At 63.9% G+C, this 55306-nt stretch carries 48 protein-coding genes and 2 tRNA genes; 21 read left to right on the forward strand and 29 right to left on the reverse strand.

What is annotated here, in order from left to right; translation table 11 throughout:
• Nucleotides 1–147: 147 nt before the first annotated feature.
• Both HKD46_RS14040 and aguA read right to left on the reverse strand, forming a co-directional pair.
• Nucleotides 148–1851, reverse strand: coding sequence for an amidase (locus HKD46_RS14040; RefSeq protein ID WP_171865563.1), 1704 nt, complete (start codon nt 1849–1851; stop codon nt 148–150).
• A 127-nt stretch (nt 1852–1978) separates the two neighbouring features.
• Nucleotides 1979–3076 carry an agmatine deiminase gene (gene aguA, locus HKD46_RS14045; RefSeq protein WP_171865564.1) on the reverse strand — a complete coding sequence of 366 codons (1098 nt, stop codon included), beginning with the start codon at nt 3074–3076 and terminating at the stop codon, nt 1979–1981.
• 155 nt (nt 3077–3231) lie between these two features.
• On the opposite strand from aguA, the gene HKD46_RS14050 reads away from it, so the two are divergent.
• Entirely contained in the window at nt 3232–4143 is a 912-nt protein-coding gene (locus tag HKD46_RS14050; RefSeq protein ID WP_043155367.1) for a LysR family transcriptional regulator, read from the forward strand.
• Between the two features lie 155 nt (nt 4144–4298).
• Here HKD46_RS14050 and HKD46_RS14055 read toward each other — a convergent pair whose 3' ends face one another.
• Entirely contained in the window at nt 4299–4865 is a 567-nt protein-coding gene (locus tag HKD46_RS14055; protein ID WP_043155368.1) for a TetR/AcrR family transcriptional regulator, read from the reverse strand.
• A 167-nt stretch (nt 4866–5032) separates the two neighbouring features.
• Between HKD46_RS14055 and HKD46_RS14060 the strand changes: the two genes are divergently transcribed.
• The 3 genes from HKD46_RS14060 (at nt 5033) to HKD46_RS21585 (ending at nt 7647) form a co-directional block, all read left to right on the forward strand.
• Complete coding sequence (locus HKD46_RS14060; RefSeq protein ID WP_171865565.1) at nt 5033–6070, forward strand: alkene reductase; 1038 nt, start codon at nt 5033–5035, stop codon at nt 6068–6070.
• A 192-nt stretch (nt 6071–6262) separates the two neighbouring features.
• On the forward strand, nt 6263–7189 hold the full coding sequence (locus HKD46_RS14065) for a MarR family transcriptional regulator (protein WP_171865566.1): 927 nt from the start codon (nt 6263–6265) through the stop codon (nt 7187–7189).
• On the forward strand, nt 7186–7647 hold the full coding sequence (locus HKD46_RS21585; protein WP_010672920.1) for an acyltransferase: 462 nt from the start codon (nt 7186–7188) through the stop codon (nt 7645–7647). The genes HKD46_RS14065 and HKD46_RS21585 overlap by 4 nt, the downstream gene beginning before the upstream one ends.
• A 180-nt stretch (nt 7648–7827) precedes the next feature.
• Here the strand turns inward: HKD46_RS21585 and HKD46_RS14075 are convergent, their stop codons facing one another.
• From HKD46_RS14075 to HKD46_RS14090, 4 genes are all read right to left on the reverse strand, one after another.
• The gene (locus HKD46_RS14075; RefSeq protein ID WP_171865567.1) at nt 7828–8277 is read right to left on the reverse strand and encodes an N-acetyltransferase; all 450 of its coding nucleotides are present in this window, start codon (nt 8275–8277) and stop codon (nt 7828–7830) included.
• 73 nt (nt 8278–8350) lie between these two features.
• A complete protein-coding gene (locus HKD46_RS14080; protein ID WP_171865568.1) occupies nt 8351–8689 on the reverse strand; it encodes a nuclear transport factor 2 family protein in 339 nt (112 codons plus the stop codon).
• 168 nt (nt 8690–8857) lie between these two features.
• On the reverse strand, nt 8858–10447 hold the full coding sequence (prfC, locus tag HKD46_RS14085; RefSeq protein ID WP_171865578.1) for a peptide chain release factor 3: 1590 nt from the start codon (nt 10445–10447) through the stop codon (nt 8858–8860).
• Between the two features lie 243 nt (nt 10448–10690).
• Nucleotides 10691–12553: a diguanylate cyclase gene (locus tag HKD46_RS14090; RefSeq protein WP_171865569.1), complete on the reverse strand. Its 1863-nt coding sequence runs from the start codon at nt 12551–12553 to the stop codon at nt 10691–10693.
• Nucleotides 12554–12748: 195 nt separating this feature from the next.
• Here HKD46_RS14090 and HKD46_RS14095 point away from each other — a divergent pair, with 195 nt between their 5' ends.
• Nucleotides 12749–13753 carry a sensor domain-containing diguanylate cyclase gene (locus tag HKD46_RS14095; protein ID WP_143238062.1) on the forward strand — a complete coding sequence of 335 codons (1005 nt, stop codon included), beginning with the start codon at nt 12749–12751 and terminating at the stop codon, nt 13751–13753.
• Between the two features lie 12 nt (nt 13754–13765).
• On the opposite strand, the gene viaA is transcribed toward HKD46_RS14095, so the two are convergent.
• Nucleotides 13766–15220: an ATPase RavA stimulator ViaA gene (gene viaA / locus HKD46_RS14100; RefSeq protein WP_171865570.1), complete on the reverse strand. Its 1455-nt coding sequence runs from the start codon at nt 15218–15220 to the stop codon at nt 13766–13768.
• A 95-nt stretch (nt 15221–15315) separates the two neighbouring features.
• Nucleotides 15316–16929, reverse strand: coding sequence for an ATPase RavA domain-containing protein (locus tag HKD46_RS14105; protein ID WP_041211041.1), 1614 nt, complete (start codon nt 16927–16929; stop codon nt 15316–15318).
• A 216-nt stretch (nt 16930–17145) separates the two neighbouring features.
• Here HKD46_RS14105 and HKD46_RS14110 point away from each other — a divergent pair, with 216 nt between their 5' ends.
• Both HKD46_RS14110 and rimI read left to right on the forward strand, forming a co-directional pair.
• Nucleotides 17146–17583: a DNA polymerase III subunit psi gene (locus HKD46_RS14110; protein ID WP_049635924.1), complete on the forward strand. Its 438-nt coding sequence runs from the start codon at nt 17146–17148 to the stop codon at nt 17581–17583.
• Nucleotides 17584–17657: 74 nt separating this feature from the next.
• A complete protein-coding gene (gene rimI / locus HKD46_RS14115; RefSeq protein WP_113978432.1) occupies nt 17658–18107 on the forward strand; it encodes a ribosomal protein S18-alanine N-acetyltransferase in 450 nt (149 codons plus the stop codon).
• Nucleotides 18108–18180: 73 nt separating this feature from the next.
• Here rimI and HKD46_RS14120 read toward each other — a convergent pair whose 3' ends face one another.
• Nucleotides 18181–18723 carry a hypothetical protein gene (locus HKD46_RS14120; protein ID WP_010672910.1) on the reverse strand — a complete coding sequence of 181 codons (543 nt, stop codon included), beginning with the start codon at nt 18721–18723 and terminating at the stop codon, nt 18181–18183.
• A 181-nt stretch (nt 18724–18904) separates the two neighbouring features.
• Here HKD46_RS14120 and HKD46_RS14125 point away from each other — a divergent pair, with 181 nt between their 5' ends.
• Nucleotides 18905–20695 carry a long-chain fatty acid--CoA ligase gene (locus tag HKD46_RS14125; RefSeq protein WP_171865571.1) on the forward strand — a complete coding sequence of 597 codons (1791 nt, stop codon included), beginning with the start codon at nt 18905–18907 and terminating at the stop codon, nt 20693–20695.
• A 60-nt stretch (nt 20696–20755) separates the two neighbouring features.
• Here HKD46_RS14125 and HKD46_RS14130 read toward each other — a convergent pair whose 3' ends face one another.
• The 4 genes from HKD46_RS14130 to HKD46_RS14145 all read right to left on the reverse strand — a co-directional run bounded on the left by HKD46_RS14130 (nt 20756) and on the right by HKD46_RS14145 (nt 24307).
• A complete protein-coding gene (locus HKD46_RS14130) occupies nt 20756–21970 on the reverse strand; it encodes an aldose 1-epimerase family protein (RefSeq protein ID WP_113069657.1) in 1215 nt (404 codons plus the stop codon).
• A gap of 219 nt (nt 21971–22189) precedes the next feature.
• Nucleotides 22190–22882: an aspartate/glutamate racemase family protein gene (locus HKD46_RS14135; protein WP_128345179.1), complete on the reverse strand. Its 693-nt coding sequence runs from the start codon at nt 22880–22882 to the stop codon at nt 22190–22192.
• 135 nt (nt 22883–23017) lie between these two features.
• Entirely contained in the window at nt 23018–23608 is a 591-nt protein-coding gene (locus tag HKD46_RS14140; protein ID WP_010672906.1) for a LysE family translocator, read from the reverse strand.
• Nucleotides 23609–23710: 102 nt separating this feature from the next.
• Complete coding sequence (locus HKD46_RS14145; RefSeq protein WP_039039402.1) at nt 23711–24307, reverse strand: LysE family translocator; 597 nt, start codon at nt 24305–24307, stop codon at nt 23711–23713.
• Between the two features lie 115 nt (nt 24308–24422).
• On the opposite strand from HKD46_RS14145, the gene HKD46_RS14150 reads away from it, so the two are divergent.
• The 3 genes from HKD46_RS14150 (at nt 24423) to HKD46_RS14160 (ending at nt 28070) form a co-directional block, all read left to right on the forward strand.
• Entirely contained in the window at nt 24423–25796 is a 1374-nt protein-coding gene (locus tag HKD46_RS14150) for a PLP-dependent aminotransferase family protein (RefSeq protein ID WP_171865572.1), read from the forward strand.
• A gap of 29 nt (nt 25797–25825) precedes the next feature.
• Entirely contained in the window at nt 25826–26290 is a 465-nt protein-coding gene (locus HKD46_RS14155; RefSeq protein WP_041211035.1) for a hypothetical protein, read from the forward strand.
• A 142-nt stretch (nt 26291–26432) separates the two neighbouring features.
• On the forward strand, nt 26433–28070 hold the full coding sequence (locus HKD46_RS14160; RefSeq protein ID WP_161470178.1) for a hypothetical protein: 1638 nt from the start codon (nt 26433–26435) through the stop codon (nt 28068–28070).
• A gap of 36 nt (nt 28071–28106) precedes the next feature.
• Here the strand turns inward: HKD46_RS14160 and HKD46_RS14165 are convergent, their stop codons facing one another.
• The 3 genes from HKD46_RS14165 to HKD46_RS14175 all read right to left on the reverse strand — a co-directional run bounded on the left by HKD46_RS14165 (nt 28107) and on the right by HKD46_RS14175 (nt 32195).
• Nucleotides 28107–29420, reverse strand: a complete 1314-nt coding sequence (locus HKD46_RS14165; RefSeq protein ID WP_161470177.1) for a sodium-dependent transporter — start codon at nt 29418–29420, stop codon at nt 28107–28109.
• A 412-nt stretch (nt 29421–29832) separates the two neighbouring features.
• On the reverse strand, nt 29833–31146 hold the full coding sequence (locus tag HKD46_RS14170) for a sodium-dependent transporter (RefSeq protein WP_042015790.1): 1314 nt from the start codon (nt 31144–31146) through the stop codon (nt 29833–29835).
• Between the two features lie 209 nt (nt 31147–31355).
• A complete protein-coding gene (locus HKD46_RS14175; protein WP_010672899.1) occupies nt 31356–32195 on the reverse strand; it encodes an isopenicillin N synthase family oxygenase in 840 nt (279 codons plus the stop codon).
• Between the two features lie 199 nt (nt 32196–32394).
• Between HKD46_RS14175 and HKD46_RS14180 the strand changes: the two genes are divergently transcribed.
• A complete protein-coding gene (locus HKD46_RS14180) occupies nt 32395–32958 on the forward strand; it encodes a DUF2799 domain-containing protein (RefSeq protein WP_043155692.1) in 564 nt (187 codons plus the stop codon).
• A gap of 54 nt (nt 32959–33012) precedes the next feature.
• Here the strand turns inward: HKD46_RS14180 and HKD46_RS14185 are convergent, their stop codons facing one another.
• The gene (locus HKD46_RS14185) at nt 33013–33834 is read right to left on the reverse strand and encodes a Cof-type HAD-IIB family hydrolase (protein WP_043155694.1); all 822 of its coding nucleotides are present in this window, start codon (nt 33832–33834) and stop codon (nt 33013–33015) included.
• Nucleotides 33835–34066: 232 nt separating this feature from the next.
• Complete coding sequence (locus HKD46_RS14190; RefSeq protein WP_069652460.1) at nt 34067–35305, reverse strand: MFS transporter; 1239 nt, start codon at nt 35303–35305, stop codon at nt 34067–34069.
• Nucleotides 35306–35453: 148 nt separating this feature from the next.
• On the opposite strand from HKD46_RS14190, the gene HKD46_RS14195 reads away from it, so the two are divergent.
• The gene (locus HKD46_RS14195) at nt 35454–36077 is read left to right on the forward strand and encodes a metalloregulator ArsR/SmtB family transcription factor (protein WP_041214535.1); all 624 of its coding nucleotides are present in this window, start codon (nt 35454–35456) and stop codon (nt 36075–36077) included.
• Between the two features lie 309 nt (nt 36078–36386).
• A complete protein-coding gene (locus tag HKD46_RS14200) occupies nt 36387–36863 on the forward strand; it encodes an Lrp/AsnC family transcriptional regulator (protein WP_010672894.1) in 477 nt (158 codons plus the stop codon).
• A 129-nt stretch (nt 36864–36992) separates the two neighbouring features.
• On the opposite strand, the gene HKD46_RS14205 is transcribed toward HKD46_RS14200, so the two are convergent.
• The 3 genes from HKD46_RS14205 to HKD46_RS14215 form a co-directional block, all read right to left on the reverse strand.
• Nucleotides 36993–37310, reverse strand: a complete 318-nt coding sequence (locus tag HKD46_RS14205) for a hypothetical protein (protein WP_041211026.1) — start codon at nt 37308–37310, stop codon at nt 36993–36995.
• 148 nt (nt 37311–37458) lie between these two features.
• Nucleotides 37459–37689 carry a hypothetical protein gene (locus HKD46_RS14210; RefSeq protein ID WP_029313696.1) on the reverse strand — a complete coding sequence of 77 codons (231 nt, stop codon included), beginning with the start codon at nt 37687–37689 and terminating at the stop codon, nt 37459–37461.
• A 35-nt stretch (nt 37690–37724) separates the two neighbouring features.
• Nucleotides 37725–38150 (reverse strand): MarR family winged helix-turn-helix transcriptional regulator, encoded by a 426-nt coding sequence (locus tag HKD46_RS14215; protein ID WP_029313694.1) that lies wholly within the window; start codon nt 38148–38150, stop codon nt 37725–37727.
• Nucleotides 38151–38325: 175 nt separating this feature from the next.
• Here HKD46_RS14215 and HKD46_RS14220 point away from each other — a divergent pair, with 175 nt between their 5' ends.
• From HKD46_RS14220 to HKD46_RS14235, 4 genes are all read left to right on the forward strand, one after another.
• A complete protein-coding gene (locus tag HKD46_RS14220) occupies nt 38326–39330 on the forward strand; it encodes an NADP-dependent oxidoreductase (protein WP_139739635.1) in 1005 nt (334 codons plus the stop codon).
• A gap of 178 nt (nt 39331–39508) precedes the next feature.
• Complete coding sequence (locus HKD46_RS14225) at nt 39509–39949, forward strand: NUDIX hydrolase (RefSeq protein ID WP_171865573.1); 441 nt, start codon at nt 39509–39511, stop codon at nt 39947–39949.
• A 173-nt stretch (nt 39950–40122) separates the two neighbouring features.
• Entirely contained in the window at nt 40123–41265 is a 1143-nt protein-coding gene (gene chrA / locus HKD46_RS14230; RefSeq protein ID WP_171865574.1) for a chromate efflux transporter, read from the forward strand.
• Nucleotides 41266–41402: 137 nt separating this feature from the next.
• Nucleotides 41403–42272 carry a GyrI-like domain-containing protein gene (locus HKD46_RS14235; RefSeq protein WP_161469971.1) on the forward strand — a complete coding sequence of 290 codons (870 nt, stop codon included), beginning with the start codon at nt 41403–41405 and terminating at the stop codon, nt 42270–42272.
• Between the two features lie 70 nt (nt 42273–42342).
• Here the strand turns inward: HKD46_RS14235 and msrB are convergent, their stop codons facing one another.
• The 4 genes from msrB to malQ all read right to left on the reverse strand — a co-directional run bounded on the left by msrB (nt 42343) and on the right by malQ (nt 49373).
• Complete coding sequence (gene msrB, locus HKD46_RS14240; protein ID WP_010672886.1) at nt 42343–42729, reverse strand: peptide-methionine (R)-S-oxide reductase MsrB; 387 nt, start codon at nt 42727–42729, stop codon at nt 42343–42345.
• Between the two features lie 56 nt (nt 42730–42785).
• Nucleotides 42786–44924 (reverse strand): glycogen debranching protein GlgX, encoded by a 2139-nt coding sequence (gene glgX, locus HKD46_RS14245; RefSeq protein ID WP_171865575.1) that lies wholly within the window; start codon nt 44922–44924, stop codon nt 42786–42788.
• The gene (gene glgB, locus HKD46_RS14250; RefSeq protein ID WP_171865576.1) at nt 44924–47101 is read right to left on the reverse strand and encodes a 1,4-alpha-glucan branching protein GlgB; all 2178 of its coding nucleotides are present in this window, start codon (nt 47099–47101) and stop codon (nt 44924–44926) included. Before glgB ends, glgX begins: the two co-directional genes overlap by 1 nt.
• 82 nt (nt 47102–47183) lie before the next feature.
• A complete protein-coding gene (gene malQ / locus HKD46_RS14255) occupies nt 47184–49373 on the reverse strand; it encodes a 4-alpha-glucanotransferase (RefSeq protein ID WP_010672883.1) in 2190 nt (729 codons plus the stop codon).
• A gap of 346 nt (nt 49374–49719) precedes the next feature.
• On the opposite strand from malQ, the gene gap reads away from it, so the two are divergent.
• Together gap and HKD46_RS14265 are read left to right on the forward strand one after the other, a co-directional pair.
• Nucleotides 49720–50715, forward strand: a complete 996-nt coding sequence (gene gap, locus HKD46_RS14260) for a type I glyceraldehyde-3-phosphate dehydrogenase (RefSeq protein ID WP_010672882.1) — start codon at nt 49720–49722, stop codon at nt 50713–50715.
• A 105-nt stretch (nt 50716–50820) separates the two neighbouring features.
• Nucleotides 50821–51681 (forward strand): D-hexose-6-phosphate mutarotase, encoded by an 861-nt coding sequence (locus tag HKD46_RS14265; RefSeq protein WP_161469972.1) that lies wholly within the window; start codon nt 50821–50823, stop codon nt 51679–51681.
• Between the two features lie 70 nt (nt 51682–51751).
• Here HKD46_RS14265 and nadA read toward each other — a convergent pair whose 3' ends face one another.
• Entirely contained in the window at nt 51752–52825 is a 1074-nt protein-coding gene (nadA, locus tag HKD46_RS14270; RefSeq protein WP_010672880.1) for a quinolinate synthase NadA, read from the reverse strand.
• A 142-nt stretch (nt 52826–52967) separates the two neighbouring features.
• Between nadA and HKD46_RS14275 the strand changes: the two genes are divergently transcribed.
• Nucleotides 52968–55073, forward strand: coding sequence for a methyl-accepting chemotaxis protein (locus HKD46_RS14275; RefSeq protein WP_171865577.1), 2106 nt, complete (start codon nt 52968–52970; stop codon nt 55071–55073).
• Nucleotides 55074–55120: 47 nt separating this feature from the next.
• On the opposite strand, the gene HKD46_RS14280 is transcribed toward HKD46_RS14275, so the two are convergent.
• Nucleotides 55121–55196 (reverse strand) — tRNA-Val (locus HKD46_RS14280).
• Nucleotides 55197–55215: 19 nt separating this feature from the next.
• Nucleotides 55216–55291, reverse strand: a tRNA-Lys gene (locus tag HKD46_RS14285).
• Nucleotides 55292–55306 lie beyond the last annotated feature (15 nt).

Here is a 55306-nt window from a genome sequence, read left to right on the forward strand (position 1 = left end):
AGGTGGTAGGATAGGCATCAACTCAGTCCTTTGGGTGTGGCTTGTTTTGTTTAGCGACTAATCAGATCGCACAAACTGGACTGAGTTCCCTTCCTCCGGTGATCTACTATTCGGAACAGCTATTTAGCTATTTAATACCAAAAACAATCACCCCAACGGCGGCGTCCGCGGCGGCACCATACGCTTGCTGCCGGTGGACTCGAAGGCCGAGGCGACGCGCAGCAGGTTGTTGTCGTCATAGGCGCGACCGGCGAAGGTCAGGCCCACCGGCATACCGATATCGGTCATGACGCCCATGGGGACGGTGACGGTCGGCACGCCGAGGTGGCGAATAGCGAGGTTGCCGTTGGCAACCCAGATGCCGTTGCTCCAGGCGATATCGGCGGAGGCCGGATTCACGTCCGCGTCAGCCGGGGCGACGTCGGCGACGGTCGGGAACAGCACGGCGTCGAGCTTGAGCCCGTCCATCCACTCTTCCAGATCCAGCTTGCGGGTCTTCTCCAGACCACGCAGGCCGTCCGGCACAGAGGCAATCTCGTCGAAACGCTTGAGACCGCGCTTGGCCATCTTGACGTACTCGTCCATGCCCGCCGCCAGATCGCCCTCGCGGTTCGGCAGGGTGCCCGGATCGTGGGGGAAGATCTTCGGCCCATCGACATCTTCAAGTTTGTTCAACTTGGGATCGCCGTTGGCGCGCAGGAAGTCGTCAAATGCCCAGCCGGAGAGCTCCCACAGCTCGTCATTGAGAAACTCCGGGCTCACGATGCCGCGATTGAACACGGTCGGCGCGCCGGGTCTGTCCCCTTCGCAGTTGGAGACCAGCGGGAAGTCCACTTCGATGACTTCTGCGCCCGCGGCTTCCAGCGCCTTGCGCGCCTCTTCCCAGAGGGCAATCACGGAGTCGCGGGTATGGATACGCTGACCGGTCGGGCCGCCGATGCCGGGGTGCTCGCTGGTGCCGGCCAGTTCATCCTTGTTGATAAACATGCGTGGCACGCCGAGGCGCTTGCCCTTGAGGGCATCGGGCTTGGCAGCCAGCTCCAGATAGGAAGCCGGACGCACTTCGGAGGCCTTGGGCAGTTGCACCCAGGGCTGCATGCGCCACAGATCACCGCGAGTGTCGGCATCGTCGGCGACCACCACATCCAGCACTTCCAGCAAATCATTCATGGTGCGGGCATAGGGCACGACGACGTCCATGGTCGGGGTCAGCGGCCAGTTGCCACGCACCGAAATCACGCCACGGGATGGGGTGTAGGCACACAGGCCGTTGTTGGAGGCAGGACCCCGGCCGCTCGACCAGGTCTCTTCCGCCAGACCAAAGGCAGCGAAACTGGCGGCGGTGGCAGTACCGGCACCGTTGGAGGAGCCGGAGGCAAAGGGCGCGGTCAGGTAGTCCGCGTTGTAGGGGCTCTCGGCACGGCCATAGACGCCGCGCTGCATGCCGCCATTGGCCATCGGCGGCATATTGGTTTTGCCAAGGCAGATGGCACCGGCGGCGCGCAGCCGTTCCACGGTAAAGGCATCGCGCTGGGCCACCAGATCCTTGAAGGCCGGGCTGCCGGAGGCGGCGGTCAGCCCCTTGACCAGATAGCTGTCTTTGGCGGTGTAGGGGATGCCGTCGAGCGGGCTCAGGGTCTCGCCACGGGCGCGGCGGGCATCGGAAGCCTCGGCTTCTTTCAGCGCATCGGGATTGGCGACCACCACGGCGTTGAGTTTGGTGGCAGTCTCGGGGCCGTTGTAGGCCTCGATACGGGCCAGATAGGCCTTGACCAGTTCGACTGCTGTGGTGCGGCCTGATTCGAGCGCGGCACGCAGCTCGGCAATGGAAACCTCGGTCACTTCGATCATGGGGATCTCCTGTAAAAGGGTGACTGTTTGTCATGATGATCGCCGCATCAGCGCCTGCGACCATCACACCATCAAGAGAGAAAACCCCACGGCGTGGGGTTTTGAATTTCTACATTCTTCGACCAGTTTACTGACCTGAAGGGATCTGCTGGGTAATACAGTGGATATTGCCACCGCCCAGCAGGATCTCGCGAGCCGGTACGCCGATCACGGTGTGCTCCGGGAAGATCTCTTCCAGAATGCGCTGGGCTTCGCCATCGGTGGCGGCATCCAGCAGCGGGTAGACGATGCGATCGTTGGTGATCAGGAAGTTCACATAGGAACCGGCCAGACGGCCTTCTGCCTCGCGCGGCACACCGCTGCCGCTCTCGACACCGGCAGACTCCTCTTCGGTGCAGAACAGCGGGCCCGGCTGGGGCAGCTTCCACACTTTCAGCTTGCGACCCTTGGCATCCACCGCCGCTTCCAGCACCTTGAGGGCGGCCACGGAGCGGGCGTACTGGGGATCGTTCTGGTCATCAGTCCAGTGCAGCGCCACTTCACCCGGACGCACGAAGCAGCACATGTTGTCGATGTGGCCGTCGGTTTCGTCCATATAGACGCCTTCGTCCAGCCAGATAAAGCGGGTGACGCCCAGATAGTCGCGCAGGTGAGCTTCGATCTGCGCTTTGGTCAGGTGCGGGTTGCGGTTTTCGTTGAGCAGGCACTCGGCGGTGGTCAGGCAGGTGCCTTCGCCATCAACGTGGATGGAGCCCCCTTCCAGAATCAGCGGCGCATCGTAGCGAGCCATGCCGTGTTGGGTCAGCATCTGGGCTGCCACTTCCTCATCCTGATTCCACGGGTAGTAGAGACCGCCCTTGTGACCGCCCCAGGCGTTGAAGCCCCAATCCACCCCACGGCACTCGCCGGCCGCGTTGGTGACGATGGTCGGGCCGGTATCGCGAGCCCAGCAGTCATCGCTGTTCATCTCGACCAGAGTGACGTGAGCGGGCATGATGGCGCGGGCCTGCTCCATAAACTGGGCCGGTACCCCCATAAAGACCGGGGTGGCGCCACCGATGGCATCCGCCACCTTGGCGAAGGTCTCTTGCGCGAAGCGACCGGCTACGCGCCAGTTGTCCGGGCGAAACGGCCAGATCATCCAGACGGCCTGCTGGTGCGCCCACTCGGCGGGCATGGTGAAGCCGTCGGCGGCCGGCGTGGAGTTAATGGTCTTGATGCTCATCGCAAGGCTCCTTGCATGGATTGAGGCCCCCGTTTACGCCAGATGCGGCGCGGGAACCCGGAAAAATAAGAGTGGGTCGCAGATTAAGACGTTGCGCCCCCATCCATCAAATGAATAGGATGGATTGTCCCATAAACACGGCGAATAATCCCCCCATGAAACTGCACCAGCTCGACCTCAATCTGCTGCTCGCCTTTGACGCCCTGATGACGCAAGGGAGCGTGACCCGCGCCGCCGAATCGCTCTTTATCAGCCAGCCCGCCATGAGCCACTCCCTCGGCCGGTTGCGGGCCTTTCTCGGCGACCCGCTGCTGGTGCGCACGCCCCAGGGGATGTTGCCGACTCCCCGGGCCCAGCGCCTGCATCTGGGGGTGCAGCAGGCGCTGCGGCTGCTGGAGCAGCAACTCTGGGAGGAGGACGAGTTCGCGCCGCGTCAGTCGAAGCGCCGCTTCGTGCTCTGCACCACGGATTACGTGGAGTGCGTGCTGATCCCGCCCCTTATCCAGCGCCTCAGGAAGCTGGCCCCCGGCGTCACCATCGAAATCCGCATCCTGCGCGATACCCTGCCGGAAGCGGAGCTGGCGAGCGGCGAGATAGATCTCGTGCTGGGGTTTGACGAGTACATGCAGGTGCCGGGGTATCTGGGCAAGGAGACCTGGCTCACCGAACCCCTGGCCGGGCTGGTACGCGCCACCCTGGAGCTGGAGGAGGAGCGCATCACCCTCGAGCAGCTAATCGAGATGCCCCATGTGTTCCACTCGCCGCTCGGCACCTCGGAGGCGAGCCTCGACCGCTATTTGCAGAGCCTGGGCCACAGCCGCACCATCTCGGTCAACAGCCAGAGCTATATGTCCGCCGCCGCCATCGTGAGCCAGAGCGACCACCTGCTGGTACTGCCCAGCATGGTGGCCGAGCTGCTCGCCAGCCACTGGCCGCTGAAAAGCCTGCCCCTGCCCGACGACGTGCCGGACTATCACCTCAACTGCGTCTGGCACCCGGTCCACGCCCAGCAACCGGCGTTGACCTGGTTGAAGGCGTTGATGAAGGACCTGGTGAATCCGGGCTAAGCGGCAGCGACTGGCAGTTCCTCCCCCTCATCCCCAACTCTTCTCCCATTCTTTTGTAAATGAGCGGGAGAAGGGGGCAAAATCCCTGCTGCGAGGGGCATCCCCAGCAACAACAAAGGCTCCCGCGGGAGCCTTTGTTGTTTACATCTTCGCCATCACGCCCGCAGGGCGCTCATCATCCGGGCGACGACACCGGCCAGCAGAGGGCGGTCGGGGTGACACTGGGCGAAGGTGACCAGTCCCTGGATATGGACCTGCAAGAAGGCGGTCAGGGTGGGGATGTCCCCCTCTTTTGCCAGCTCTCCCTGCGCCTTTGCCAGGGTCAGCTGCCCGGCCAGATCCTGTTCCAGCTCGCCGTAGATGGCCTTGAAGCGAAGGTGCAGCTCCTCGTCCTGCTCCGCCAGCTCCATCAGGGTGCGGGTCAGCAGGCAGGAGCCCTGCAGGGCATCGTCCACCACCTGCTCGAGGAAGGCGTGCAGCCCCGCCAGCGGGCTGGGCTGTGCCAGGCAGCGGCGGCGCAGGGCCCCCTTCTCTGCCACATAGTGATCGACCGCCGCCAGCAGCAGGCCGCGCTTGTTGCCAAAGGCGGCATAGAGGCTGCCGGGGTGCAGGCCGGTTGCGGCCACCAGCTCCTGCATGGTGGTCTTGGCATAGCCTTTGGCGCGAAAGGCTTCCATGGCGTTTCGCAAGACGGCATCCCGATCGTATTCGGCGCTGCGCATGGGGTCTCCGGTGGCAAGGTCCCGCGGGACGGAAAAAACAGGGCGGCAAGTTTACCCCAGCCTCCCCCGTCAATCCATGTTGAATGCTTGCTCAAAAAATACTTGCACGCAAACCAAAAAACGTCTTGAATGCCCGTTCAAGAATCACTCCCTCAGGACAGACGATCATGAATACCCTGTTTCAGCCCTATCGCCTCAACGACACCCTCACCCTCGCGAACCGTTTCATGATGGCCCCCCTCACCCGCTGCATGGCGGGCCCGGGTCTGGTGCCCACCGAACAGATGGCCGCCTACTACGGCCGCCGCGCCGACATCGGCCTCATCATCTCCGAAGCCACCATCATCCGGCCGGACGGGCAGGGCTACCCCAATACCCCGGGGCTCTACAGCGCCGAACAGATCGCCGGCTGGAAGAAAGTGACCAGCGCCGTGCATGCCAACGGCGGCAAGATCTTCGCCCAGCTGTGGCACGTGGGCCGTCTCTCCCACCCCTTCTTCCACCACGCCGAAGTGCTGGCCCCCTCCGCCGTCGCCCATGAGGGCACGGTGCCGCGCATGCGTGAGCTGGTCTATCAAGTGCCGCGCGCCCTGACCGAGCGCGAAATCGCCCAACTGGTCGAGGATTACGCCCAGGCCGCCGCCAACGCCATCGAGGCGGGCTTTGACGGGGTGGAGATCCACGGTGCCAACGGCTACCTCATCGATCAGTTCCTGCACCACGCCAGCAACCTGCGCACCGACAACTACGGCGGCAGCCCCGAGAACATGAGCCGCTTCGCCCTCGAGGTAGTGGATGCCATCGCCGCCCGCATCGGCGGGGATCGCACCGGCCTTCGTCTCTCCCCCGGCGCCTATGTGCACCTGGAAGGGGATGCCCGGGATCGCGCCGTGTTCGACCACCTGCTGGCCGAGCTGAACCAGCGCAACCTGGCCTATCTGCACCTGGGTATCTTCGATGACAGCCTCACCTTCGACTACCTGGACGGCCGCGCCTCCGACTACCTGCGTGCCCGCTACGACGGCCACCTGGTGGGGGTCGGCAACTACAGCGCCGAGACCGCGCTCGAGGCCATCGAGGCGGACCGCTTCGACCTCGTCGCCATCGGTCGCCCCCTCATCGCCAACCCGGACTACCTCGCCAAGGTGAAGCAGGGAGAGGCTCTGACCCCCTATGCCGACACCATGCTGGCGGAACTGGTCTAACCCTCGCCGGCGCCTTGCCTGACCAAGGATGGGATCCGCGCCCCCGCGCGGGTTTCCAATGTTTGGGCCCTCTCCCGGGCCCTTTTTTCTGCCTGCCTTTCGCCCTTTTTCACGCAAATAGTTGTCATCAACAACCAAATGATGGTATTGGTTGCGCATAACAACCAAATACCATCACAAGGAGACAACCCCATGGATCCCCGCCCCCTGCGCGCCCTGTCGAGGGAACTGGTACGCGAACTCGGCATGCTCTCCCAGCAGTGCGGCTCGCTGGCCCTGAGCCCCCTGGAGGCCCACCTGCTCATCGAGCTGGAGAACGGTCCCGCCACCAACCAGCAGCTTGCCGAGCGCCTTCGCATCGACAAGTCCAACGCCAGCCGCCCCCTGGCCCGCCTCGCCGAGCGGGAGCTGATCGCCTGGCAACCCCACCCCTCGGACGGGCGCAGCAAGGAGGCGAGCCTCACCGAGCCGGGCAAGGCACAGCTTGAGGAGCTGCACCGGCAGATGGACGAGACCATGGCGGGGGCCCTGGCCCAACTCTCCCCCGCCGAGTGCGAGCAGATCTGGGAGGGCATGCGGCTCTATCGCAGCGCCCTCTCCCGCGCCCGCCGCCAGCAGGGGTTCGTCATCCGCCCCATCACCCCGGCCGACAATCCCCGGATCGCCGCCGTGGTGCCCGCCGTCTCCGCCGAATACGGCCTCACCGCCGACAAGGGGTACGGGGTGGCGGATCCCAACCTCGATTTTCTCCACGAGACCTATCAGGGGGAGCGCAGCCGCTACTGGGTGATTGAGGGACCGGACGGCGCCATTCTCGGCGGGGGTGGCATAGCGCCGCTGGCGGGAGCAGCGGATGTGTGCGAGCTGCAGAAGATGTACTTCCTGCCCGCCCTGCGAGGGCTGGGGCTGGGACGGCGGCTGGTGTTGCAGGCGCTGGCCGAGGCTCGCGCCCTGGGTTACCAGCGCTGCTATCTGGAGACCACCGCCGTGCTGCGGGAAGCCACCGCCCTCTATGAATCCCTGGGCTTCGAACACCTGCCGGGGCCCCTTGGCTGCACGGGCCACGACGCCTGCGAGATCTGCATGGTGCTGGCCCTCGACGGGAAGGAGGGGAGATGAGTGAACCAAAACGACTCTCTGTCGGCATACGAGATGTCAGCTTCGGTGAAAGGGTGAAGCTGGTTGAGCCTGTCAATCTCTACGGCTGTACCCTGGCTGACGATGTCTTTGTCGGCCCCTTCGTGGAGATACAGTCGAACGTCTCCATAGGTCGCGCAACCCGCATCCAGTCCCACAGCTTTATCTGTGAGCATGTGACCATAGGTGAGCGCTGTTTTATCGGTCACGGCGTCATGTTTGCCAATGACCTCTTTCAAAGCGGCGCCCCCGACCCGGATCCCGCCAGTTGGGGCCGAACCCACATCGGGGATGGGGTATCCATCGGTTCAAACGCCACCATTTTGCCGGTACGGATATGCCAGGGAGCCGTCATCGGTGCCGGCGCAGTGGTGACCCGGGACATCACTGTCCCTGGCACCTATGCCGGCAACCCCGCCAGATTGCTGCGTACTTTCTAGCCAGAAGCGCCAATTCCCCCCTCATCCCCCCTTCTCCCTCAAGGGTAGAAGGGGGCCGGGCAGGCAATCTGTCGATACCCCGCGAGCCCGTTTACCCCGTATCACGGCCCCTGGCTGACACCGCGCCTCCCCAGAAGAGCGATTGCCATCCATCTCATGGACAGTGACACATAACGCCTGTCAGGTTCCAACCCGCTGGGTATAGTGATCAAAGGCGATTACCTTTTGATACCCCTCTGATTCATAAAGTAATTTTGCAGGTTGATTGGAGACAGCCGTCGCCAGTTTGACGGTCAGGGCATCTGTCTCCCTGGCAAAGCTGGCCACCCGTTTCAGCAGCGCTCTTGCCACACCCTGCTGGCGAGCTGACTCGACGACATAAAGATCATTGAGGTACCACATCCTCTTCATCGCGACGGAAGAGAATGCCGGATACAACTGGACAAAGCCTGCCCACTCTCCCGCCTCGTTGCGTGCCAGAAAGATAACTGAATCCGCCCCCTGAAGGCGTTCTCCGATGAATCGGGTTGCCTCATCACTGTCCGGCGCTTGCCCATAAAACTGCCGATAGGCATCAAACAGACGGCTGGTTTCTTCAATGTGGGCCAACGTGGCCTGGAATATCTGCATGGCATCTCCTTGTCACCCTTCCCTGCACAGCGGTGCAATAGGATGGGGCCGTATGGCAAATACAGTGTCGGGTTTAAGAGGGGAAATAGAACCAGGCGGTCTGGATAAGACCCTCCTTCACCTCGAACACCGCCACGCTCTCGATGGGCTCGGGGGAGAGGCCATGGATCTTCTCGTGATCAAACACCTTGTTGCCCAAGACGGTGCGTGACAGCAGCTCGGCCTTGAGCAGCGGGTTGTTGAATCTGTGCTGTGCATAGAAGGTTCGCAGCGCCCCCTTGCCGACTGTGCTCGGCGTCTCGGTCGGCATGCGATAGCCTTTGAAATCCGGGGCAAAGCAGGCCACGAAGGCGTCGAGATCGTGGGCATTGTAGGCGGCAAACTGCGCCTCTACGGGTTGGGTGACGGACATGTCTCTCTCCATGCGTGAAATTTAAATCACTTATCCTTGATTTTTATTCACCCATCAAGCCCCGGATGGGGATCGCCGCCCCTTCCAATGACACGCCCCATAACAAAAAACCCCGCCGAAGCGGGGTCTCTCTGGTCATCAGCCACCCGCTGTGCGCGGGCGGGGTGATCAGTGTTCGCGGGTCTGGCGGAACTGTACGTCAGGGTGACGCTCCTGTGCCAGGCGCAGGTTGACCATGGTCGGCGCGATGTAGGTGAGGTTGTCACCGCCATCGAGGGCCAGGTTGACCTCATTCTTGCGCTTGAACTCTTCGAACTTCTTGACGTCGGTCCCTTCCACCCAGCGGGCGGTGGCGACGTTGACCGCCTCGTAGATGGCCTCGACGTTGTACTCGCTCTTCAGACGAGAAACCACTACGTCGAACTGCAGCACACCGACCGCACCGACGATGAGATCGTTGCTGATGAGCGGACGGAACACCTGCACCGCCCCCTCTTCGGAGAGCTGCACCAGCCCCTTGAGCAGCTGCTTCTGCTTGAGGGGGTCACGCAGGCGGATGCGGCGGAACAGTTCCGGCGCGAAGTTCGGGATGCCGGTGAACTTGAGATCTTCACCCTGGGTGAAGGTGTCGCCGATCTGGATGGTGCCGTGGTTGTGCAGACCGATGATGTCGCCAGCACAGGCCTCGACCGCCTGTTCACGGTCACCGGCCATGAAGGTGACGGCGTCGGAGATGTTCACGTCCTTGCCGATGCGCACGTGGCGCATCTTCATGCCCTTGGAGTAGGTGCCTGACACGATGCGCATGAAGGCGATACGGTCGCGGTGTTTCGGGTCCATGTTCGCCTGGATCTTGAACACGAAGCCGGAGAACTTCTCCTCGGTCGCCACCACTTCGCGGCTCTCGGCCTTGCGCGGCATGGGGGCTGGCGCCCAGTCGGTCAGGCCGTCCAGCATGTGGTCGACACCGAAGTTGCCGAGGGCGGTCCCGAAGAAGACCGGGGTCATCTCGCCGGCGATGAAGGCGTCGTGATCGAACTCGGGAGAGGCGCCCTGCACCAGCTCCAGCTCGCCACGCAGCTGGGCCGCCAGATCGTCGCCGATGGCGGCGTCCAGCTCGGGGTTGTTCAACCCCTTGACCACCCGCTTCTCCTGGATGGTGTGGCCCTGACCGCTCTGATACAGGTAGGTCTCGTCCTTGTAGAGGTGGTAGACCCCCTTGAAGGATTTGCCACAGCCGATGGGCCAGGTGATGGGGGCGCACATGATGTTGAGCTCGCGCTCCACCTCGTCCATGACCTCCATCGGATCGCGCACTTCGCGGTCCAGCTTGTTCATGAAGGTGAGGATGGGGGTGTCACGCAGACGGGTCACTTCCATCAGCTTGCGGGTCCGGTCTTCAACACCCTTGGCGGCGTCGATGACCATCAGGCAGCAGTCGACCGCCGTGAGAGTACGGTAGGTATCTTCGGAGAAGTCCTCGTGACCCGGGGTATCGAGCAGGTTGACCAGGCAGTCGGCGTAGGGGAACTGCATCACGGAAGTGGTGATGGAGATACCGCGCTGCTTCTCCATCTCCATCCAGTCGGATTTGGCGTGCTGGCCCGAGCCACGGCCCTTGACGGTACCGGCGCGCTGAATGGCCTGTCCGAACAGCAGGACCTTTTCGGTGATGGTGGTTTTACCCGCATCCGGGTGCGAGATGATCGCAAAAGTGCGTCTCTTGGAGACTTCACTCAGAAATTCAGCTGACATAATTCGACGTTCTTCTATTGAGCGGCGGCCTGGAGCCACCGTGGGAAAAATGCGGGACAGCACCTTGGAATCAGGGCGCCCATGCAGACAACGACACCACGCGGGCGGGTCAGTGACCGCCGGTGGAGACAGGAGAAGCGCGTTGCATTACATGGGTCTGGCCCCGGATCAAAGCAAAATTGCGCGGCATTATACCCGCGCGAGTGAAAAATACCCAGCCCGCTATCACGGGGCCCGGGGTCGGCCTCACCGGGCCGTCATCACCCGGTTGCGCCCCGCCAGCTTGGCCTCGTACATGGCCTCGTCGGCCCGGCGTACCAGCTCGCCCAGGTTGTCATCCTCGGGTTTGTACTGGGCGCAGCCGATGCTGATGCGGATGGGGTGATCCGCAGGCACCCCCTCAATCTCGAGGCAGGCGACGGCGAGGCGGATCCGCTCCGCCACCTCGACGGCCTCGCCCAGAAGGGTATCCGGCAGCAGCACCAGAAACTCCTCGCCGCCGTTGCGCCCCACCCTGTCGAGGCTGCGCAACTGCTCCTCGATGCACTGGGCCACGGCGGTGAGCACCCTGTCCCCCACGTGGTGGCCCAGCTGGTCGTTCACCTTCTTGAAGTGATCCACATCCAGCAGCAGCACGCACAGGGGTTTGCCCTCCTCCCGCGCCTGGGTGAACCATTTGCGCCCCTTGGCCTGGATCTGGCGCCGGTTGTGGATGCCGGTCAGTTCGTCCGTCATGGCGAGGCGCTGCATCTTGCGGGTGCGCCCGCGCTGGTGCACCACCAGGGTACCCATCACCACCAGCAGCAGGGCCACCACCAGGTATTGCCAGTAGCGCCGCTCCTGCAACTGCTTGAGTTTCTCCGCCTGCAACTGCTGCTGGGACCTGAGGGTCTGGTTTTCCAGCTCCTTGCGGGCGAGATCGAACTCGAAACGCATCTGCAAGGAGCGCTGTTCCCGCAATCTGAGCTCGAGGGCCTGGCGGGTCTCGACATAGGTCTTGAGGCTGGTGAGGGCCGATTGGATATGCCCCTGACGCTCCAGCACCCGGGCCCGTGTCTCATGCACCCGGGCGAGGAAGCGCAGGTTCTGCTCCCGGGTAAAGATGGGCTCGGCCTCGTCCAGGTGCCGCAGCGCCTCGCCGGGTCGGTTCAGGGCCTCGAGGACCTCGGCCATGACGAGGTGCCAGTGGCCCAGGGTGACGCTGTCCGCCCCCTCCCCTTGATGAAGGGAGGCTGCCGCCTGATCGAGCTTGATCATGGCCTGGTCCGGCTTGCCCTGTTTCTGCAGGATGGTGGCCAGCTCGATTCGGCTCCAGGCCAGGACCCCTTCCTGGTTTGACCCCAGATAGTAACGCTCCGCTTCGGCCATCAGGGGCAGCGCCTTGTCGTACTCTTCGGTGTCGATGTAGAGGAGCCCCTGCTGGCTGTGAATGTCCACCAGGTGCTCCTCGTCCCCGAGCTGCCGGTAGTCGTGTTCCAGCTCGTTGAAGTAGCTCTCGGCCCGCTCATAGAGCCCCATCCTGCGATAGGCATTGGCAATATTGGCGAGCCCCTCGCGCCCCTTGGCCTCCAGCCCGAGCGCCTCGTAGCGCTGGTGGGCATCGATGAGATCCATCAGCCCCTCCGCCAGCTCCCCCTGGTAGGAGTACATCTCCCCCCGCAGGCTCAGGATGTCGGCACGCTGGCGCTCATCCCCGAGCCGGCGAGCCAGGGTCAGGGCGGCGTCGTAATCCTCCCCGGCCCCGGCCATGTTGCCGAGCAGTTGCCGGTGATACCCGCGGCAGGCGAGCAACCCCACCTCGGTGACCCTGTCCTTGCGGGCTCGGGCCTGCGCCAGCCCCTGCTCGGCAAACGCCACCGCGCGGCGAAACTCCTCGTCCCGTTCACTCGGCTGGGCCCAGCACTGCAGCCGGGCAAGACGGCCCTGCACCTCGGGCGGATAGTGTGCCTGTTCGGCAGTCAGGGCGGCGACGCGCTCGCGAAACACCTGCACCGGCATCGTCGACTCTTCCAGTCGCTGCAACGCCAGTTGCAACTCGTCCCCAGCCAGTGGCGTCGCCTGGGCCAGGGCAACCCCCAGCAACAGACCACCTCCCATCAGGATCTTCATGCGGACATTTTCTCCTCTTCACTGGCCGGACGCCGCGCTCACCGCTGTCATCATATCCCCACAGACTCTGGGCGCACAGCCGCCAGAGGGTGAGAAAACTCCTCATGTTGGACGAGAGCCTCCCCTATCCCCTTCTTTACAGAAGGAGAGAGTGCATCGACTATATATGCTTTCGAACAGGGGAAGGGATGAGGAATGACCTACGAGGAGCTGAGGGAGGCTTACGACAGGTTGTTGCTGGAGAACGAGCGTCTCAAACGCATCGCGGATGACGCGCGGGAGAAGCTGGACGCAGCCATGGACGGCACCGGCCTGTGCATCTGGCAGAACCATGTGCCCACCGGCAAACTCATCATCTTCAACCGGCGCTGGGGCTCCATGCTCGGTTACCAGCCCAAGGAGCTGTCCGCCCACTTCGACGTCTGGCGCGCCCACCTGCACCCGGAGGACAGGGAGCAGGTGCTGCAGGCCTTCTTCGATCATCTGGAGGGCAAGAGCCCGTTTTATCAGGCGATGCACCGCATGATCGCCAAGGATGGCAAGACCACCTGGGTGCTGGACCGGGGCCGGGTGGTGGAGCGGGATGATCAGGGCAACCCCGTCCGGGTGATGGGCACCCACATCGACATCACCCACGAGAAGGAGTACGAGCAGCAGCTCGCCCAGCTTGCCCACCGGGATCCCCTCACCGGCCTGTTCAACCGCACCGCGCTGCACCGCCACTTTCCCGGGGAGTACCAGGCCATCTGTTTCATCGATCTCGATGACTTCAAGCTGGTGAATGACAACCTGGGCCACCGGGCAGGTGACGAACTGCTGGTCTCCCTTGCCCAGCGCCTTCGCCACTGCTGCGCCGAGGAGGTACGGCTGGGGCGCATCGGCGGGGACGAGTTCGTGCTGCTGCTGCCCTGGGCGTGCGACGATCCCCGCACCAGCCACCTCGCCCGCCAGTGCATCGATGCCATCGCCACCCCCTTCGAGCTGCCCAACGGGGACGCCTCGGTGGGGCTGAGCATGGGAATTGCGGCCATCCGGCCCCAGGACGATTTCGGCGCGGCGCTGGCCCGGGCGGATCAGGCCATGTACAGGGTCAAGCGCAGCGGCAAGCGGGGTTTTTATATTGCCCAGCCAAGCGGTCAGCCGCTGCTGGATCAGGAGCAGGTCAACGAACGGGGCCTCTACCACAGGCCCACGCTCTGAGCCTGAGCACCCTCAATGGCGCTGCCAGCGCCGCAGCAGGCGTCCACGCAGGCCGCAATCGAGCAGCCAGCTGTTGTCGAACACCCGCAAAATGGCCGCCTTGGCGTGACGGGACATGGCGACCGCATGGAAGCGTGTCTGCTGCGCCCGTCGCCGGTTCATCCGCTCGAGCAGGGGGTGGGGCAGGTTCTGGGCGATGAAGTCGGAGATCACCAGCACGTCGGCCTTGGCAAAGGCGGGTTGTTCGAGCTGGGTCAGGGCCTGCTCCAGGCAGGGCACCAGATCGGTCCCCCCGTGAAAACTCATGGAGAGAAAGCGCTCCGCCTTCTCAAGCCCGGTGTCGGCGGTGATCTCCAGGGTCGCCACCTCGGTGGAGAAGAGCATCAGATAGCAGCCCCGCTTCTCCTCCATCGCCCCTTTGAGCAGGGCGAGAAACAGCGCCTTGGCACACTCCTCCGGATAGCCCCCCATGGAACCTGACGTATCGACGCAGACGATGAAAGGGCCACGCGGCTGCACCTCCTGCCCTCCCTGCTCGGGGGAGCGCAGCATCAGACGCTGGCGCGGCAGGGTGCCCCGCGACTGGTAGCTCAGCAGGCGCCGCTCCAGATAACGGCGATAGAACTCCAGCTCCAGCTCCGGCAGCGCCAGCATCACCGCCTCGCTCGGCAGGAGGCGCATCAGATCGCTGGCCGGGTGCACCCCCACCAGATCGTCGGGCACATCGTCACTTTGCACCTCCTCCAGCTCGTGCACAGGCACCGGCGGCAGCGTCCTGTCCTCGCTGCGCCGCTCCCGCTCGCTGCGCCCAAGCAGGGCGGCGATCTCCGCGAGCAAAGGCTCCTGCTGCAACATGCCGGCGTACTGCTTCACCAGCGCCAGGCTGCGCTTGTGCCAGCTCCCCTGGGCCAGATCCCAGAGCCCCCCGGCGGAGATCTGGTGCGGATCCAGGGCATCGGCCAGGGTCCGGTTGGCCAGCAGTTGATCCTCTATCTCCTGGCGCTGCTTCTCCCGCTCCGCCTCCGCTATCTGCTGCTGCAACTGCAACAGGCTGCCCACCAGGCTGGCGCGCCACTTCTCGATGAAGAGCTGGCGCAGCCCCTCGGTGGGCTGGGCCACTATCTGGCGCACCAGGCTGCGGGCATCCCCCGCGAAGGGGCTGTGCTGCTCAAGGGCTTCCAGCAAGGCGGGCAGGCGCCCCACCAGCTCCGGCAGGGGCAGTTGCCGGTGGGCCTGATAGAGCAGGTATTCCCGCTCGAGAGCCACCGGCACCGGCTTGTGGCGCATCTCCTCCCCAAGCTGTTCGCTCCAGGTCTGGATGCGCTTTCTGAGCAGCTTCCCCTGCAGGGGCGAGCGCTTGAGGAACTCGGAGATCTTGGGGGTGGAGGCAAGCAGCAGCGCCATCTCCCCCGCCAGCTCCCCCTCCCCCATGAGCAGCCCCAGGTCCATCATGCCGATCTCTAGCATGGGCCACCCCGGGCGTTGAGATGTGATGGAATATCATGCTGACGAAACATGTTTTTCATCCTGTTTATTTCACCAATCCCACGTCAGGCGCGACGTCACCCCTGTGCATCGAGAAGAGGCAGACGATCCCGCCACTGCTGCAGCTCGGCCCCCAGCCGCTCCAGGTCCCGGCTCAGCACGAAGAAGCTGTCCTCCACCTGACGCAGCCAGTTGTCCCCCACGAACAGATGGGGCTGGTGACGGTCGAACAGGTTGCGCTGACCCTTGAGATTTTGCAGCACCCGGTTCACCTGGCCCGTCAGGTCGTCCAGGGCCGACAGCCAGGGGGCCATCACCACCTCGGGGATGGGGGTGCGCTCCACCAGCATCAGTGGCACGGGCTGGCGCTGGATATCCAGCACGTGCAGCCGCAACTGCTCGTCCAGCACCAGCTCGTAGTGCCCCTCCTTGGGGTTGCCGAGGGGCCAGCCCACCAGCGCCTCCCCGGTGGGGTGCCAGTGAGAAAGCAGGGTGCGATCGAAGGTGAGGGTGCCGGTGAGGCGCTCGGGATCGCTGCCATCCAGGGGCGCCGGGGTGAGCAGCTGGAAGTGCACCAGCTTGCCGAACGGCCTGGCGTTGGCCAGCGGCAGTTCGGTGCCGCGGGCGCGGCGGCCGAACCACTGCTTGCGCTTGACCGCCTTGCAGCCGATGCGCAGGGCGACCGCCCCCTGCAACTGCTTGAACTGCTCGCGCAGGGAGAGCAGCTCCCGGGTCAGCGCCAGTTGCTGGTAGCCGTAGAGGCGGGAAAACTCGCCGATCATCTCCAGCAGCGCGGTGCGGGAAGCCTCGTCGTGCCAGAGGCAATCCTTGAACAGCAGCAGATCCAGGGGAGCCACCTCGTCGCGGCCATTGAAGAAGGCGCTCGCCTTGATGAGCCGCACCGCCTTCTTCCAGCGCCGATCCGAGACATAGCAGCCGTGCCCGAGCTGACTGTCGAGCTGCTGGCGTAGCTGGTAGATGAGTTCGAAACAGGCGTCCGGCAGGCGCACCTGCTCGATGGCATCCTGCCAGGCGTCGTACTCTTCCCCCCGAATCTGCACCGAGGGGGTCAGGTTCTGATGGGACTGGCCATCGCTCGCCAGCATGGCCTGGAAGTTGGATTTCTCCTGCACCCTGTCCATCCAGACCCGCACCAGCATGCGGTCGTAGAGCGCCTCCAGCCCGCTGTCCGGGGCCGGCAGCTCGTTCGAGGCGGTGACCAGCAGCCGCATGGGAATGGGGTGCTGGCTGTCGCCGTTGCGAAACTGCCGCTCGTTGATGGCGGTGAGCAGGGTGTTGAGGATGGCGGGGCCCGCCTTCCAGATCTCGTCGAGGAAGACCACCTCGGCCTCCGGCAGGTAGCCGCTGGTCAACCGCAGGTACTTGCCATCCTCCTTGAGCGCCTGGATGGAGAGGGGGCCGAACACCTCCTCCGGCGTACTGAAACGGGTCATCAGGTATTCGAAATGGCGGGCATCCTGAAACGCCAGCTTGAGGCGCCGCGCGATCAGGCTCTTGGCGATGCCCGGGGGGCCCAGCAGAAAGACGCTCTCGCCACTCAGGGCCGCCAGCAGGCCGAGCCGCAGGGCATCCTGGCGCTCATACAGTCCCTCACCAAGGGCGGAAAGGAGCCGTGGCAGACGCTCATGAATGGGGGTGGCACGAACAGTATTCTGGGCTAAAGGCGGCATAGGCACAGTTCCGAAGCTAATAGGTCATCCGTGGTGACGGGGTCCGGCCTCTGGCCCCGCCCCACTCTCATTGTCTGTCATCTCTGCCCCCGGGGAGGCGCTCGTTTGCCATCGCCACAGGGCGAAAAGCGCACGTCCGGGGTGCAGCAAATCCCGCGAGAGTGTACTCTGCGCATCATTATTTACCCCAACGCAGATCAAGAGTGAGCCTTCGCCATGCAAGATCCCCTGCTGGACCCGCTGCGCCAGCGCATCCTGGCCCGCATGGGCATCCCCCTCTGGCAACAAAGAGGCCGACTCCTGGCGGGAGGCACCAGCCCCGACGGCGCCGCGCAGCCGGCAAACACGCCCGCCGACGAGGTGCTGGCCCCGCAGGAGACTGCCCCTCTGCCGACCGGCAAGCTCTGGCTGCTGGCAGAGACGCTGCCCGCGCCCTCCCTGCTCGGGGACATCTGCCGCTGGCTCGGCCTTGGCACCGACGAGGTCTCCCTGCTGTCCGAGATGCCTTCCCTGCCCGCGGGGGCCACTTCGCCCCTGCTCTGGCTGACGGCGCCGGACCCTCGCTGGCCCGATGCCCTGGTCTGCCCGCTCAAGCCCGATGGGGCGCACAAGCGCGCCCTCTGGCAGCAGTGCCGGCAGCGCCACACCCCTTGATGCTCACGACCATGGCACGGCCATGGTGTCCATCGCAAGCCTGAATCCCGTCCGGAGTGACCATGTCTGACCTCTTGCCCCACTTTCGCCCCCTGCTCGAATCGGACTTCGAAGCCATCTACCCCATCGAGCAGGCCGCCCACCAGGAGCCCTGGAGCCAGGCCAACCTGCTCTCCTGCTTCGGGCCGCGCTATCTCAACGGCCTGATGCTGGTGGACGGACGACCGGCCGGTTTCTACATCTCGGATCTGGTGGCGGGAGACAGCTCCCTGATGAATCTCTGCGTGCACCCCGATTTTCAGGGCAAGGGGCTGGGGCGGGCGCTGCTCAGGGAGTACCTGGTCCGCAGCAAGGCCGGCAAGGCCGAGGCCTGGTTCCTGGAGGTCAGGGCCGGCAACCGCACCGCCATCAACCTCTACGAGAGCGAGGGGTTTGCCGAATATTGCCGCCGCGCCGACTACTACGGCACCGGGCAGGAGAGGGAGGATGCCGTGCTGATGTCCCGTCTGTTCGACTTCGGCTGACAACCCGCTGCAGACCGCCGTCAGCGGGCAACACCCCCTCTGACCTCCCAGACTCCCCCGCTTCGCTTCCCCCTCAGGGCAGGGGCGCGTTGTCGATGGAGGGGTCTTCCAGGCTCAGGGTCACCCTCAGCACGGCCTCGAAGGCGGCTCCCGAGAGGGGCATGAAGAAGCCACGACCATAGGTAACGCCGGGCATCCAGATCTGTTCGATATCCACCGCGATCTTGATGGGGCGAAGCGGCTCACCCGGTCGCTGGACATAGATGCCAGGGGCCGTCGCAACCTGGGGGAAGCGGCGCAGAATGTGCTCGCTGCCATCCCCCGCATCCGGGTTGAGTCGCACCTTCACCAGCCCCGCCAAGGCGGATTGCATCTCGGGGGCACGCCACAGCCTGGTATTCAGCGCCTTGCAGCGTCGGCACTTGGCGCGCTCGATCACGTAGAGCAAGGGGTATCCTTCCCTCAGCGCCAGCCGCTGCGCCTGCTCATAGCCCTCGGCGCCGCTCAGCCAGGGATTCTCCTGCTCCCCCGCGCCCCCCAGCAGATACCAGAGGGCGCCTGCCCCCGCCAACAGCAGCAACACGCCGGTGAACAGGCTCTTGATCCCGATATTCATGGTGCAACTCCCTGAATGAATCCGATCCCTGCCTCCTATCATGCCTCACTCTCATCTGGTTGACGACTTTGTGATCCAGGACAAATGGCGCACACTTGTAAGCTGTAATGTTAGAGTTTAAACTCCAGCCCCGATTTTGGTGCCCCTGCGGGCGCACAACTGTTACTTGAGGATGCGTGAGATGTCGCAGTTTCATCTGGTTAGAGTGATGCGTGAGCGTATTGCCCGCCTTGGCAACAAGGCCGCCCTGCGCGTCCAGCAGGATGGCCAGTGGCGCGCCATCGGCTGGCGAACCCTGGGTCAGGCCATGGATTATTGCGCTCAGGGACTGATCCGGGCGGGCCACCAGTCCGGCGAGATGGTCGGCATCTATGCCCGCAACATGCCCGAGTGGACCCAGGCCGACCTCGGCATCCTGGCCGCCCGCGGCGTCAGCGTGCCCATCTACCCCACCAGCACCCTCGATCAGCTGCGCTACATCGTCAAGAATGCCGGCATCAGGATGCTGTTCGTGGGGGAGCAGCCCCAGTTCGATCAGGCGCTGCACCTCATCGACAGCGGCGAGATAAGGCACATCGTCGCCCTGGACGGCACCGTCGATCTGCGCGGCTGCGCCTCGGCCAGCCACTTCCAGACCTTCCTCGTCTCCGGCAACCACCAACCCAGCGAGCAGGTGCTGCGCGAGCGCGAGCGCCACTACCGCATGGACGACCTGCTGACCCTCATCTACACCTCGGGCACCACGGGCGAACCCAAGGGGGTCATGCTCGATTTCGCCAACATGGCCGCCTGCTTCGAGATGCATGACGCTCGCCTCGACCTCAGCGAGCAGGATGTCTCCCTCTGCATGCTGCCGCTGAGCCATGTGTTCGAGCGCGCCTGGAGCTACTACGTGCTCTATTGCGGCGCCGAGAACGTCTACATTCGCGACCCGCAGAAGGTGATGGATGTCATCGGCGAGGTGAAGCCCACCGTGATGTGCGCCGTGCCTCGCCTCTACGAGAAGGCCTACGCCATGATCCAGGCCAAGGTCGCCCAGGCGCCGCGCCTGCGCCGCGCCCTGTTCGGCTGGGCCACCCGGGTGGGCAAACAGATGGTCGCCACCCGTCAGGCGGGCAAGTCCGCCTCTCCCCTGCTCTATGGCCAGCTCTGGCTTGCCGAGCGCCTGGTGTTTCGCAAACTGCGCGCCCGTTTCGGCGGTCGCACCCGCTTCCTGCCGGTGGCGGGCGCCCGTCTCGCGGACGAGGTGAATCTCTTCTTCCAGGCCATGGGGCTCAACCTCAAGTACGGCTACGGCATGACCGAAACCACCGCCACCGTCTGCTGCTATGAAGACACCCAGTTCAGGCTGGGCTCCATCGGCACGGCGCTAAACGGCATCGAGGTGAAACTCGGCGAGAACAATGAACTGCTGGTGCGCGCCCCCACCGTGATGCGTGGCTACTACAACAAACCAGAGGCCACCGCCGAGGTGATGACCGAGGATGGCTTCCTGCGCACCGGCGATGCAGGCGAGCTGGATGACGAGGGCAACATCTACTTCACCGAGCGCTTGAAGGAGCTGATGAAGACCTCCAACGGCAAGTACGTGGCGCCGCAACTGGTCGAGGGGACCCTCGGCAAGGATCGCTTCATCGAGCAGATTGCCATCGTCGCCGATGCCCGCCACTTCGTGTCGGCGCTCATCGTGCCCTGCTTCGAGTCCCTGGAGGAGTATGCCCGCTCCATCAACCTGCAGTACCAGTGCAAGACCGAGCTGCTGCGCCACTCCCGGGTGATGGAGTTCTTCGAGGCCCGCATTCAGGATCTGCAAAAGGAGCTGGCCAAGTTCGAGCAGGTGAAGAAGTTCACCCTGCTGCCGAGCGCCTTCTCCATGGAGCTCGGGGAGATTACCCCCACCATGAAGCTGCGCCGCAAGATCATCGAGGCCAAGTACCAGCGCGAGATAGAAGCCATGTACAGCCACGTCTGATCGACGGGCCTGATATGAAAAAGCCGCTCATGGAGCGGCTTTTTGCTGGGCGTCTCTCCCTTATGGCAGCTTGACCAGGGGTTGCTCGCGCAGCTCGGTGGCCCGACCGCCCTGGATCTTCTCCACCCGGGCCAGGGCCTGCTTCACCTCGTCGGCATTTTGCAGCAGGCGATAGGTCAGATCGAAGGTCTTGGTCTCCCCCGGCTGGATCTTGGGGACCAGCCCGAGCGGGCGCTGGTACTTGGTGCTGTAGGCATAGCTGGTACCGGGTTCGATGCCGGTCACATAGCCCTGGGCCCGGGTGTCGGTGTTCTTCCACAGGGTCAGCACCGGCAGCTGTCGGGTGTTGTAGCCTACCGCCACTCCGGCGTTGCCGGCCCGGTTGTTCAGCACTGCCAGGGTATTGCCGTCGGCGTCGCTGTAGGGCACCAGGTTGAACACCATCTCGTCGAAGCCCTTGGTGGGCCCCAGATAGGTTTGCCAACCCTTGAGTCCGGCCTTGGCGTAGTCATTGAACGGGGAGATCTGCTTCACCGGCGTGCTCACCCTGGCTCCCTCCTCCAGAATGGGAGCCCCGAAGTTGCCGTGATAGATGATCTGGTACTCGTTCTCGTAGTCCGCGTGGTTGGTCAGCTTGTCCTGCAGGGCAAACTCCGCCTGACCGGGCACCACGCTCAGCTGGGTCCAGGTGACCAGTTCACTCATCTTGAAGGTGCGCTCGTCCACCCGGCCCAGCACGTGGATGGCATAGGGCGGCTCGTCGTCCACGGTCACGCTGACCACGGAGGCGGGAATGTTCTGCACCCGGCCATGGAGGCTCTTGAGGCGGCCGTCGTCATCCACTCCGGGATGACCCGTCCACTCGTAGCCGCAGCGCACCAGCATCTCGTTGAAGCCGTCGAGCCAGCCGAGGCCGCCACGGCTCTCGAGATCGATGAAGGCGGGGTTGACCACCTCCTTGACCGGTGAATCCCAGCCGAGGCGCAGATCCGCCGCCTTGACCTCCTTGATCCCCATGCCGCGGGTCGGCACCAAGGTGATCTTCATGACGCCGTTGTCGACGATGAGCAGATCCACCCCTTCCTGGCGGCCGCCGTGCAGGCGTTTCTTCTCGATGGTGAAGGGAACCGGGCTCTTGATGCCGAGCTTCTCGCTGGTGATCTTCCAGTCCCCCACATCCAGCCCTTGCTGGGAGTCGGTCAGCAGAAATTCGGCGGCGTGACCCGCGGTGGCGCCCAGGGCGAGCAGCACGGCAATGGAGAGTTTCTTCAACATGGATTTATCCTCGTGTCTCTTGTTTTTGTGAAAGCTGAATCGTTTCAGTGATCGAAAACTAGGCGTCTGACGCCCCGGACTCAAGAGACAAAAAGAGGAAATGTGAGCCGATTGACAATAAAAACGGCTTCAGCCCTGCTGAAATGAAGGCTGACTCACAGTTATGAAAGGAGGAAAAAACAGGCGGGGCGCCGAGAGGGTCACCCCGCCCGCATCACATCAGGCAAGGGCCAGCGTCACCGCGGCTTCGGCGTGGATGGCGGTGGTGTCATAGAGAGGCACGGCGGCCTGGCACGCCCCCACCAGCAGGGCGATCTCGGTGCAACCCAGGATCACCGCCTGGGCACCGGCCTGTGCCAGATCGGCGATGATGGCCAGATACTCGGCCTGAGACGACTCGCGAATGTCGCCGAGGCAGAGTTCGTCATAGATGATGCGGTGCACCTGCTCCCGTGCAGCGTCATCAGGCACCAGCACCTCCAGCCCGAAGCGCTCCTGGAGCCGCCCCTTGTAGAAATCCTGCTCCATGGTGAAGCGGGTACCGAGCAAGCCTACCCGGGTCACCCCGTCGGCCTGGAGGCGATGGGCCGTGGCATCGGCGATGTGGAGCAGGGGAATGTCGATGGCGGCCTCGATCTCCGGCGCCACCTTGTGCATGGTGTTGGTCCCGATCAGCAGGAAATCGGCGCCACCGGCCTGAATGGCCCTGGCCTCGGCCGCCAGCAGACGGGCGGTGGCGGGCCAGTCACCGGCGTGCTGCAACCGCTCTATCCCGGCAAAATCCACGCTGCTCAGCAGCACCCGCGCCGAGTGCAGACCGCCGAGCCGCTCGCGTACTCCCCGGTTGAGGGCCTGGTAATAGCTGACGGTGGACTCCCAGCTCATGCCACCCAGCAGACCGATACATTTCATGGGATCTCCTTATGTCACCCGATGGTGCAAACCAATGCTGCAATCCCTCAGGGGGCGCGTTTGATCGCACCGCCCCGGCAATAAAAAAGGCCCCGAAGGGCCAACAAGACAGCCGGTAAAGGCTCAGGCCGAGGCCTAAACCCAGATCATCAGCACGCAGGCCGCCGTGGCGAGCCCCATGCCCAGATTGAAACGACGCCAGCCGGTGGCGGTGCGGATGAGGCGGCGCACCTGGGCACCGAACAGCACCCAGAAGGCACCGGTATAGAGGCCGGTCACGAAGAAAATGCCGAGCACCCAGCCCGCGGACGGCCAGTAAGCCTCCCCCGCCAGGGTGAAGCCGCTGATGGCGGAGAGCGCCATCATCCAGGCCTTGGGATTGAGCAGTTGCAGCATGGCCCCCTGATGGGCCGGGATGAGCGGCCGGTTCCCCTCCGCCGGGCCACTGGCGTTGGCCACCTTCCAGGCCAGCCAGAGCAGGTAGGCCGACCCCACCAGCTTGAGGCCGTCGTGCAGCAGGGGCAGACGCTCGAACACCACCCCAAGCCCCAGGGCCGTGGCCAGGATCATCAGGTTGATGCCCCCCACCACCCCCACCAGCAGAGGCACGGAGCGGCGAAACCCCTGGGCGGCCCCGGCACTGGTGAGCAGCATGTTGTTGGGGCCCGGCGTGCCACAGGTGATAAGGGCAAAGCCCGCCAGGGGGAGCAACCAGTTCAGATCCATCTCAACCTCGTTCAGATACGGCAAGCCTCCTAATATGCAGAGCCGACGCCCTGACGACAAGGTCAGCAATGCATTTTCTTTGCATGAATAATCAAGGCGCTGTTAATACCAGAGCATCACCACGCACAGGGCGGTCAAGGCACCCAGGCTGCCGTTGAGACGACGCCACCCCTTGTCCGAGTTGATCCAGCGGCTGAGTTGATGGCCAAACATCACCCAGGCGAAGCAGACCGGGAACCCCGCCATGGGGAAGACACTCATGATGCCCCACATGCTCGGCCAGTAGTCGCTCCCCGGCAGGCTGAACAGACTGATGGCCGAGATCCCCATCATCCACGCCTTGGGATTGAGGAACTGGAAGCCCAGCCCTTCAAGCAGGGTCAAGGGGCGGGCACGGCTGGCGGGATCTCCGGGGGCGCCTGCCACCGCGATACGCCACGCCAGCCACAGCAGGTAGAGGCTGCCCAGCACCTGCAGGCTCAGCTTGAGCAGGGGCCAGCGCTCGAACAGCGGATAAAAGCCGAGCGCCAGCACCAGTTGCAACACAGGCTGGCCCACCGCCACCCCGATGAGATGGGGCAGGGTGCGCCGCACGCCGAAGTTGGCGCCGGACGCCGTCAACATCAGGTTGTTCGGCCCGGGCGTGCCACAGGTGAGCAGGGCGAAGCCAAACAGGGTGGCATACCATTCGATGGTCATGGGAGACTCCTTTCTCGTCACATTGTACCGATACAATGTGTGCTTGTTGGTTGTGTAAAGACTGATAATCACGCTATATTGCGGACAATCTTGGATCAATGGATTTATTGTCACCATGACAATCTGGACGCCCGACCTCACCCCCTTCGAGGGGCCCCTCTACCTCAAACTGGTCAAGGCCATCGAGCAGGCCATCGCCACCGGCATCCTCTCACCCGAGACCCGGCTGCCGACCCACAGGGCCCTGGCAGACAAGCTGGGGGTCACCGTGGGCACCGTCACCCGCGCCTACACCGAGGCGGAGCGACGGGGCCTGCTGGCGGCCCGGGTCGGGCACGGCACCTGGGTCAGGGGAGCGGCGGATCCTGCCAACGAATGGGTGATCCGCAATGAAGACAGCCAGCGCATCGAGCTGTGGCAGAACCTCCCGGTCCAGCTGGACAGGGGCGCCATCATCAGGCCCCTGCTCACCGATCTGGCGCAGGGGGATCTCAACGGCCTGCTCGGCTATGACAAGGAGGCGGGACGCCCCGCACAGCGCCAGCTGTTTGTCGACTGGCTCGCCGAGCAGGGCATCACGGCGAGCGAAGATCGCCTGCTGTTCAGCCATGGTGCCCAGCACGGCATCATGCTGGCCCTGCTGGCCACCGGCTGCGTGGGAGAGACCCTGTTTTGCGAGGGACTGAGCTACCCCGGCATGCTGGGCAATGCACGCCAGCTCAAGAATCAGGTGGTGGGACTGGCGATGGATGAGGAGGGACTGCTGCCAGAGGCGCTGGATGCCGCGTGCCGTACCCGCCGGGCCAAGCTGCTCTACCTCACCCCCACCCTGCAAAACCCCACCACGGCCATCATGAGCCTGGCGCGACGCGACGCCATCGTCGCCATCGCCCGTCGCCACGATCTGCTGATCGTCGAGGATGACGTCAACGGCCTGCTGCCCGAAAGTGCGCTCCCTCCCCTGGTCAACCTGGCACCGGAGCGGGTCATCTACCTCGGCAGTCTCGCCAAGATCGCCTGCGGCGGCCTGCGGGTCGGCTTCGTGTTGTCCCCTCCCGCCCTTCGCAACGGCTTCGCCCAGGCGATGCGGCTGTCGAGCTGGATGGTGAGTCCGCTGCTCATCGAGCTGGCCTGCAAGCTGGTGAGCCAGCGCCAGATCATGCCGCTCATCGAACACCAGCGAAAAATCCTGGCGCGCCGGGGTGAGCTCCTGCGCCACCTGTTGCCGGGAGCGCGCTGGCAGGCGGGGTCCATGCACGCCTGGCTGCCGCTGCCCGAGCCCTGGCGCAGCCAGGAGTTTGCGGAGGCCGCCAACGCCCTTGACGTGGGGGTCGCCAGCGGAGAACACTTCGCCGCCGGCCAGTTTGCCGCCCCGCAGGGAGTACGCCTCAGCCTGAGCCAGCCCGCCACCGACGCCCGCGTCGCCGAGGGGCTGGAGCGCCTCGCCGGGCTGCTGAGGGGCACGCCGCCCACCAATCCCCTGCTATAGTCATTGACCCTGGCACCCGAGGAGCCTTCATGTCTGCCGTCCGTCCCGCCCTGCTGATCGCGACCCTGCTGCTGGGAGGCTGCGCCTCCCCGGCCCATCAACAGCTTGGCGCCGCCCTGAGCGGACTGGAGGGGGAGCTGACGCGGCTGGAGGAGGAGTTGGCAGCCATGAACGGCCTTCACTATCAAAAAGCCATCGACGCCCCGGTGGCGCTGCGCCGCTATCTCAAGGCCCCCGCACCGACGGCAGAGGGGCTGGTGCCCGTGCAGAGCCGACTGCAAGATGGCCCTCTGCTGCGCTACGACTACCGGCTGCCCGCCGGAATGACGCAGCTGCCCACCGACAACCCCTGCCTGCGCTACGAGTTCGAGCTGCGCCGCCTCGGGCGCTTGGGCCAGCTCGAGCTCGCCTGGCAGGGAGAGTCGGGAGCCGGGGAGCTGCGTGTCCCCCAGCGGGACTGCCCCTTCTCGGCCAGGGGGCCCGGCCTTCAGTGATGCTTTCTTTGCCCTGCCCAAGGCTGGCACTGAGCCATTCCTGACCCAGGTGGGGTATTGACCCCCTCTGGCTCTCGCGGGAGAGTGGAGGCTAACTTTGAATCCAACCTCTCCACCCCCGACCGGCGAAGGAGCGTCAAAGATGCAGATCCTCCTCATCGAAGACGATGCCATGATGGGCTCGACCCTCACCCAGGGACTGAGTGATCTGGGGCTGCCCCCCACCGAGCTGTTCCACTGCAAAGAGATTGCAAGCCTGCCCGCCCTGCTGTGCCAGCACGCCTTTGATGCCATTCTTTGCCGCCAGTATCACCACCAGGCCCACGAGGGCGTCAGGCTGCTGCATGAAGCACACCACCTGGGCCTGCTCGCGCCCGGCTGCGTGCTCCTGCTGCTGGAGCAGGACGAGGACACCGGCCAGTTCCCCCCCTCCGACCTCTATTTCGCCCTGCGTCTGGCCGTGCCCTTCACCACGGAGCAGCTGGCGCACAGCCTGCAAGCGCTGCTGGCACTGACCACGGTGACCCGCCCCCTGGCCACCCCCATGGCGCTCAGGGAGTGGCGCAGCGCCTGCGCCCAGTGCGAGGATCTGCTTTACCGGCACGCCAGCCACAAGGGGCTGGAAGCACAGATGGACAGGGTAAAGGGCTACATGCTGCTGCAAGCCGGGGAACGGGTGCAGGCCGCCCAGCACTACGCCATCTGCACCACGGAGCACGATGCCTGGTGGCCACGCCAGGGACTGAACCAGGCCCTGCTCGGGCTGAACCGGGTGGAGAGTGCCCACAAGGATCTGGCCCGCAACCGGGAGCGACTGCCCCCTGTCATCCATCAGGCGCTGGTTCTCGCCTGCCAACTGCACGAGGCGCAGTGGGCTCCTGCCTGGGAAACCTTGTCAGGCTTGCTCCAACGCTGCCCCTGGCAGCCGCAGTGGCGCCAGGTGGCCATTTTGCTGGCCCTGCTGCGAAGGGATGAAGGTCAGGTGCTGGCGCAGGCCAGCGATTTCATCCTGCGCTACTTCCCCAAACAGACGTTTCGCCACTCCGTCGAACGCTGCCTGCTGGATGCGACCCTGGCGGTGCTCTGGCATCCACCGGGAGAGGCCAGAGTTCATGGGCTGCAGCAGGCCCTGGAGGAGCTCGGCCAGCAGGCCGTGACCCTGCGGGCCCACGAGGAGGGGCTGCTGCGCGCCCTGATGCTGGGTCTGGATTATCGATTCGATGACGCCTTGATGCTGCTGGCCAAGCACCCGCCGGAGGCGGCGCGGGACAATCACCTCAACCAGTTGCTCGGGGTGGCCGTCAGCCAGTTCTGCGGGCTTCCCCACCATGCCCAGCGTTATCTGGCCCAGCTCGGCCAATATCAGGGGCCGGTGGCACAGACCCCGCTGTTGCAGGGGCTCATTTTGCAGGTGGTCGACGATCTGGCGCGGCAACTGGCGCAGCGGGAGCAGCTGCTGACCCAGCTGCGCGAGGAGCGGCAACGGGCCATGACCACGGGTCAGCTCCAGCTCGCCGTGCAGAGTGCTCTGACCCTGCAGGAGCGATTCCCGGCCCAGGCGGGGGATGCCTGGCAACTGCTGGTATTGCTGACCCAGTGCTGGCCCGCCGGCATGGCGGCCCCGGCGGTGGCCCGCCTGGTGGACAGGCTGGAGCAGCGTCTCAACCACAGTGCCGCCTTCCTGGAACACCATGGGAACGCCTATCGGGAGACCCTGCAACAGGTGAGATCCCACCTGGCCCCCAAACTGCCGCCCCTCGGTCCCCATCAGGGCCTATAGCCATCCAGGGCGGTGCATGCCGCCCTGGATGGTGCGTTACAACAAGCCTCGCACCAAGATCCCCGCGATCAGCAGGGGGGCGACCAGCCGCCAGCACCAGAGCAGCGCACTACGCATCAGCGGCGAGAGATCCGCAGGCACAATACTGTCCCCCAGCTTCCAGCCAAGCAGCAGGGTCAGCACCAGACCGAACAGGGGCATCATCAGGTTGGAGGTGAGGTAATCCAGCAGATCGAACAGGGTCTTGCCAAACAGGGTGTAGTCAGCCCAGGGCCCGAATGACAGACTGACCGGAATGCCGCAGGCCATGATGAGCAGGGTCAGGACCCGGCAGGCATTGCGGCGCGACCAGCCCCACTCCTCGGTGGTGAAGCGCACCAGGTGCTCCAGCATGGAGATGGAGGAGGAGAGCGCCGCCACCAGCAGCAGCAGGAAGAAGATCACCGCCAGCCCCTGACCGAACGGCAGGTGGTTGAACACCGCCGGCATGGTCATGAAGGTGAGGCCGGGGCCGGCGGCAGGATCGATGCCGGTGGAGGCCAGCACCGGGAAGATCATCAGCCCCGCCAGCACCGAGATGCAGCTCGCCAGGGTGACCACCCAGACCCCGGAGCGCAGCGCCCCGTCACTGCTCGGCAGGTAGGCGCCATAGGTGGTGTGTACCCCGAGGCCAATGGAGAGGGAGAAGAACGCCAGCCCCAGGGCGTCGAGCACCCCCTGCCCCGTCAGGTGGGAGAAGTCGGGCATCAGGAACTGGCGTACCCCGGCCATGGCCCCCGGCATGGAGAGCCCGGTCACCACCAGGAGCAGCATCATCACGAACAGGGCCGGCATCATCCAGCGCAGCGCCCGCTCCACCCCCTGTTGCAGCCCTCCCTGCACGAACCACCAGGTGAGCCCGGCGAAGACGAGATGGGTGAGGGCCGGCCAGAGGGGATCGCTCACATAACCGGTAAAGAGTGCGGTGAGGGTGCTCGCCTCACTCAGGTTGAGCTCGCCGCCCACGGCCAGGGCCGCATAGCCCACGGTCCAGCCCCCCACCACGCTGTAGAAGCTGTAGATGAAGAAGCCACACAGAATCCCCATGTAACCCATCCAGCGCCAGTTCGGCCCCACCAACTTGTGGAAGGCGCCGAGCACGCCGCGCTGACTGCGGCTGCCGAGCAGGGTCTCCCCCACCAGCACCGCGACCCCCAGGGTGAAGCTGAAGAGCAGGAACACCAGCAGGAAGGCACCGCCCCCGTTGGTGGCTGTCACATAGGGAAACTTCCAGATGGCGCCAAGGCCGATCGCCGAGCCGGTGGCCGCCAGCACATGACCAATACGGGAAGACCACTGAACCTGGCTCATACAACCTCCGGGCAAGACAACATCAGTTCGATACTCCATGGCTAGACGCGGTGTGCGCCGCAACAAAAAAGGCCGCCTGAGGGCGACCTTTGCAATGAACAGTCAGACAAACGACACCTGCAAGGTCACCTCTCCAGGAAGGGGCTAAATCGGCCACAGAGAGCGATAAGGGGTGACATGGGAGGGCGACGCCTGCACGGTAAAAAGGAGCCACAGCCTAAACCATGGCAAGAGAAGTTGACAGAAAATAGTCTAAAACAGAACCAAAAACAGATTTAATCAAAACAAAATATAGAAATTACAGACCGTTACTCTGTTTATTTTTAATTGACAGATTTTTATAAAGAGTCAATCCTGCCACCCCACTCCCCGGCCAGCCCGGCCGGGGAGTGGCAGAGATGACCAACCCTCCCTACACCAGGCCGCGCACCAGAATGCCGCCAATGAGCAGGGGAGCCAGCCAGCGCCAGCAGCCCATCAGCAGGGCCCGCCAGTGGGGAGCCAGCCCTTCGGGCAGCGCCTGGCGACCGAGCCGCCAGCCCAGCAGCAGTGTCAGGGCCAGCCCGAACAGGGGCATCATCAGGTTGGAGGTGATGAAGTCCAGCAACTCGAAGATGTTCTTGCCAAACAGGGTCAGGGTGGCCCAGGGGCCGAACGACAGGCTCACCGGGATGCCACCCGCCATCACCAGGGCAATGACCAGGTTGCACGCCGCGCGGCGGGACCAGCCCAGGCTCTCGCACAGGAAGCACTGCAAGTGCTCCAGCAGAGAGATGGAGGAGGAGAGCGCCGCCACCACCAGCAGAGAGAAGAACACCACCGCCAGCCCCTGGCCGAAGGGCAGTTGCTGGAACACCGCCGGCATGGTCATGAAGGTGAGGCCCGGGCCCGAGGCCGGGTCAATACCGGTCGCCGCCAGTACCGGGAAGATCATCAGGCCCGCCAGCACGGCGATGACGCTCGCCAGCAGCACTACCCAGAGGCTGGAGCGACCGACCCCTTCGCTGGAAGGCAGGTAGGCGCCATAGGTGGTGTGGATGCCAAGGCCGATGGAGAGGGAGAAAAAGGCCAGCCCCATGGCGTCCAGCACACCCGACATGCCGAGCTTGCTGAAATCGGGCATCAGGAAGTGGCGCACCCCGGCCATGGCGCCCGGCAGGGTGAGGCCGAAGGCCACCAGCAGCAGGATCATGATGAAGAGGGCCGGCATCATCCAGCGCAGGGTGCGCTCCACCCCTTGTTGCACGCCGCCCCGCACGAACCACCAGGTCAAGCCGGCAAACAGCAGGTGGGTCAGCACCGGCCAGAGCGGATCACCGACGTAGTCGTTGAAACGGGCGGTCAGTGCCGCGCCGTCCCCCTGTTGCAGCTCCCCCGCCAGGGCCATGCCCGTGTACCCCAGGGTCCAGCCGCCCACCACGCTGTAGAAACAGAAGATGAGCAGGCTGCACAGCAAACCCATGGCACCGACCCAGCGCCAGCGCCTGCCCATCAGTTCACCAAAGGCGCCCACCACCCCGCGCCGGGTCAGGCTGCCGATCAGGGTCTCCCCCATCAGCACCGCCACCCCCAGGGTGAAGCTGAACAACAGAAAGACCAGCAGGAAGGCGCCGCCACCGTTGGCGGCGGTGACATAGGGGAACTTCCAGATGGCGCCGAGACCGACCGCGGAACCTGCGGCGGCCAGGATGTAACCGAGCCGGGATGACCATTGGGACTGCTTCATAAGAACTCCACGGGAAGGGCCTGCCAGCGAGGCCCGAAATGGCGCTCAGAGTACGCCCGCGGGCGCGCAATCACTCGGCGTATATCCGATATAAAACTCAGTTTTTAGCATCATTAACCAATAAAATTCGGATAACCCACCAATCGTGCCACAAAATAAAAACCGGAGCGGGGATGCTCCGGTTTGTTGTCTGCCCGGGTCTGGCGGGATTAGATGACCCCCAGTTCCCGCAACCGCTCCATCAGATAGCTGTGGGCGGTGTGGCGCTCCGAGAGCACCACATCCGGACGGGGGTGCAGGAAGAGCGGCAAGGAGATGCGGGACTTGGCGGCACTGCCCCCGGTCGGGTTGATGACCCTGTGGGTGGTAGAGGGGTAGTAGCCGCGGGAGGCCTCCTGCAGCATGTCACCGATGTTGATGATGAGGGTGCCGAAATCGCAGGGCACATCCATCCACTCCCCGTCTGAACCTTTCACCTGCAGGCCCGGCTCGTTGGAGGCGGGCAGAATGGTCAGCAGGTTGATGTCTTCATGGGCGGCGGCGCGGATGGCACCCGGCTCCTCGGTGCCGTCGAAGGGCGGGTAGTGCAGCACCCGCAGCAAGGTCTTGTGGCTCTCTTCGATCATGGAGGAGAGCGGGCAGCTGTAATGGGCGGCGATGTCCCCCGGGGTGTGTTGCTCCACCCAGCCCAGCAGCTCGGCGGCCAGATCGTTGGCGAGGCGGTAGTACTCCATCGCCTGCTCTTTCAGCTCTGCCGGCATCTGGCCCCAGGGATAGATGTGGAAGTACTCCTTGATGTCCTTCTGGCTGTGGCCCTTGGCCACCTCGGACACCGAGGGCGGGAAGTAGCCGTCCTGGGTCTCGCGATTGAACAGGAAATCCTGCTTCTGTTCGCTCATGAAGAAGCGATACCAGTTGTCATAGATGGACTGCACCAGCTCCTTCGGGATGGGGTGGTGAGTCAGCACTCCGAAGCCGGTGGTGCGCAGGGATTCGGTGAAGCGCTCGGCCGCATCGGGGGAGCGATAATCGACGGTCAGGACTTTCATTGTTTTTATGTTACATGCCAGTTAAAAGTAGGCGCAGTTTACCCTGCCTCCCCCGGCAAGAAAAGGCTGCCAGAAGCCCGTCTACAATGGCTTGAAAATACTGATAAAAACATCATGATACGGCCCCCTCGCCCGGTGCTTGTCCCGGACGGGCCTCCTCTTCTAGAATGCCCCACCCCTTTGCTGTCGGAGCCCCCTCATGTCCCCCAAGATCCTGTTGTTGACCCTTCCCTTCCTGATCGCCGGGTGCAGTTCCCTCTCGGAGGAGGAGTGCCGTGCCATGAGCTGGTACAACCAGGGCTATCAGGACGGGGAGCAGGGCAAGACCCGGAGCGCCACCCGCGACTATCAGAAGACCTGCGGAGAGTACGGCCTCAAGGTGGATGAGGCGGAGTGGCAGCGCGGCTACGCCAAGGGGCTGGAGCTCTATTGCATCCCCGAGCTTGCCTACAGCAAGGGACGGGAGGGGAGCGAATACCTGGGGGTCTGCCCCAACGACACCAGCTTCCTCACCCAGTTCGAGCGCGGCCGCAAGGAGTACCTGCTGGAGCAGCGCCTCGGCGAATTGCAGCAGGAGCTGGAGCGCACCGAGCGGAGCATCCACCAGCTGGATCAGCAGATCCGGGGCGAGAGCGACAGCCGCCAGCGCGACTACTACCGTGCCCAGCGCGAGCGCGCCATCCGTCACTACGAAGGGGTATACCGGGACTACAACCGGCTGCGCTTCCCGGATCGGGTGATCCAGTTCTCCTTCGGGAGCTGACAAAAAGGGGCCGACATGGCCCCTTTCTGTTTATCCCGTAGACTGTTTTTCCCCTCAGGCGGGCAGGACCCAGCGCTGCAACGCCAGGGCGATGCCATCCTCGTTGTGATCCGCGGTGACCCGGTCTGCATGGGCCTGGATCTGGGGCGCCGCATTGCCCATGGCCACCGCCAGCCCCACCTGCTCGAACATGCTGATGTCGTTGTTGTTGTCGCCAAAGGCCACCAGGTTCTCCATGGCGATCCCCTCGCTCGCCGCCCATTGGGCCAGCCGGTTGCCCTTGCTGCAACCGGGCTGCACCAGCTCCACCGCATAGGGGGCCGCCCAGTCACGGGTGAAGGGCAGTCTCTCCACCACCTCCCCGACGAAACGGTGCAACCGGCCGGGGTCCTGGTTGAACAACTCCAGCTTCCAGATGGGGGACTGCAACCAGGACTCGATATCCTCGGCGGGCAGCAGGGAGACCTTGAGGTGATCCGGCTGGGTTGCCGACCAGCGCCGCATCCGGCCCACGTGCTCCTCGCAGCCCAGGTAGCCGATGCCGTCCCCCAGGTGGAACAGCGCCCCCATCTGCTGGGCTTGCACCTCCTCCAGCAGGGCAGTGAGGGGCGCCACGGCCAGGGGATCCCCGGCGAGGATCCTCTCCTGTACCGGATCATAGAGGTAGGCCCCGTTGCTGCAGATGATGGGGGTGTCGAGGGCCAGCTCGTGGTGGAAGGGACGGGCCGTCATGAAGTGGCGACCCGTCACCAGCAGCACCTTGATGCCGTGGGCCCGGGCCTGGGCCAGGGCCGCCCGGGTAGCGGACGAGATCTTGTGATCCCGGTTCAGCAGGGTACCGTCCATGTCCAATGCAATGGCCTGATAACGACTCATATCACCTCCAGGAATGTCGAGACGGGTGCGGCGCCATCCCCTCCCGTTGCCAGTGCCACGACTCATCTCACCGCCGGGAATGCGGACTGGGCATGGCAAGGCCCATGATGGGAGACGCGCTCGCCGGGGGGCGGGAACAGCGGAGCAAAGAGCCATACCGTCCCAGACTCGGCGCCGCGATGCAAGTCCGGCCCGCCATCCCGTCGCCGAACTGTGATCCCCGCGCCCTTCGTCAGCCCGCCTCGGCGCACCCGGCCACGGCGTTTCGCCTGTCCGCCCGTCTGCGCAATCCGTAGAAACCGAGGGCACAGATCACGCCGCAGAGGCCGGCCAGGTAGAAGGGCCACTCGGTCCCCGCCAGCAGCACCAGGCTGCCCAGCACCACCGCCAGGATCTCGCTGCCCACCGCCAGACCGCGGTAGAGCCCCATCGCCTGCCCCTGCTGGCTGGCATGGCTGCGGTTGGAGACCGCCACCGAGGTGGCCAGCTCCCCCAGGCTCATGCCGATGCCCGCCGGGATAAAGGTGAGCGCGAGCCCCCACCACTGGGTCGGCAGGATGAACATCAGCATGCCCGCCGCCATCACCAGGTGGCCGACGATGCCAAGGGAGCTGCCGCGCCAGTGCCGTGCCAGCTGCTCACCGATCCAGGAGCCCAGCATCATGGGCACGCTCACCAGCACGGCGGCCTGGGCCAGTTGCACCGGATCCCATGCCAGCCGCTCCACCAGCCAGACATTGAAGTAGGTGAAGTAGAGCTGCACCGCCCCGTAGCTTGCCAGGGTCAGGGCAAAGTAGGGCAGGAGACGAGGTTGCAACAGCAATTGGCGGGTCGAGAGAGGAACCTCATCCCGGGTCGCCGGCACCGGGGGACGATTGGGCAGCAGCCAGAGCACCAGCAGCAGGTTGATCACCGTCATCCCCACCGCCAGCCAGGCCGCCAGGCTGTAATCTCCCGAGACCACGGCCGCATAGCCTCCGATCATGGGGCCCACCACCCAGCCCAGGTTCATGCCGATGTTGATGCGTGCGAAGTTGCGGGCCTTGGTCCTGGCCGTGCTCATGTCCGCCGCCATCGCCTGCACGATGGCGATGTCGCCGTTGAAGAAGCCCTCCACCACCCGGCTCAGCAGCAAGAGCGGCAGGGAACGCCAGGCGATGCCAAGGGCCATCAGCACATACCCCGCCAGCACCCCCACCAGACAGAGTGTCAGCACCGGCTTGCGCCCATGGCGATCGGAGAGGCGGCCAAGCAAGGGTGCCCCCAGCAGTTGAAACAACGGATAGAGCCCCATGATGACGCCAAGCCACACCTTGCGGCTCCAGTCCGACGCCTGTGGCGTCAGCATGCCCTGGGCCGGATCCAGCAGCAGCGGCGCCAGGACGGGGGAAGGCAGGCTGAATCCCGCCACCGCCAGCGTCACCGTCATCACCAATACCCAGAGGGTCGCCTGTCCCTTGATCCCTTCCATCTTCGCCTCATTAAATAAAGTTATTTGTTTATTTATATTGTGAGGGGTCGTCCATTAAGTAAAGCAGATTGTTGATTTAAATCTCCCTGCTACCCATAATGACCTCATCCAGGCGGTCACCGCACCGATACCCACCACCGGAGCCCCCATGAACGCCAGTACCGACAAGATCCTCTATCTGCTGAAAACCCGCGGCCCCCAGAGCGCCGCCGAACTCGGCGACCAGTTGCAGATGACGTCCATGGGGGCGCGCCAGCACCTGATGGCCCTGGAGTCCGAGGGCTGGGTGGGGTTTAGTGACGAGGCCCGCGGCCGTGGTCGCCCGGTGCGCCTGTGGCACCTCACCGACCAGGCCTGGCAACGCTTCCCCGACACCCATGGCGATCTGACCCTGCAGCTGATCGACGACATCCGGCAGGTGTTTGGCGACGCGGGCATGGAGCAGCTCATCACGCGGCGGGAGCAGCAGATGCAGGCTCGCTATGAATCCAGGCTGACCCAGCCGGCGCTGGCAGACAGGCTGATGACGCTCAAGGCGCTGCGCACCCAGGAGGGGTATATGGCGGACATGTCGCAGGAGGAGGACGGCAGCTGGCTGTGGTGGGAGAGTCACTGCCCCATCTGCAGTGCGGCCAGAGCCTGTCGGGGCTTTTGCCGCAGCGAGCTGGCACTGTTTCGCCGGTTGCTGGCGCCGGCCGAGGTGGAGCGGGAGCAGTATCTGCTGGAGGGGGACAGCCGCTGTCTCTATCGCATCCGGCCGCCCCGCCCCTGAGCGGGCGGAACGCAAAAACAACAAAGCAGGCGCCGGGATGCCTGCTTTGTTGCCTTCGGGGAGGGGGTGCTCTCGTTCCAGCCCGTTGTTTCCCGATAAGGTCGAACGGCTGATGGGGCTCTTGACCCGGTAAGGTCCTTCACCACAGGTGCCTGGTCGGGCGCCTGTCTTGCCACCGGAAGATGTAACCATGGTACTCCCCGCGATGCGGTGAGTGGTTGTGAAGTAGCAGGTATTTTCAGTTGTTTTTGCAATAGTTCACCCTTAATCTAGGAAAAGTGGATTAGTAATTGCGAAGAGGTACGGAGAATGCTGAAACTTGATCGTATAGACAGGCATATTCTGGAGCTGATGCAGGAAAATGGCCGCATCAGCAACCTGGAGCTGGCCGAGCTGGTCGGGCTCTCCCCCTCCCCCTGCTCGCGCCGGGTCAAGGCGCTGGAGGATGCCGGTCTCATCGATACCCATGTCACCCTGCTCAATGCCCGCCAGCTGGGGCTGACCCTCACCGCCTACATTCACATCTCCATGGACAGGCACACTCCGGAGCGGTTCGAGAACTTCGATCGCGCCGTCAAGGATCTGCCCGAAGTGCTGGAGTGCGACCTCATCACCGGCAACGATGCGGATTACCAGCTCAAGGTGGTGGTGCGGGACATGGAGCACTACCAGCACTTCCTGCTGGACAAGCTGACCCACATCTCCGGCGTGACCGGGGTGCGTTCGAGCTTCGTGCTGCGCCGCATCAAGCACAAGACCGCCCTGCCCCTCAACCACCTGGGCTGACCCCCGCATCCGGGGAGCACCAAAAGCAAGAGGAGGCCAGGGCCTCCTCTTCTTGTCTCTGCTATCAAGGGCATTCGCGGTCAACACAGCCCCCGGGCGCCATCGCGCCGCCAGGTGGCGAACGCCTCGTCATGCCTCGACCTGGCTGACATCCTGCACCTGCAGCAACCAGCCACTCTGCTCCTGCAGGGGTTCGCCGCGCAGCCGCAGCCGCTCACCGGTCGACACCCACTGCCCTTTGGGCAGAGAGATTTCCAGGCTCTCGCTGCCGTTGTCGAACACCCAGCGATCGGCGCCCAACGACTCCATCAAGTACCCTTCCATCTCCACTCTGGACTCGGCCTGCCAGGAGGGGGAGGCGGTATCACGGCTCTCGATGAAATCCCCCTGAACACCAAAGCTGGCCAGCCCCCACAGAATGGAGAGCCCGACGATGGATGATTGCATCTCTCTCTCCTGTTGGTTTGCTACCTTGAGGGCCAGTATGGGAAGAGAAAAATGAGTGCACCATGAACAAGGTGCCAAAGTGCTGGCAAGATCGCGAAAAAAACCGGCCCCATGGCCGGTCATGTCATTTTATGTCGTACAGGTCACACTACTTGGCCGCTTCTTCTGCCATCCGTGCAGCCCTTGGTTTATTTGTCCACATGGCCACCCCGCGGTGATCCGCACAGATCCCCTCGTCGGTGACCGCCCTCACCCGGACCCCGTCCTTGCAGATGGCCTGCCAGGCATCGGCATCGTCGATCTGCAACTCGGAACGGGGATAGGAGGTATCGGCGCAGGCGCACAGCAGGATGGCAAACAGAGGCAGCAGGGATTGCATGGGTTTCATCGGGTCACTCCTGACGGGAAAAGGGATCAGCGCCCCAGCTGCGCCGCCACGCGATCGCAAAGCTGCTTGAGCTGGGCCAACTCAGCATCGGCCAGATCCACCTGGTTGCGCAAGCTGTCCGCCAGACAGCACTCCCTGACCTCCTGCTGCAACTGGCGTCCCGCCTCGGTCAGGCTGATGCACTTTTGCCGCTCATCCTCGTGGGAGACGGTGCGGGTCAGCCACCCCTTGCTCTCCAGCCGCTTGACGATGGGGGTCAGGGTGCCCGCATCCAGTCCGGTCTCCTGCCCTATCTCCTTGAGGCTGACCTCGTCCCGGGCCCAGAGCGAGAGCATCACCAGGTACTGGGTATAGGTGAGATCCAGCTTGTCCAGCAGCGGCCGATAGGCACGCATCACCGCATTGGAAGCGCTGTAGAGGGCAAAACAGACCTGCTTTTTCAATTCGCTCATGGAGGACCTCGCTGACGACAAGGGGGCAGTATACCCCATCAACTTCGGGGCTGAATAGTTTGCACACAAAACAGTTGCCAGCCCCCGCGTTCAGGACTACCCTGATTTTAGTTTGCACACAAACAAAAATACCAGGCCGCCGCCCGACGCGCGGCCCCACTGCCGGAGAATGCCCATGAATGCCATCAGCCATCAAATCCAACTGCTGCGTCGCCCCACCGGTCTCCCCACCCTGGAGGACTTCGCCCTCCGGGACGTGCCCCTGCCCGCCCTGCAGGAGGGAGAGGTGCAGGTCGCCAACCAGTGGCTGTCGGTGGACCCCTACATGCGCGGCCGCATGAGCGAGGCAAAAAGCTACGTTCCTCCCTTCCCCCTCAACGGTCCCCTCGACGGCGGCGCCATCGGCACGGTACAGGCATCGCGCCATCCCGACTTCAAGGTGGGGGACAAGGTGAGCAGCATGCTGGGCTGGCGGGATGCCTTCGTGGCAAACGCCGCCCAGCTCACCCGCCTGCCCGACACCACCCTGCCGCCCCAGCGCTTCCTCGGCGCCCTCGGCATGCCGGGCATGACCGCCTGGGCGGGCCTGCACAAGGTGGCACACCTGAAGGCCGGTGAAACCCTGCTGGTCTCGGCAGCCTCCGGGGCGGTCGGCACCATGGCGGTCCAGCTCGCCAAGCAGGCGGGGGCCAGGGTCATCGGCTCCACCGGCTCGGCCGACAAGGTCGCCTACCTCAAGACCCTGGGAGCCGATGCGGTGATCAATTACCGGGAGACCCCGGATCTCGACGCCGAGCTGGCCCGCCTCGCCCCCGAAGGCATCCACGTCTACTTCGAGAACGTGGGGGGCGCCATGCTGGATGCCGCCCTCAACCACCTGGTGGTGCACGGGCGCATCGTGCTGTGCGGCCTCATCGAGCAGTACAACAGCAACGGCCAGGCCAGCGGCCCGCGCAACCTCTCCCAGGTGATCCGCAAGCGCATCCTGATGCAGGGGCTGCTGGTCTCCGATCACTGGCAGCACTACGGGGCGTTCCTGGCCGAGGCCATGCCGGCCTTCGAAGCGGGCACCCTCCAGGCCGAGGAGACCGTCAGCGAGGGGCTGGCCAGCATGCCGCAAGCCTTTATCGGACTGTTCCAGGGCCACAATACCGGCAAGATGCTGGTCAGACTGCCCTGATCCGGGGGCATTTCCCATCTATTTAACAGATAGAATGTCGCCAGACCCATCCATTTAAGCGATGGAAAATCGGCATCCGATCGCCCTTGAACAGGCGGCTTGCGCAACGGGCCCATCCCCCCTAAGGTGGGCCCGTTTTCCCTGGCGCACCCCGCCGTCTCAGCAAGGAGCCTCCCCTATGTCTACCCCCTATCCCCGCGTCGGTGTCGGCGTCATTCTCACCAATGACCAGGGCCAGGTACTGCTTGGCAAGCGCAAGGGCAGCCATGCCCCCTACTGGTCCATCGCAGGCGGTCATCTGGAATTGGGGGAGACCTTCGAGTCGGCAGCCATCCGGGAGGTGGCGGAGGAGACCGGCTTCATCATCCGCCAGCCTCGCGTCATCGCCGTCACCAACAACCTGGAGACCTGGCGCGAGAGCGGCCTGCACTACATCTCGGTCACCCTGCTGGCAGAGGTGGACGGGGAGCCGCAACTGCTGGAGCCGGAAAAATGCGAGGGCTGGATCTGGTGCGACCCGCACAATCTGCCCGAGCCTCACTTCGATGCCAGTCGCCAGTCCATCGCCTGCTGGCTGGCGGGACAATGCTACCTGCCCCAGGCACAACCAGCCCCCTGACCCTCACCGGCAGGCTGCCGCGCGTCACCCCGGTACCTCTCGTCAGCTGGCGGAGGCGACCAGCCACCCCGCCAGCCCCTGTTGATGGCAGGCTGCGCGGGAGGGCGTACCGTCACCAAACTGTCACTTTTTTGTCATATTATCCGGGCCAGGATGATGACGAGGAGGGGAAGATGGGACAGGTATTCATGCAGTTCTTGTGGCTGGGGTGCATCAGTTTTGGCGGGCCGGCCGCCCATATCGGCTATTTTCAGCGCACCTTTGTCCAGCGGCTGGGCTGGCTGAACCAGGCGGAGTTCGCCCAGTTGCTGGCCCTGTGCCAACTGCTGCCGGGTCCGGCCTCCAGCCAGCTCGGCTTTGCCATCGGTCGCCACCGCGCCGGCATCGGCGGCGCCCTGGCCGCCTTCGTCGGCTTTACCCTCCCCTCCTTCCTGCTGTTGCTGGCGGCCGCCGTCGGTCTGGGTCAGCTTGCGGGCAACCTCTGGCTGGACGCCGCCCTGCACGGCCTCAAGCTGCTGGCGCTCGTCGTGGTGGCGGATGCCGTGCTCACCATGAGCCGCCAGTTCTGCAAGACGGCGCTGCAACAGGGGGTCATGGTGGCCACCGCCGCCGCCCTCTGGTGCGCCCCCGGTCTTCTGACCCAGGTCGCCATGCTGCTCGGCGCGGCCCTCCTCTGTGCCCTGCGCGAGCCGCACCCGGGGAGTCAGGGCCCCGCGTCCACTCCGGATCGCCAGCCTCACTGGCCGACCCTGCTGCTGTTCGCCCTGCTGTTCGTCGGCCTGCCACTGGTGGCGAGCGGCCCCGTCAGCCAGTTGCTGGCCGACTTTTACCGGGCAGGCAGCCTGGTGTTTGGCGGTGGTCACGTGGTGCTGCCCCTGTTGCAGGAGAGCCTGGGTCACCACCTGAGCGAGCAGCAGTTCCTGACCGGCTACGGCCTGGCCCAGCTGGTACCCGGCCCCATGTTCACCCTGGCCACCTACCTGGGCGCCGTGCTGCTGCCCTCCACTCCCCTCATCGGGGCGCTGCTGGCGACCCTGGCGCTCTTCCTGCCGGGTTTCTTGCTGCTCTGGGCGCTGGGCCCCTGCTGGCAGCACTGGCTGGCCCGCCCCCGTCTGGCGGGGGCCGTGGCCGGTATCAACGCCGCCGTGGTGGGGCTGCTGCTGGCTGCCCTCTATCAGCCGGTGTGGCAGAGCGCCGTGCTCTCCCCCACCGATCTGGCGCTGGCAGCCGTCGGCTTCTACCTGCTGCGGGTGCCACGGCTCCCCGTTCTGCCCCTCGCCGCCCTGCTGACGGGGGCAGCCCTGCTGCTGGCCTGACGAACCCGCGACAAGTCAGGCAGCGCCCGCCGGGCTGGCGGTCATGGCTCTTATCCCCGAGGGAAACCAAAGAGAGCAAGATCCGTCAGGACAGCTCGGGCCCGTTGGCCGATAGTGGGCAGCACAGAGGAGAGACCATGGATCACAACCAGACAGAGGCCTACCGCCGACGCTTTCAAACGGTGACCGAGCACATCGAGCGCCATCTCGACGACGACCTGTCGCTGGAGCGGCTCAGCGCCGTGGCGCACTTTTCGCCCTTTCACTTTCATCGGCAATTTGCCGCTTACTGCGGCGTGCCGCTGGGACGTTACATCCAGCTGCTGCGGCTGAAGCGGGCCTCTTACCGGTTGGCATTCGCACCTCTGGACAAGGTGACTGATATCGCCCTCGATGCCGGCTTCCAGCATGGCGAATCTTTCAGTCGCGCCTTCAAGCAGACGTTCGGCCTGACGCCCAGCCAGTTCAGGCATCACCCGGACTGGGCCAGCTGGCATCGCTGCCTGCCACGGCCCCCCACAAAGAGGATTGACCCCATGCGAGTCGACATCATCCAGTTCCCGCAGACCGCCGTCGCCGCCCTGACCCATCAGGGCCTGCCCGAGCGCATCAACGACACCGCGGCGCGCTTCATCCAGTGGCGCAAGGCCACGGGCGGCTCCCCGGTCGCCACCAGCCGGACCTATGGCCTGGCGCCGGACGACCCCGCCACGACGGAGGGTGCGGCGTTTCGCTTTACCCTCTGTGGCAGCGTCGAGGCCCCCGTCACCGAGGACAATGAGTGGGGTGTGAAGAATGCCCTCATCCCGGCCGGACGCTGCGCCGTGGTACGCCACCACGGCTCCCACGACCTCCTGGCCGACTGTGCCCGGGCGCTCTACCGCGACTGGCTGCCCGCCAGCGGCGAAGAGCTGCGGGATTTTCCGCTCTTCTTCCACTACCACAACTTTGTACACGAGGTGCCCACCCATGAGCTGGTCACCGACATCTACCTGCCGCTGGCATAGCCCGGCACCTGACAGGGGGAGATAAAAAAGCGGCGCCTCCGAAGGGAGGCGCCGCTGGTCGTGTCGGGGATCAGGCGTCGGGTTCGAAATCCAGGCTCAGGCTGTTGACGCAGTAGCGCTGGCCGGTCTCGGTCGGCCCGTCGGGGAAGACGTGGCCGAGGTGGGAGCCGCACTGGCTGCAGGTGATCTCCACCCGCTTCATGCCGTGGCTGTTGTCCTCGGTGTAGGTCACCGTCCCCTCGATGGCCCGGTCGAACGAGGGCCAGCCGCAGCCCGCGTCGAACTTGGCTCCTGAGTGGAACAGCACCTGCTTGCAGCAGACGCAGTGGTAATCGCCGCTCTTGCGGTTGTGCAGCAGGGCACCGCTGTAGGGACGCTCGGTCCCTTTCTCCCAGCAGACGTGGAACTGCTCTGCACTCAGCTTGTCGCGCCACTGTTCAGGGTTGTTACTGCTCATTCCGGCTCCTCACCACTGATAACGGTGCCCAGCATACCCAGTCAGGGCGCCTGGCTCTACCCCGCCAGCGGGAACTGTGATCCCGTTGGCAACACGGCGACAACATCCGCTGCCACCACCCCTTCGCTCGCCAGCACCGCCGCCGGCAGGGCGACCCGCTCCAGCAGCTTGAGGGAGTGGGCACGCCCCACCGCCACCTGCCGCTTGATGTCGTCCGGCAGGAAGGGCAGGCCGTCGTTGGTGGCGGTGTCGATGGTCTGGATCCACTCCATGCCCTCCCCCGGCGGCGGCAGGCGGAACTGGATGTCATAGTCGCTGGCGTTGAACAGCACGTACCAGCGCTCCCCGGTGCAGCCGATCATGCCGATGTCCATGGCAAACGCCTGCCCCATGGGGGCGTGCCAGTCCTGATCGGTGAGCTGATGGCCGTCCGGGTGATACCAGTTCACCTGGTGACAGCTGGTCGCCTTGCCGTTCCAGCCGTCGTCGCTCAGTTGCAGGTTGGAGAAGACCCCTGACTCCGCCCGCAGCGCCATCATCTGGCGGGTGAAGGCGAGCAGCCGCTCGTCCTCCGGGCGCAGTTGCCAGTTCACCCAGCTTATCTGGTTGTCCTGACAGTAGGCGTTGTTGTTGCCGAGCTGGCTGCGGCCCATCTCGTCCCCGGCGAGGAAGTGGGGCGTTCCCTGTGACAGCAGCAGGGTGGCGATGAGGTTGCGCTTCTGCTGCTGGCGCAGGTTGTTGATGCGCGGGTCCAGGGTCGGCCCCTCCACCCCGTGGTTGCTGGAGAGGTTGTTGCCGTGGCCGTCCCGGTTGTCCTCGCCGTTGGCCTGGTTGTGGCGCTGGTTGTAGGAGACCAGGTCCTCTAGGGTGAACCCGTCGTGATAGCAGAGGTAGTTGACGCTGGTGTGGGGGGAGCGCCAGTTCTTCGGGAAGAGATCCCGCGAGCCCACCAGACGGGTGGCAAAATCCCCCATCTTGCCCGCATCCCCGCGCCAGAAGGCGCGCACCGTGTCGCGGTAACGATCGTTGATCTCCAGCCATTGGCTCGGAAACTGGCCGAGACGATAGCCGAAGGGGCCGATGTCCCAGGGTTCGGCGATGAGCCTGACCCGCGCCAGCACGGGATCCGCCATCATGGCCTTGAAGAAGGCGCTCATGGGATCGAACTCCCCCGCCTCCCGCGCCAGGGTGACCGCCAGATCGAAGCGAAAACCGTCCACCTGCATCTCGGTGACCCAGTAGCGCAGGGCATCGAGCACCAGTCGCAGGGTATTGGGGTGATCCAGATTGACGCTGTTGCCGCAGCCGGTGACGTTGGCGTGGCGATGGTAATCCGGACCGTGGGCCCCCGACTCGAAGGCGTAGTAGCCCGCGTTGTCAAACCCCTTGAGGGAGAGCATGGGGCCGTCGAAGCCCGACTCGGCGGTGTGGTTGTAGACCACATCCAGGATCACCTCGAGTCCCGCCCGGTGCAGCTCGCGCACCATGGTCTTGAACTCGGTCACTGCATCCTTCGCCCCGTAGCGCGGTTCGGGCGCGAAGAAGGCGATGGGGTTGTAGCCCCAGTAGTTGGTGAGCCCCAGCTGCTCGAGCCTGGGCTCGGACATGAAGGCCGCCACCGGCATCAGCTGGACCGAGGTCACCCCCAGCCCCTGCAGATGCTCGATCATCAGCGGGTGGCTGATGCCCAGATAGGTGCCCTGCAACGCCTTGGGGATGCCGGGGTGCTGGCGGGTGAACCCTTTGACGTGGGTCTCGTAGAGCACGACCCGCTCCGGCGGGATGCCGGGCTTGCCGACCCCCTGCCAGTCGAAGGCATCGTCCACCACCACCGACTTGCCCACCATGGCCGCGCTGTCCCCCTCGTAGAGGGCGTCGTCCCAGTAGGTAGGACGGCTGAGCGCCCGGGCATAGGGGTCTATCAGCAGCTTGTCCGGGTCGAACAGCAACCCCTCCTGGGGAGAGCCATGCACCCGGTAGCCATAGCGCTGACCAGCCTTGACCCCGCGCACGTGGCCGAACCAGTACTGGCCGCGCCGACCGGGCAAGGGGAGACGCGCCAGCTCCTGCTCCTCGTCGTCGAACAGGCAGAGCTCCACCTTGTCCGATTGGGGAGCCCAGACACAGAAGTGGCAGCCCGTCTCGTCGAGCCGGGCGCCCAGCGGGTGATCCACCCCGTTTTCCATTGCGAACATCAAGACTCCTGTTTGATGAACAAGGTCGCGAGCGGCGGCAGATCCAGCACTATGCTGTGCGCCATGCCCTGCCAGGGCGTCGGCTCGGCGACGAAGACCAGACCCACATCATAGTTGCTGCCCCAGTAATGCTCGCTGTCGGTGTTGAGCACCACCCGATAGTGGCCGGCCGCCGGCACCCCGAGGCGATAGCCGACCCGAGGCACCGGGGTGAAGTTGCAGGCCACCATCAGGGGATGCGCCCCCAGCTTGTCCGCCCGTAGCCAGGCGAAGATGCTGTTGTCGGCGTCGTTGTGATCCAGCCAGCGGAAGCCGGCCTGTTCATAATCGGCCTGATACAAGGCAGCCTCGTGACGATAGAGGTGGTTGAGATCCCGGATCAGCCGCTGCTGGCCGCCGTGCTTGGGATACTGCAACAGGTGCCAGGGCAGCTGGGCGTCGTGGTTCCACTCGTTGCTCTGGGCGATCTCGGTACCCATGAAGTTCAGCTTCTTGCCGGGGTGGGCATACATGAAGCCCATGTAGGCGCGCAGGTTCGCGGCCTGCTGCCACTCGTCGCCGGGCATCTTGTAGAGCAGGGAGTGCTTGCCGTGGACCACCTCGTCGTGGGAGAGGGACAGGATGAAGTTCTCGTCATAGTGGTACACCATGGAGAAGGTCATGTCGTTGTGGTGGTAACGGCGGTGGATGGGCTCCTTCTGCATGTAGCTGAGGGTGTCGTGCATCCAGCCCATATTCCACTTGAAGCCAAAACCCAGGCCGCCGAGGAAGGTGGGACGGGAAACCCCGGCGAAGGCGGTGGACTCCTCGGCGATGGTCATGGCATGGGGGTACTTGCCGTACACCTCCTCGTTGGTCCACTTCAAGAGGCTGATCGCCTCGTAGTTGTGGTTGCCGCCATCGACGTTCGGCACCCACTCGCCGGCGTTGCGGGAGTAGTCCAGATAGAGCATGGAGGCGACCGCATCCACCCGCAGGCCGTCGACGTGGAACTTGTCGAGCCAGAACAGGGCGCTCGCCACCAGGAACTGGCGCACGGTATCGCGACCGAAGTCATAGATGTAGGAGTTCCAGTCCGGGTGCCAGCCACGGCGCGGATCCTCGTACTCGTAGAGCGGGGTGCCGTCGAAGCGGGCCAGGCCGTGGGCGTCGGACGGGAAGTGGGCGGGCACCCAGTCGAGGATGACGCCGATCCCGGCCTGGTGGCACTGGTCCACGAAGTATTTGAAGTCGTCGGCGCTGCCGTAGCGGCTGGTGGGGGAAAACATGCCCACGGGCTGGTAGCCCCAGGAGCCGCTGAACGGGTGCTCGGAGACCGGCAGCAGCTCGATGTGGGTGTACTCCATCTCCTTGATGTAATCCACCAGTTCCACCGCCAGCTCGCGCCAGTTCAGGCTGTCGCCGTTGGGGTGGCGCTTCCAGGAGCCCACGTGCAACTCGTAGATGGAGAGCGGCTGCTCCCGCTTGTCGTTGCGTTGGCTCTCGCGCCAGGCGGCATCCTGCCACTGGTACTGATCGTGGTCATAGACCACGGAGGCGAACGAGGGGTACTGCTCGCAGTAGAAACCCACCGGGTCGCTCTTGTGGGGCAGCCGGTTGCCCATGGGGTCTTTGAGCTCGAACTTGTAGCGATCCCCGGCCTTGAGCCCCGGCACGAACAGCACCCAGTGACCGCACTGGCTGCGCTGCATGGGGTGGCGACGGCCATCCCAGAAGTTGAAGTCGCCGATGAGGCTCACCGCGGTGGCGCTCGGCGCATAGACGGCGAAGCGCACCCCCTCCACCTGCTGGCCGAGGTGTTCCACTGTGCGCAGTTGTGCACCTAGGGTGTGGTAGAGGTTTTCCGGTTGCCAGGTGAGTTCCGCCAGCCCCTCCCAGGCGGCAGCCTGGAACTGATAGGGATCGATGATGTCGGCACTGGCGTCGGCGTAGGTCGCGATGAGCTGGTAGGGGAAGGGATTCTTGCGGCGGGTGAAAACAGTTTCAAAGAGGCCCGCTTCGTCAGCGGCGGTCAGGGTGGCAACTATCTTGCCTGACTTGAGATCCCTGACCCGGACCTCGAGTGCATCGGGCAACCAGGCGGTGAGTTTCAGGCCTGGCCCATCCGGATTGGCCAGCAGGCCTAGATGGGAGAAGGGATCGGCACAGCGGGCGGCAACCAAACGTTCAACGGGCATCGACATTTCCTTTGATGGCTGAACATCCGCTTCGGCCGAAGCCGAAGCGGATGAAAGTGAGTCACATGTTGGCGTTCAAGGCTCAACGGCTGGCCTCGTCACGGGCCCGGCTCATCTTGCCCGCCAGATTCTTGAGCGCCTCGTCGGCGAAGATATCCTCCAGATCCCGGGAGAGCTTGCGACGCCAGTTGGGGTACTCGTAGCTGGTACCCGGCACGTTGACCGGCTTGTCCATCTCCAGCCAGTCTTCGAGCTGGGTGCTGAACAGGGCACAGCTGCCGCGGGACATGTGCAGTTGCAGACCGTGGTTGAGCTCGGTATTCATGCCGACCCAGTTCACGTCGTGACTGATATTGCCAGAGATGACCCCATGAGCATGCAGGCTGTCAAGGATCCGCTGCTTGGCCTGGTGGCGATCAGCATACAGGGTCTTGAGTACGTCTTCATCCGGGTACAGGCCCAGTTCGCGTCCCAGCGCCAGATCGTCGCAGTGCCAGAAGCCCTTGAGGGTCGGCATGTCGTGGGTGGTCAGGGCGGACATCGCCTGCTCGGCGTAGTGCGCCGGGGAGATGAAGCCACCATCGTCCTTGGAACGCTCGAAGAAGAACACCTTGTAGGAGTGGACGCCGTTCTCTTTCAGGGTCACGTCGATCCCCTCCGGCACGGTACCGAGATCCTCACCGATCAGCAGACACTGGTTGCGGTGGGACTCTAGGGCCAGGATCCCCAGCAGATCGTTCACCGGGTAATAGATGTAGGCCCCCTTGGCGGCGGACTCTCCGGGCGGCACCCACCACAGGCGCAGCAAGGCCATCACGTGGTCGATGCGCAGGGCGCCGCAGGAGCGCATGTTGGCACGGAACAGATCCACCATGGGCTGGTAGGCGGCCTCGAACAGCTGGTTCGGGTTCATGGGGGGCAGGCCCCAGTTCTGGCCGAGGGGGCCGAGAATGTCGGGCGGTGCACCGACCGAGGCTTTCGGGCAGTAGAGATCCCGGTTTGCCCAGATCTCGGTGGAGCCTTCGGAGACGCCGACCGCCAGATCCCGGTAGATCCCCATCACCATGCCGGCGGCCTTGGCGCGGGCATCGGCCCGGGCCAGCTGCTCGTCAGCCAGGAACTGCAGATAGAGATAGAAGGCCACATCCTGCTGGTGCTCGGCCATCCAGGCCGCCACTTCGGGGTTGTGGTAATCGCGCAGAGCCTCGGGCCAGACCGGCCAGCCCCAGGCATTCTCGCCCTTGGCATAGAAGTGGGCCTGCAGGGCGTCAAACGCTGCCTGCTGTTGCAGGCTGTCACCGCCGGCAGCCACAAAGGCATCGAACGCAGCCTGACGCTCAGCGCTGAAGCTGGCCTGGTCGAACACCTGACGCAGCATCCCGATCTTGGTCTGGATGACGCCGGTGTAATCCACGTTGTCCTTGACCCGCAGGGAGGTGAGGTGCTGCTGGAAGGCCGGGCTCGCCACTTCCGCTTTCAGGCGATCGTTGCCCAGGAATTCGGGCACCGCTTCCACGTCGATATAGGCGACGTTGAGCCAGCGACGGGAAGAGGGGCTGTAAGGGCTGGCACTCTCCGGGTTCGCCGGATAGAGGGCGTGGATGGGGTTGAGACCGACGAAGTGGGCTCCCCAGGCGGCGGCATTCTCAACCAGCTGGCCGAGATCGCTGAAATCGCCGATGCCCCAGTTGTGGCGGCTGCGCAGGCAGTAGAGCTGGACGCTCGGGCCCCACACCTTGCGACCATTGGCGATGGGCGCCTGCTTGTAGCAGGACTTGGGGGCGACGATGAGACGCATGGTGGCCAGCGGCTCGTCATTGCCCTCTTCCAGCAGGATGAGCTGGTGATAACCCAGCGCAGGCTGCACATCCAGGGTGACGCGATAGGCCTGACACTCCATCTCCTCGAACTCGGCCACCCCGACCAGCTCACCCTCGATGGGGGTGAGTTGACCGGACAGCACTGCACCCTGCTCCTGCTGGAGCTGCCAGGTGAGGGCATCGTTGACGAATTCGATGGGGAGGCGCACCTCAAGAGTAACGGCGTCGCCGCTGCGTACCACCATCACGGGATCCAGCGCGCGCAGCCAGTGCTGGCGGTGCTCCTGCTCAAGCTGTTCGGACAGGGCGGCCTCGTCATCGACGCGGTAGCCCATGGCGCCCAGCATGGCGGCCTTGCTCTCTTCCGATACCAGGGCCGGCTGGCCCCAGGCATCAACATACTCACTGGCAATGCCTTTGGCGGCAGCCAGCTGTTCAATCAGGGTGGTCATAGTTTGAGAATTCCCGCTGTGGATTCTGTCTACGCTATTTTGTGATTAATTTTTATGGTTGGTACTTGAACAGTGGCTCTTTGGCCATGCTAAACCGCGCACATTTTTACATATCTCCCCGGCTGGATGTGTGACCGGGCAGGCACTATTGTTGTTCTCTGCCACCGACTTTGCTGATGATGCATTCAACAAAAGTTGGTAGCCAGTTACATAAACCGAAAATAAATTTCACAGTTTTTCATGATATAGCGCAATTTCGCGCAGATTGTTGGTTGACTCGCGAGGGAGTTCTAGTAAATTTACAAACGGAATTTTCTTTGACTACTGAACAGTTAGGTAACCAATTATGACTATCAAAGTAGGTATTAACGGTTTTGGCCGTATCGGTCGTTTCGTTTTCCGTCTGGCCGCTGAGCGTGCTGACATCGAAGTGGTTGGTATCAACGACCTGATCGACGTTGACTACATGGCTTACATGCTGAAGTACGACTCCACTCACGGTCGCTTCAAGGGCACTGTTGAAGTCAAAGACGGCAACCTGATCGTCAACGGCAAAACCGTACGTGTTACCGCTGAACGTGACCCGGCCAACCTGAAATGGGGCGAAATCGGTGTTGACGTTGTTGCCGAAGCAACCGGTCTGTTCCTGACCGACGAAACCGCTCGCAAGCACATCGCTGCCGGTGCCAAGAAAGTCGTACTGACCGGTCCGTCCAAAGACGCTACCCCGATGTTCGTCATGGGCGTCAACCAGGATTCCTACGCTGGCCAGGACATCGTTTCCAACGCTTCCTGCACCACCAACTGCCTGGCCCCCATCGCCAAGGTTCTGAACGATACCTTCGGTATCGAATCCGGCCTGATGACCACCGTTCACGCTACCACTGCTACCCAGAAGACCGTTGATGGTCCGTCTGCCAAAGACTGGCGCGGTGGCCGCGGTGCGGCTCAGAACATCATCCCGTCCTCTACCGGTGCTGCCAAGGCTGTTGGCGTGGTCATCCCGGAACTGAACGGCAAGCTGACCGGCATGGCCTTCCGCGTTCCGACTCCGGACGTGTCCGTTGTTGACCTGACCGTCAACCTGAAGAAAGAAGCGTCCTACGCTGAAATCTGCCAGGCCATGAAGGCTGCCTCCGAAGGCGCCATGAAGGGCGTGCTGGGCTACACCGAAGACGAAGTGGTTTCCACCGACTTCCTGGGTGAGCGTCAGACTTCCGTGTTCGATGCCAAGGCTGGTATCCAGCTGAACAAGACCTTCGTGAAAGTCGTCTCCTGGTACGACAACGAAATGGGCTACTCCAGCAAGGTTCTGGACCTGATCGCTCACATCTCCAAGTAATTTGGGATGCGCAATCGCGTAGCTTGAAAAAAGGCGGCCAATGGCCGCCTTTTTGTATTCTGAATCACGGACCCTTTCTGAATGTCCCCGAGCACTGGAGCCTTTATGACACCGACACGTACGCTGACTGCCCACTGCACCCTGAGCCAGGATGGCCTGCCCCTGCTGACCATAGACAATGAGCACGCCAGGGCCGAGATAAGCCTGTTTGGCGCCCATGTGCTGCGTTACCAACGCCATGGTGAGCCGGCCTCTCTCTGGCTCAGCGACAAGGCGATACTGGATGGCAGCAAGCCCATTCGCGGCGGCATTCCCCTCTGCTGGCCCTGGTTCGGCCCCTCCCCCGCTCGCGTTGGCAGCGGCAAGCCGGCTCATGGCTTCGCACGCAACTGCCTGTGGACGCTGGATGGGGTCTCCGATCACGGGGATGGCACACTCGTCCACCTCTCCCTGCGTGACAACGATGCCAGCAGGACACTCTGGCCCCATGCCTTCGAGCTGGAGCTGGACGTACTGGTCGGCAAGGAGCTTTCCCTGGTGCTGACCACCCGCAACACCGGCAAGTCAGCGCTCACCTACAATGCCGCCCTGCACACCTACCTGCAGATCAGTGCGCCGGAAGCGGTGACCGTGACCGGCCTCGGCAAACCCTATCTGGACAAGCTGACCGGCCGAAACGAACTGCAACAGGGAGCGCTGACCGTCACCGCAGCCATGGATCGCATCTACCGCCAGCCCGATGCCATGGTCAGCGTGCAGGATGGTGAGCGCACCACCCGGGTGGTCAACGGCAACCACGACAGCGTGGTGGTCTGGACCCCCTGGCAGGAAGGGGCCAGCGCCATGGCCGACATGAGTGACGACGGTTATCGCACAATGCTCTGTGTCGAGGCGGCCATCACCGCCGAGGACGGGATCACCGTCCCGCCCGACGAGGAGCACAGCTTCTCCACCGTCATCATCTGACGATACAGATGACGGACAAATAAAGAGGGCTCCTGCGGGAGCCCTCTTTGCATCTTGCCATCAGCGTCAGTCAGGCGTTGCCCTGGGTCTTGAGCTTGAGCTCGGCGGCGAAATCCAGCATGCGGTCGAGCGGGACAAGCGCTTTGAGACGCAGTGCCTCATCCACATGGATCTCGTGACGCTCGGCGCCGTCGGTCAGGGCCTCCTTGATGGCCACCAGGCCGTTCATCGCCATCCAGGGGCAGTGGGCGCAGCTGCGGCAGGTGGCACCATCACCACCAGTGGGCGCTTCCACCATCTCTTTCTCCGGGCAGGCCTGCTGCATCTTGTAGAAGATGCCGCGATCGGTCGCCACGATCAGTTTCTGCTGGGGCAGCTCTTTGGCGGCCTTGATGAGCTGGCTGGTGGAACCCACTGCATCCGCCAGCTCGATGACGGAGGCCGGGGACTCCGGGTGCACCAGCACGGCGGCATCCGGGTTCTGGGCCTTGAGCTCGCGCAGCGCCTTGGCCTTGAACTCGTCGTGCACGATGCAGTGACCCTGCCAGCGCAGCATCTCGGCCCCTGTCTTCTTCTCGATATAGGCGCCGAGGTGTCTGTCCGGGCCCCAGATGATCTTGTGACCCTGACTGTCCAGATGTTCGACGATCTCCAGCGCAATGCTGGAGGTGACCACCCAGTCGGCCCGAGCTTTCACCGCTGCCGAGGTATTGGCATAGACCACCACGATGTGATCGGGGTGGGCATCGCAGAAGGCGGAGAACTGGTCGATGGGACAACCCAGATCGAGGGAGCACTCGGCCTCCAGCGTCGGCATCAGCACCCGCTTGTGGGGGCTCAGGATCTTGGAGGTCTCTCCCATGAAGCGCACACCAGCCACGATCAGGGTCTGGGCTGCATGGTCGCGACCGAAGCGGGCCATCTCCAGGGAGTCACCCACGAAGCCACCGGTGGCTTCTGCCAGGGCCTGGATCTCGGGATCCGTGTAGTAATGGGCAACCAGCACGGCCTGGCGCGCCTGCAGCAGCACCTTGATCTCGGCGATCAGGGTCGCCTTCTGCTCGGGAGTCAGGGGCTGTGGTTTGGCCGGGAAGGGGTAGTCCATCTCGACTACCGGCGGAATACTGCTCAGTGCATTGCTCATTGCGACTGTTCCATCAACGCTCGGGAAGGCCAAAATTATAACCAGAAGCCGTGCACAAACCCATCAACAAATCCAGTACAGTACAACTGTCAGGATCCGCTCCGACCATATCGTTGTCATTCTTGCCAAAAGGAGTTGTCGAATGAAACAACGTTCGCTCAAGACCAAGCTGTTGTTGCTCACGCTGGGACTTTTTCTCGCCAGTGGCGTCGCCATGACATGGATACAGTCCTCCTCGCTGAACGGCCTGCGCGATGACATCATGGCGCAGACCCGTGGCGCCCTGGAGCAGGAGGTTTCCCGTTCCCTGCAATTCCAGGCAGAGCGGTATGCCGTGCAGATCGAAGACCAGTTGCAGCAGGCCTATCAGATACCGCTCGGTATGGCGGCGCAGCTTGAAGGAAGCATGGCCCAGCCGGACCAGCGGCTGAGCCGCCAGCAAGTGGAGCTCCTGCTTGGCAGCCGCCTGCGCCAGGCAAACGGGATCAGCTCCATCTACGCCCAGTTCGAACCCAACGGTTACGACGGACAGGACGCCGACTGGCAGACGGGCGCCAGCCATTCAGTTGCCGGCAAGGGCAGTCTCGAGGTCTACTTCACCCGGGAACAGAACGGAAACATCGCGCAGCAGACCATAGATGCCGCCACCAGTGACGCCAAGTTCGACACCTCGCGCAATGAATTCGGCATTCGCAACAGCGAGTGGTATCTCTGCGGTCGCGAGACTCGTCGCCCCTGTCTGATGGAACCCTACCTCTACGAGATAAGCCCTGGCCAGAAGATGCTGATGACCAGCCTGACGGTGCCCGTCCTCAAGGATGGCAAGTTTGCCGGGATCACCGGGGTCGACATGAACCTGCCCATCTTCCAGCAACTGGCCGAGCACCTAGGCAAGAGCCTCTATGACAACCAGGCCGAGGTCACCCTGGTCAGCAAGATGGGCTTCATCGTCGGCAGCAACCGCCATTCGGACAAACTGGGGCGCCCCCTGACAGAGGCCGGACTGGTTGCCCCGAATGGACACCCCGCCGATACCGACAGCGATTTCATCCTGCAGCAGCCCATACGGATCGAGGCTGCCGACAACCAGTGGTGGCTGATGATCAAGGTGCCCAAGGCCCTCGCCCTCAGCCAGGCCAACACCATCAGCCAGCAGCTCGGCAGCCTGTTGCAGGCGACCCAGCAGCAGCAGCTGGTTGCCATCGTTGTCATCACCCTGGTGGCCCTGGGCCTGCTTGTCTGGTTCATCCAGACCATCACGGCGCCCCTCTCCCTCATCAGCCGCCACGTCTCCCACCTCGCCAGCAATGAAGGCGACCTGACCCAGCAGATGCGTATCGACACCCACCAGGAGCTCATCGAGCTGGGCAGGCATCTCAATGCCTTCCTCGGCAAGCTGAGGGCCATGGTGCAGGGCAGCAAGCAGATTGGGCAACAGGTGCATCAGCAGGCCAGGGGCATGAAGCAGACGGCCGATGCCATGCGCAGCAGCCTGGATGATCAGAGCCTGGAGCTGGAGAGCGTGGTCAGCGCCATGCACGAGATGAGCACCACGGCAGTCAGCGTGGCGGGCTATGCGGAACAGGCGGCGCAGGAGTCAGAAGCGGCGACCCACCATGTCAGCACGGCCCAGCAGACATTGAGCAGGGCCCGCAGCGAGATCCATACCCTGGTCGAGGACATGCATCAGGCCGACAAGGCGGTCGCCCAGGTCGCCCAGCGCAGCACCAATATCAGCCACATCCTCGATGTGATCCGGGCCATTGCCGAACAGACCAATCTGCTGGCCCTCAACGCAGCCATCGAGGCGGCGCGGGCCGGCGACATGGGCAGGGGTTTTGCCGTCGTGGCGGACGAGGTGAGGGCGCTGGCCAACAAGACCCGCTCATCCACCGACGAGATAGGGCAGCTCATCGGCAGCCTGCAAACCGAGGTCACCAGTAGCCAGCAGTTGATGAGCACGGGGATCGCCCGCTCGGTGAGCACGGTTGAAGGCACGGAGCAGGCCTTCGAGGCACTCAATCAGTTGGTCACCCAGATCCAGCAGATCCATGATCACATCAGCCAGGTGGCGACCGCCGCCGAGCAGCAGAGTGCCGTGAGCGACACCATCAACCAGAACCTGATGCGCATCGGTGACGCCGCCACCACCCTGGGACAAGAGGCCAATGCCAGCCAGCGCCTGAGCGAGGCACTGGAACAGGCGGCCACCACCCTGGCAAGCGAGCTGGATCGACTGCGAACCTGATGGGAGACGGAAACGAAAAAGCCCGCATCGCTGCGGGCTTTTCAATATGGTGGTCGTTACTGGGCTCGAACCAGTGACCCCCTCCTTGTAAGGGAGGTGCTCTCCCAGCTGAGCTAAACGACCTGGGATATGACTGAAATGATGGTGGGTCGTGCTGGATTCGAACCAGCGACCAATTGATTAAAAGTCAACTGCTCTACCGACTGAGCTAACGACCCATCGAAATCATTTTT

Origin of the sequence: Aeromonas sp. TW 6 (assembly GCF_013168745.1) — a bacterium.
Classification (GTDB): domain Bacteria; phylum Pseudomonadota; class Gammaproteobacteria; order Enterobacterales; family Aeromonadaceae; genus Aeromonas; species Aeromonas caviae.

Excerpts from the sequence above, each read along its gene's own strand:
- HKD46_RS14155 (WP_041211035.1), top strand. The coding sequence starts at position 25,826 with ATGTCTGCCGTCCGTCCCGCCCTGCTGATCGCGACCCTGCTGCTGGGA.
- msrB (WP_010672886.1), bottom strand. The coding sequence starts at position 42,729 with ATGAGCAGTAACAACCCTGAACAGTGGCGCGACAAGCTGAGTGCAGAG.
- glgX (WP_171865575.1), bottom strand. The coding sequence starts at position 44,924 with ATGTTCGCAATGGAAAACGGGGTGGATCACCCGCTGGGCGCCCGGCTC.
- HKD46_RS14265 (WP_161469972.1), top strand. The coding sequence starts at position 50,821 with ATGACACCGACACGTACGCTGACTGCCCACTGCACCCTGAGCCAGGAT.
- HKD46_RS14090 (WP_171865569.1), bottom strand. The coding sequence starts at position 12,553 with ATGAAGATCCTGATGGGAGGTGGTCTGTTGCTGGGGGTTGCCCTGGCC.
- HKD46_RS21585 (WP_010672920.1), top strand. The coding sequence starts at position 7,186 with ATGAGTGAACCAAAACGACTCTCTGTCGGCATACGAGATGTCAGCTTC.
- HKD46_RS14200 (WP_010672894.1), top strand. The coding sequence starts at position 36,387 with ATGCTGAAACTTGATCGTATAGACAGGCATATTCTGGAGCTGATGCAG.
- HKD46_RS14060 (WP_171865565.1), top strand. The coding sequence starts at position 5,033 with ATGAATACCCTGTTTCAGCCCTATCGCCTCAACGACACCCTCACCCTC.
- HKD46_RS14175 (WP_010672899.1), bottom strand. The coding sequence starts at position 32,195 with ATGAAAGTCCTGACCGTCGATTATCGCTCCCCCGATGCGGCCGAGCGC.
- HKD46_RS14080 (WP_171865568.1), bottom strand. The coding sequence starts at position 8,689 with ATGTCCGTCACCCAACCCGTAGAGGCGCAGTTTGCCGCCTACAATGCC.
- HKD46_RS14120 (WP_010672910.1), bottom strand. The coding sequence starts at position 18,723 with ATGAATATCGGGATCAAGAGCCTGTTCACCGGCGTGTTGCTGCTGTTG.
- HKD46_RS14160 (WP_161470178.1), top strand. The coding sequence starts at position 26,433 with ATGCAGATCCTCCTCATCGAAGACGATGCCATGATGGGCTCGACCCTC.
- viaA (WP_171865570.1), bottom strand. The coding sequence starts at position 15,220 with ATGCTAGAGATCGGCATGATGGACCTGGGGCTGCTCATGGGGGAGGGG.
- HKD46_RS14150 (WP_171865572.1), top strand. The coding sequence starts at position 24,423 with ATGACAATCTGGACGCCCGACCTCACCCCCTTCGAGGGGCCCCTCTAC.
- HKD46_RS14050 (WP_043155367.1), top strand. The coding sequence starts at position 3,232 with ATGAAACTGCACCAGCTCGACCTCAATCTGCTGCTCGCCTTTGACGCC.
- HKD46_RS14065 (WP_171865566.1), top strand. The coding sequence starts at position 6,263 with ATGGATCCCCGCCCCCTGCGCGCCCTGTCGAGGGAACTGGTACGCGAA.
- HKD46_RS14105 (WP_041211041.1), bottom strand. The coding sequence starts at position 16,929 with ATGCCGCCTTTAGCCCAGAATACTGTTCGTGCCACCCCCATTCATGAG.
- HKD46_RS14170 (WP_042015790.1), bottom strand. The coding sequence starts at position 31,146 with ATGAAGCAGTCCCAATGGTCATCCCGGCTCGGTTACATCCTGGCCGCC.
- HKD46_RS14275 (WP_171865577.1), top strand. The coding sequence starts at position 52,968 with ATGAAACAACGTTCGCTCAAGACCAAGCTGTTGTTGCTCACGCTGGGA.
- HKD46_RS14225 (WP_171865573.1), top strand. The coding sequence starts at position 39,509 with ATGTCTACCCCCTATCCCCGCGTCGGTGTCGGCGTCATTCTCACCAAT.
- nadA (WP_010672880.1), bottom strand. The coding sequence starts at position 52,825 with ATGAGCAATGCACTGAGCAGTATTCCGCCGGTAGTCGAGATGGACTAC.
- HKD46_RS14130 (WP_113069657.1), bottom strand. The coding sequence starts at position 21,970 with ATGTTGAAGAAACTCTCCATTGCCGTGCTGCTCGCCCTGGGCGCCACC.
- HKD46_RS14165 (WP_161470177.1), bottom strand. The coding sequence starts at position 29,420 with ATGAGCCAGGTTCAGTGGTCTTCCCGTATTGGTCATGTGCTGGCGGCC.
- glgB (WP_171865576.1), bottom strand. The coding sequence starts at position 47,101 with ATGCCCGTTGAACGTTTGGTTGCCGCCCGCTGTGCCGATCCCTTCTCC.
- HKD46_RS14210 (WP_029313696.1), bottom strand. The coding sequence starts at position 37,689 with ATGCAATCCCTGCTGCCTCTGTTTGCCATCCTGCTGTGCGCCTGCGCC.
- chrA (WP_171865574.1), top strand. The coding sequence starts at position 40,123 with ATGGGACAGGTATTCATGCAGTTCTTGTGGCTGGGGTGCATCAGTTTT.
- HKD46_RS14075 (WP_171865567.1), bottom strand. The coding sequence starts at position 8,277 with ATGCAGATATTCCAGGCCACGTTGGCCCACATTGAAGAAACCAGCCGT.
- HKD46_RS14125 (WP_171865571.1), top strand. The coding sequence starts at position 18,905 with ATGTCGCAGTTTCATCTGGTTAGAGTGATGCGTGAGCGTATTGCCCGC.
- HKD46_RS14220 (WP_139739635.1), top strand. The coding sequence starts at position 38,326 with ATGAATGCCATCAGCCATCAAATCCAACTGCTGCGTCGCCCCACCGGT.
- HKD46_RS14135 (WP_128345179.1), bottom strand. The coding sequence starts at position 22,882 with ATGAAATGTATCGGTCTGCTGGGTGGCATGAGCTGGGAGTCCACCGTC.
- HKD46_RS14055 (WP_043155368.1), bottom strand. The coding sequence starts at position 4,865 with ATGCGCAGCGCCGAATACGATCGGGATGCCGTCTTGCGAAACGCCATG.
- HKD46_RS14145 (WP_039039402.1), bottom strand. The coding sequence starts at position 24,307 with ATGACCATCGAATGGTATGCCACCCTGTTTGGCTTCGCCCTGCTCACC.
- HKD46_RS14185 (WP_043155694.1), bottom strand. The coding sequence starts at position 33,834 with ATGAGTCGTTATCAGGCCATTGCATTGGACATGGACGGTACCCTGCTG.
- malQ (WP_010672883.1), bottom strand. The coding sequence starts at position 49,373 with ATGACCACCCTGATTGAACAGCTGGCTGCCGCCAAAGGCATTGCCAGT.
- HKD46_RS14040 (WP_171865563.1), bottom strand. The coding sequence starts at position 1,851 with ATGATCGAAGTGACCGAGGTTTCCATTGCCGAGCTGCGTGCCGCGCTC.
- HKD46_RS14110 (WP_049635924.1), top strand. The coding sequence starts at position 17,146 with ATGCAAGATCCCCTGCTGGACCCGCTGCGCCAGCGCATCCTGGCCCGC.
- gap (WP_010672882.1), top strand. The coding sequence starts at position 49,720 with ATGACTATCAAAGTAGGTATTAACGGTTTTGGCCGTATCGGTCGTTTC.
- HKD46_RS14215 (WP_029313694.1), bottom strand. The coding sequence starts at position 38,150 with ATGAGCGAATTGAAAAAGCAGGTCTGTTTTGCCCTCTACAGCGCTTCC.
- HKD46_RS14140 (WP_010672906.1), bottom strand. The coding sequence starts at position 23,608 with ATGGATCTGAACTGGTTGCTCCCCCTGGCGGGCTTTGCCCTTATCACC.
- aguA (WP_171865564.1), bottom strand. The coding sequence starts at position 3,076 with ATGAGCATCAAGACCATTAACTCCACGCCGGCCGCCGACGGCTTCACC.
- HKD46_RS14195 (WP_041214535.1), top strand. The coding sequence starts at position 35,454 with ATGAACGCCAGTACCGACAAGATCCTCTATCTGCTGAAAACCCGCGGC.
- HKD46_RS14180 (WP_043155692.1), top strand. The coding sequence starts at position 32,395 with ATGTCCCCCAAGATCCTGTTGTTGACCCTTCCCTTCCTGATCGCCGGG.
- HKD46_RS14235 (WP_161469971.1), top strand. The coding sequence starts at position 41,403 with ATGGATCACAACCAGACAGAGGCCTACCGCCGACGCTTTCAAACGGTG.
- HKD46_RS14095 (WP_143238062.1), top strand. The coding sequence starts at position 12,749 with ATGACCTACGAGGAGCTGAGGGAGGCTTACGACAGGTTGTTGCTGGAG.
- HKD46_RS14205 (WP_041211026.1), bottom strand. The coding sequence starts at position 37,310 with ATGCAATCATCCATCGTCGGGCTCTCCATTCTGTGGGGGCTGGCCAGC.
- HKD46_RS14190 (WP_069652460.1), bottom strand. The coding sequence starts at position 35,305 with ATGGAAGGGATCAAGGGACAGGCGACCCTCTGGGTATTGGTGATGACG.